Origin of the sequence: Corynebacterium sp., assembly GCF_030532965.1 — a bacterium.
Taxonomy (GTDB): domain Bacteria; phylum Actinomycetota; class Actinomycetes; order Mycobacteriales; family Mycobacteriaceae; genus Corynebacterium.
Genome location: NZ_JAUNKC010000029.1, coordinates 1 through 42515, shown reverse-complemented (window position 1 = coordinate 42515; position 42515 = coordinate 1). Strand labels below are relative to the sequence as shown.

The window sequence follows — 42515 nt, the reverse complement described above, 5'->3', positions numbered from 1 at the left end:
TGTATAACCGGTACCGGTACTACCAACCAGAAGCCGGAATCTATAACGCCCAAGACCCACTCGGGATAAGCCCGAACATAGCAACACCCCAAGGCTACGTCACCAACCCAACCGTTCTCATCGACTACTACGGGCTCCAAGGATGTCCAAAAGCATCCAAACCATTCGATTCCTGTGATGATGCATTGGAATATCTCAAATCCATACATGGAGGGAAGGACGCAAATCGATATAAGGTTTTCGAGGTAGCAAATGAAGAAATTGTGGAAGAAGCTTGGAAAACATTAAAGCAAGGACATGAAATTCTACCTCGTCCAGGCAGCAGCAAATTTGAAATACATTATTTTAAAATGTCGGATGAGGCTGAAGTTCAGCGCCGCTCTGGTAGCCGATCCGGGGGCGTAACCCTAGATATTTTCCGAAAAATCAACGGTACAGTAACAGAAAAATTTAAACTGCATGTCAAAAATCATTAAGGATAAATATGGCTATTGATTCGCTTTTCTTTCCGACGTTCCATGCTGATATTTCGTTGTTTGATACAGGGGTTTCTCGATTCGAGAATGATCCGTATTTTTACACTGTGCGTATGGAGTGGGCTGGGGTTGAGTATGTCCTGGTGATGGAGGAGGACGATAAGATTCCTGGGTTTTACCCTGAGTTGCGGTTCACCATTGTTGATGGTGTGGTGTTGGAGATTTCGTTGCGGTGGGAAACACATTTTTCGGCTATTGATGGGGTCGCATTGACTGATGCTGACGAGTTTGTGGACGCATGGAATGACAGATTCGATGGTGATTTGCACGTTGAAGGTGGTAATCAGATTTGGAATGCGGATTACTCGGTTGTACTGACGAATAGTCGGCCGACCATTTCGTCGCAGGTTTGGGATACTGTGACGTGGTTTAATCCTGCTGTACCGTCGCCGAAGCGTTCGGTGGAGAATTTTCCGCCTGGTGAATTTGATGATCCGAGGATTGTGCAGTGGTATTTGGATGAGTGGTTGTGGGATGATCTCCGGCGATTATGGTCGGTGTCGTTGGGGCCCTGGGTGTGTGGGTGGCCTGGTGTTCGTGTCAGGTGGCCGGATATAGCTTCGGATGATCAGCAATGGTTAGAAGCATTACTTGCGGTGGTCGGGTTTATTTATGCTGATGGTCGGTTTGAACTTTATAATGTGGACACCGATGAGACGTGGACCACGTTGGAACAATTCACCGAAGGGACGCGATCATATATCGAGTCTGGTGATATCGAGGGAATTAAATTATGTATATTCGGTTACCCGACCGCTTTACAACTGCAACCATAGATTGAGGAAATTACACATGACTATTGATGCTATTTTCTTTCCGACGTTGCAAGTGGATTCGTCGCTATTTGTTCCTGGTTTTGCTCGTTTTGAGGATGATCCTTATTTCCGGGTGACGCGGTTTGTGTCGGGTGGGGTTGAGTATGTGTTGGTGACAGAGCGGGTTGCGGAGTTGTGGTGGTTGTCGCCGCAGCTTAGGTGGCGGCTTGCGGGTAATCGTGTGCTTGATGTGGCGCTGCGGTGGGAGACAATCGGGGGAGGCAGAGACTTTGGGGTGAGAGATGATGAGACTTTTTCGTGGATTGATGGGTTTGATGTTGTTGAACCTGTCCAGTTTGTTTCGCAGTGGAATGAGAGATTTGGTGGGGATTTTCGTGCTGAGGCTGATAAGCAGGTGTGGAATGCGGATAATTCCGTGTCGGTGACTGGAAGTGTGGGTATTGATCCGCAGTGGCCGCGTAATACTGTGACGTGGTTTAATCCTGAGGTGGAGTCGAACCGCCGTGATCCGCGCTATTTCCGCTCTGGTGAGTGGGATGACCCGGCTATGGTGGAACGGTATTTGGAGGACTGCGTGTGGGGACAGTTGGCAACAGGCATGCCGCAGTCGTTGTATGAGGTGGGGTTGGCGTGGCCGCAAATTACAAAGGTGTGGCCGGAAATAGCCGATGATGTTGGGCAGCAGCAAGAGGTGTTGTTGGCGGTGGTTGGTTTCATTTACGCCGACGGTAGGTTTACTGTGACGGATGGTCGTACCGGTAAGTTGGTGGGTTCACCTGAAGCGGCAACCGCGTTGATCCAAACAGCTGATTGGGTAGAGGTGGCGAAGAACCTACGGGTGTCGCTAGTCGCTTAATCCCTTGTTCACGGAAGAAACTATATGCCTTCAACCATCTCGTTTGACCCGAGTTTCCTTCTGTCGCTGGATTTCGGTGACATAGATTTTTCTCGCTTTGAAGTCGACGCGAGTTTTGATGTTAAACGGGTGTTTACTCAAGAAATTGATCATGTGCTGGTTATGCCCAATAGATCAGATACGTGGAATTATCCTGAATCCCGGTGGACAATTGTCAACGGCAGAATAACTGAAATGACTCTCCGCTGGGATGAACCATTCATAACAGTTGATGGCATTGTGCTTGATGATTCTGCCCAGTTTGTTCAGGATTGGAACCGGACTTTTGAAAATCAACTTCGGTTCGAAAACGGAGAACAAATATGGCGGACCGATGCCCCTATTGTTTTAGCCACAGATGTTAGACAGGTTCTGGATGATTATTGGTGCCAGGTGACATATTTCAACCCGGGGATAGAATCACACCGGAATTCGCCTGCGTATTTTGCACCTGGTTCGTTTGATTCACCGCAGGTTATTGAGCGTTTTCTTGATGACTGTTTGTGGGCTGACTTGCGCAATCAGTGGTCAAGAAATCTTATGGGCTGGTTGTATCTGTGGCCACACGTGGATGTTTACTGGCCCGAAATGCAGACTAATAAAGACCAGTGGTTGGAAGCGCTTGATGCGGTGATGGGCTATGTGTTTGCTGATGGTCGGTTTGAGGTTTATGACAGTTCAACGGATGAGTCGATCACTACGGTGGATCGGTTCATGGAAGCTACGCGTAAGTTTCGGGAAGAACGTGACATCGAAGCGATTCAGCTTTTCTTCTTTATATCTGTTGCCGCGCTTGAATTGCGGCCATAGGTGAGTGGGGGGTCAGTACAATTGCTGCTGTCGTCTTGTTTGTTGAATAGAGAACAGTAGTTCTTTTTAGCCATAATTAGCATCTATGAAAGGCCCCTGCGTGACCGAGAAATTTTCATGGGATGATGTTTTTATTCGTACTGGTAAGCCGTGTGATTCGGTGCGGCTTGCGGAGATTGAGCGTCGGATTGGGTGTGTGCTGCCGGAGACGTATCGCCAGATTGTTATGGGGTGCGGTGGGGGATTGATTCGCGGCGGAATCAATCGGATTCGTGAAGATGATGAGCTTGGCTGCATGGTTAAAACTTTGTATGGCAATGGCCAGCCGACTGATGAATACGATGACCATAGCTTGGACAAGTTGTGTCTACCACTGATGGAATCCTGGGAGATGCCCCAATGGGGGTTCTTCGTGGGTGAAGCGGATGGTGAGATTCATACTCCGATTCTGTTGAATCTTACTCACCCGATGTATCCGCCAGGGGCGTTGGTGTGTGTTGATTTGGAGGTTGAGGAAGAGGTTCTTATCGCCGAGTCTTTTGATGCGTTGTGGCAGGTTATTCAGCGCAATGTGGAGAAGGCGCGGGCGGATACAACCGGATTTTAAGCCATGACGATCGCGGAGGGGTTCCTAAAACCCGAATGGGCCTATGTGTACGCGAACCCGAAAAACTCGGCGATAATTTTGGCCGCGTGAACCTGGGTGCAGGCGGGGCCCAGAAGCGGTGAGGTGATGCAGTCCGGGCCGGGCACCACGTGGCCGACGCCGCTGAGCGGGTGGAAGGTGATCGAGTCGGGGGAGCCGTTGCGGTCTGCGTAATATGCCACGGTTTCGGGGGCGGAGAGTACTAAACCGCGCGATGTTATGTCGCGGGTGAGTCCGACAATCCCGCCGTCGAAAGGCGAGATGGGTCGGCGGTGCCGTGCATGATAAGGAGGTCGGTGGCCACCCAGTTGGTGGCGGTGGGCAAGAAATTGTCTGCCACTGGTTGGGTCGCCGCGATCACGGCTGCTTTGGATAGCAGACCGGGGGCTTCATGGAGGAGCCGAAAGATCATGTGTCCGCCGTTGGAGAATCCTGCTGCTAGTACCCGGGTGGGTTGGAATGAGCCGACTAGTTCGGTGAGGAATCCCACGTCGTCGGTTTCTAATTCCCGGGTCTTTTCTTTTAAGTGCACCCGCCCGTCATTCCAGTGTCGTGCCACCCCTTCCGGGTAGAGGACGGTGACCCCGGCTGTGGTGTAGGCGTCGAAAAGCGAGCGGGTGAAGCGGCGGGTGACCGGGGTGGACTGCATGGAGCCGTGTAACCAGAGAAAAACCTCGCCGCTGGGGTGGGCTGGTGAAACGATCCCGTAGCGACGAGTAACACCTGCGGTGGTGCGGAAATCCCGCATGTGAAATGCCATGACTATTAGCTATATTCCGCAATCCGGTTGGCCGCAACTTCGTCCTTGGTTGCGCGTTTTAGACGGCGCCAGCCGATAAACCGGCACACAAGGTAAATGCCGAAGCTGATGGTGGTTACCAAGACAGATACCGGCAAACCGGGCGCTAAAGACAACACTAAACCGCCAACCGCAGACACTAATGCGAATATCAGCGACAGCACCACGGCCATTCCGGGCGAATTGGTGACTTGCACCGCCGCAGCGCCCGGGGTGATCAGAAGCGCCATGACCAGCAACGCGCCGACAATCTGCACCGACTGGGAGGCGCTTAAGCCCACCAAAACCGCGAAAAGCAGGGCGTAGCCGCGCACGTTAATGCCAGCGGCGGCGGCAAGCACCGGGTCGGCGGAGGCAAACAGCAGGGGCCGCCATAACACCGCTATGATGCCGACCACCAGGACCGTAACCCCGGCCAGAATCCATACCGAGGTGGAGCGCACCCCGACGATCTGCCCGGTGAGCAACGAAAACGCGGAATTGGAATTGCCGGGGTAGAGGTGGATAAACAGCACCGACAGCCCCAAGCCGAAGCTCATAACAACCCCGACTGCGCTGTCTTGCTGTTTGAGCCCTAATAGCCCCAACACCACTGCGGCGACGACCGCGCCCAACACTGCGCCGATGCTGATATTAAAACTAAACAGCAGCGCGGCGGCCGCCCCCATCAACGCCAGTTCCGACGTGGCGTGGACCGAAAACGACATTTGCCGCAGCACGATCAGGGGCGCGATAACCCCCGATAGCACCCCAAGCAACGCCGCCGCGATGAGCGATTGTTGGACGAAATCCACCCCGAGCAAATACTGGGTGTCTGAGAAAAAGGATGATGTATTCACCTACACAACCACCAATCGGTCGCCCACCCGAACCACTTCAACCTTCGCCCCGTAGAGCGCCGAGAGGGTCTGAGAATTCATAACATCCGACACGGCACCGATGGTGTGCCCATTCGGCCCGAAATACAAAACTCGGGTGACGTGTTGCAGCACCGGATTAATGCTGTGGGTGACAAACAAAACGGCGGTATTCTTAGCCGCCTGGCGTTTGGCCAGCACGTCGACCATGCGTTGCTGCATGCCCATATCGAGGCTCAGCAGCGGCTCATCGCAGAGCAATAATTCCGGGTCGTTCGCCAGCGCTTGAGCTTGGCGCACCAATTGCTGCTGCCCGCCCGAGAGCGTGCCGACCCGACGGTTCGCAATTCCGGTGGCGCCGACATACTCCAGGAGCTTTTCGACGTCACCCCGCAGCGCACCGGACCTACGCCGCCGGAATACTCGGTGCTCCAGCGACAACGACACCAAATCCTTAGCCCGAAGCGGCAAATCCTCCGGGAACATGCGCTGTTGGGGGATATACCCAATCCGGCCGGAAACCGAAATGGAACCCGCGCTTAAGTCCCGCGTGCCGAGGATCGCGTGGAGCAGGGTGGATTTCCCCACCCCATTGGGCCCTAGGACGGCAATAAAATCGCCTGGGTGAATATCAAGATTTAGCCCCGACCATAGCGGGTCGATGGCGGCGTCACGGATGCTGAGCAAACAAGACACTAGTTTTTTGCTGCCTTCTTCGCTGCTTCCTCCACCCGGTCGATGGCCTCGGTGATGAAGTCGATCACCGATTCACCCTCAGCAGGGGTTTCATAAACCTCCACCACCGCAATGCCTTTGTGCTCGGCTGCTGCCCGAATCCGTTCGGTGACATCGGTCTTGGTCTGCGGGTTGTAGACTAAAACATCCAGCTTGCCGGAGTCGATGAGCTCCATGAACGCCGCTACCTCGCTGGCAGCTGGTTCGCGTTCCGCCAAGGTGGCGGTGCGGTAGTCTGCGGGGGTTACCTCAGTCATCGGGCTGTGGGACAGCAGGTGATCCGCGATTGGTTCAGTCTGGGCCACGGTCACCTCCGGCAGGTGGTGCACTCGCTCATGCAGAGCGGCGAGTTGGGTGACGAAGTCTTTCGCATCGGCGGGTTTGGTCTTATTTGAGGTATTAATCCGCTTTGCTATTTCCTTCGCCACATCGGATACCGCGATGGTGTCGTACCAGATGTGTTCATTGGATTCGATGCCCGGCCATTCCTTATGCCCGTGATCGTGGTTGTGCGTGTGATCGTGGCCGTGCTCGCCGTGGTCATGGCTGTGATCGTGCTGTTCCTCGGTTCCGTGGTCATGCCCATGTTCATGATCGTGACCGTGGTCGTGGTCGTGCGCGGTCAGATCGAGGGCGTGGACGACCTTGTCCTTATCCACGGATTCGTAGAGCCAGGCGTCGTAGCCGCCCCCGCCTACCACGACGATGTCTGCTTCCTTCGCGCGGGCGATGTCCTGGGCGGTGGGTTCAAAGTGGTGTGGGTCCACGGTGTTGCCCTGAATAATGGAGGTCACCGAAATCTTGTCGGCTTCACCGGTGGAATCGGCGACCGTTTGGGCCACGTCGCCCCAAATGGAGGTGGAGGCGACGATGGAAATATCCGCAGTTGTTGCGGCGGATTGGTCGGTCGTCGTGGTGCCAGGGGTGCTGTCGGTGCCGGAGCAAGCGGCAACCACGAATGCGGAACTGGCGAATACCAGTGCTGACATTGACTTTTTGAAAGTTGTTAACGAAGCCATATCTGCAATGATCCAGTTATAGGGAACCGTTGTCAATTGAAAATTTAATGAAAAAGCTAGCCGATGAGCGTGAAACGACAGATTTTATCCGGCCATTCGGCTAGGGTGACGGGCATGCCGAAACGCAATTCCCGCAAGACATCCTTGGCGTCGCTAGCAGAAGAGCTGGGGATTTCGCGCACCACCGTTTCCAACGCCTATAACCACCCAGAGCAGCTGTCCGCAACGTTACGCGAACGCATTTTAGAAACCGCGGAACGGATGGGATACCCAGGGCCCGATCCGGCGGCGCGTTCGCTTCGTATGCGCAAGGTCGGCAGCATCGGGGTGCTTCTTACGGAACATTTGACCTATGCATTCGAGGACATGGCATCGGTGGATTTCCTCGCGGGCATGGCGGAGGCGTCGATAGGCTCCCAGAACACCCTCACCCTGGTGCCAGCCGGGCCGACCAATGTTAATCCGGCGGCGGCGCTGCAATTGGTTAATTCCGCGGTGGTGGACGGCTTCGTCGTCTATTCGGTTGCCCACAATGATCCCTATCTGGAGGCGGCCTACACCCGGGGGCTGCCCACAGTCGTGTGCGATCAGCCCGCCACCGACACCCGGTTCCCGTTCGTCGGCATTGATGATTATTCCGCCATAGCCCCCGCCGCCCAGGCGCTTGTTGATGCAGGTCACCGCCGCATTGGCATTCTGTGTATTAGGCTTTCGCCCGAGGCCAATAATGGGCACGTCAGCCCGGAGCGGCTCGACAATGCGCAACACCACGTCCAGCAGGCGCGGGTGCGCGGCGCATTGGCGGTGTTTGCCCAGGCTGGAATCGAGCCGGAATCGGTGCCGATCATCGAACGTCACATCAATAACCCGGAAAATAACGTGGCGGCGGCGCGGGAATTATTGGAAGCCCACCCAGACCTCACCGCCATTTTGTGCACCACAGACACGATGGCGCTTGGGGTGCTTAACTTTGCGACGGCTCAGGGGCTGCGGGTTCCACAAGACTTATCCGTCACCGGTTTCGACGGCATCACGGAAGCCCTATTGCGTGACCTCACGACCGTCATCCAACCCAATAAGGAAAAGGGGGCCTGCGCAGGGCGGGTGCTGGCGCGGATTATCGCCGGTGAGGATTACCCCGAACGCACCCTATTGCCGGTGGAATTTCACTCCGGTTCGACCGTCGCCCCACCTAAACCCAGGTGAGTGCGGCGCAGGCGCACCAGCTCGGCTAGAAACTCAGCTACGGCCGGAATATCGTCAACCCGTACCCGGGCGTGGGTCGTGCCGGGGCCAACTTTCACCGACAGATCCGTGCCCGCCAATACCGCAAAACCGTCTTCGTCGGTAGCATCGTCGCCGATGAAGACGATGCCGGAAGGGCGTAGTTCCTTTCGGGCGGCGGCTATCCAGCTGCCCTTTGTCACGGTGGAGACGGAAGCCTCCACGATGAATTTCCCCGGTTTCAGGTGCACCCCCGGAAGTGAAACCTCGCACGCCTTATCGTAAATCGCCTGGGCTTGTTCTTTATCTTTAGCGGCAATGACGTGCAGCACCCGGTGATAGGGCTTGTATTCCACAAACGCCCCGTCGACGTCCTTCGCCAACTCTTCAAACTGCTGCGTTACCAGCTCAAGGGCTTCGCGCTGCGCATCGGTTAATTCCGCCGTCCCGATAGTCGATTCCGCCCCGTGGGAGCCCGCCAAAATAAACTCGTCGTCAAAACCCGATACGGTGCGCAACCCTTCGATGTGCCGACCCGATAGAATCGCCACCTCGGTGCGCGGGAGCGTCGTCAAGCTTCGTAGCGCAGCCACCGCGCCCTGATTAATCGGAACGTCGTACATGTCGGTGGAAAACCCGGCGAGGGTTCCATCGAAATCCGAAACAACCAGCAGGTAATCGGTGGTGGCCAGGGGATAAAGCTCATCGGTGCGGAAGGTCATAGCCTAACCGTACCCGTTACGATTGCGAGCTGACCAGCCGTACCGCAGGTTGCTCCAGGAACTGCGCCTGCGGGTCGCTGCTGCGTACCGTGAGCACCACCTCATGATCCGACGGTTTGGTCACGCTGTATTCGCTGGCCTTAAAAAACTCCACCATCGCATCATGGATAAACCGGGCATGGCCGGAACAATTTTCCTCGTTGACCTCATCAAACTCGATGCTGTCGACCCGTAAAATATCCGCCTTTACCTCGGTCGCCGGATCGCCCGGCGCGCTGGATTTCTCGCTGGCATCTTGGTAAAAACTCACGATCCCCTGCAACGGCACACACCCGGTGAAACCACTGATGGTGGTATTGCCAAAATTGATGCTGACCAGCCCGGCGATGGAATCCGGCACCGTTGACGGATACTCCGGCGAGGTATAAACGTCAGCCACCTGCCAGGAGGTATTGCTCAGCGGGCTTTCAACACCGCAACCAGCCAAAACCGCCACGCATAACCCTATAGCGCCAACTGCCCGAAGCTTGTTACGCATCCGCATCTCCATTGTCCGCATCGCCTGCCGAATACAGGCATTCCAAAAACGCATCCGCCCACACGTTGACGTCGTGACTAATCACCTGGTCGTGCAGCTGCAACATGCGGCTGCGGGCAGTATCCGGGTCGGCTTCCAACGCGCGAATCGCGTGGAGGATCTGTCGCTTCACCGACTCAATATCAAACGGATTGCACAGATACGCCTGCTGTAGCTCTTCCGCCGCGCCGGCAAATTCACTTAACACAATGGCACCTGATCCATCTGAGTGGCAGGCCACGTATTCCTTCGCCACCAAGTTCATGCCGTCTTTGTAAGGGGTGACCAGCATGACATCCGCCGCGCTATAAAGCTCAACCAGCCGCGACTTCGGCACCGCCACGTGGTGGTAGCTGACCACAGGTTTGCCTAATTTGCCGAACCGTCCGTTGATCCTTCCGACTGCTTCTTCTACTTCGCGCCGGGTTTCTTGGTAGTGATCGATGCGTTCCCGCGATGGGGTGGCGATCTGGAGGAATACCGTATTGGTGTCGATGGCCTCTAACTCGTGGAGTTCTTCCAACGCACGTAACCGTTGCAGTATGCCCTTGGTGTAATCGAGCCGGTCCACACCCAGAATCAGCAGGTCTGGGTTGTCCAATTCCGCACGCACCGCAGCAATATCGATGTCTTTATTTAAAAATGGGCTGGGGTCGATGGAGATAGGAAACGCGCCGACCCCCACGCGACGGCCGTCGGAGGTGGTGATAAAGGCGGTTACGTCCCTGACCGACACGGTGCCGGATACCGAGCTTCCGGATAGTTGCTCGGCCACGTCGAGGAAGTTTCGGGCGTTGGATTCCAAGTGGAAGCCGATAAGATCCGCCCCTAACACACCCCGCAGCAGCTCTTCCCGCCAGGGAAGTTGCCGGAATAGATCGGGGGCGGGGAACGGAATGTGAAGGAAGAACCCAATGGTGAGGTCGGGGCGGATTTGCTGCAAAATGCCGGGCAATAATTGCAGCTGGTAATCCTGAATCCATACAGTGGCACCTTCGGCGGCCACTGTGGAAACCTCAACGGCGAATTTTTGGTTTACCTCCCGGTATGCTTCCCACCATTCCCGGTGGTAGCGGGGGTGAACGATGAGGTCGTGGTACAGCGGCCATAACGTCGCATTGGAAAAACCCTCATAGAATCCCTCGAAGTCCGCCTCGCTTAAGGTGACCGGGTGTAGTAGCACGCCGGTTTCGGTGCGAAACGGCTCGGGTGCGTCGCCGATGGTTCCCGGCCAGCCAACCCAGCATCCGCGGTGTTGTTCCAAAACGGGGCTTAGCGCGGTGACCAAACCGCCGGGGCTGGGGGTCCAGGTGTGATTTCCATCTGCGTCGATGGTTAAATCCACCGGAAGTCGATTAGCCACCACCACGAAATCGTTGGTGGTGTAATCACTTTCGACGGCGGAAGTATTCACGGTGTTATTACCTTATTTAAGCTTTCTTGGCGGCCTTGGTTGCTTTTTTCGTAGTCTTCTTAGTGGTTTTCTTGGTGGTCTTTTTTGCCGTCGACTTCTTAGTGGTCTTTTTGGCCTTCTTGGCGGTCTTCTTCGGTGCGGTGGCTTCTTCATGCTCCGCCGAGACTTTCCGGTACGACAAACCCTCTGGTTCGACTCCCAGCATGCACATCAGGGTGACGCCGTCAAAGAAATCCTCCGCATACGATGCCACAACGCGGCGGGCTGCCGCTGCGGTTTCCGCCTCTACAGCGTGCAATGATTCGGCGGGGGTACGGGTGTCAGTGACCTTTGGTGGCAAGGTCGCCTCCTTTAAACACGAAGAATACAATAACGGTGCAAATCCATAATTCTACGCTATTTTGGCCCACATGGGAACAAACGCGGATGCTATGGGCGTCGAAAAGCGCGGTAGAAGTTAAGCCGCGGCGGACGCCTGAGCAATCGGGCCAACCATTCGCCCAACACCACCCCGGCTGCGAGCGCCGAGGCGATCGACAACGCCACCGCCATGTTGGTAAACCCCACCAGCATCTGCTCATTAAGCGCCGCGTACATGCCCCGGTAGATCGCCAGCCCCGGCAGCAGCGGGGTAATGCCGCTGATTGCCGTCATCAGCGGCGGAATCAGATAACGCCGCGCCAGCAAACCACCCGCGAAACCGATGACCGTCGCCGCGATCGCCGTCGCCGTAATCACAGACATATTGGTCGGCAGCAGCACCAGATAATATATCCCCGCGCCGACCCCCGCCGTGAACCCCGCGACGATCACCGACGAAACTTCCGCGTAGCAGGCTACCGCGAAGCTTATCGACGCCACCACGCCCGCAGCCACCCGCACCGTCGAAGTGGAGAAATTCGGGGACAATAGCACCGGCTCCAACGGCGGCAGCGTCATGCCCAGCAAACCCGACACCTGAATCCCGATACCCACCCCGGCAACAATGGCGCTGGTTAACAGCAGTGTTTCGAAGAACCTGGCGCTGGCAGTAACCGGCGCGCCGGTAATCCCGTCCTGTAACGACTGCACCAGGGTCAAACCGGCCAGCATCACCACGATCCCCGCCGCAATGATATGCGACGGTGCGATCACGATCCCCGCCTTGGTTGCCCAGCTAAACACCATGCTGGCTGGGACCGTTGCGATGAAACCGCCGAAAATGTTTTGGAAAAACGGCGGCAGGCGATGCTTACTCAGCAACGTATTGCACACAATGATCGCTATGCCGATGATGAACGACACCAACGCCACCAACAGGCCACCGCCGAGCATCACCGACACCGCCGCCGCGAATACACCCCAACCCACCAGCGATGTTTTGAAACCATAGGTTGCTGGCGAGCGGTACAAACCATCTAAAATCTTCTCCGCCAATTCCGGCGGCGTGGCACCCGCTTGGATGGAGCGGATAAGGCGGTCCACCTCGCTTAACTTGGAGAAATCCGTCCGCATGTGGCTGACCACCCGAAACACGCTTACCGGAGTTTTCTTCTCCGTTCCCACCGTGCTGAAAATCGTGATCGTATTCAACGTGATGTCCACGTGCGCATAGTGCAAGCCGTAGGCTGAGGCCACCGCTTGGATCTGGGCAACCGTATCCCTATTGGCGGTACCAGACGATAACAAAATATCCCCAATGCGCGCGGCGACATCCATCACACCGGCCACTTGTTCCGGGCTGGTCAGGTCGACCGGCGCCAGTGGGGACGGCGGTGGTGCTGCTTTCACCGCGTCGATGGTTGCTATCCGGCCGTGGTGCTGGGGCCAGATATTCCATTGCCGCAGCAGGTCTCTTAGTGTTTTCACCGCACACACCAATCATCGCGCCAGGGGTTTGTCATTGCTTCTGCAACACATTACCGTCTCAGCACAACCTGCACACATACCGCACCGCATAAGCCCGGATTGTTCCCAATTGGATTATGCGCGGAGTTTTAGTACTATTCTCCACGTGCATTAAACACATGTTTCTTGCATGTGCTGGAGTGGCGCAATCGGTAGCGCAACGGTCTTGTAAACCGTAGGTTGCGAGTTCAAGTCTCGTCTCCAGCTCATAAAACAAATGGTCGCAGGCGTAACGCTTGTGGCCATTTTCCTTTCTCACCCAACAAATTCCTCGAGCCCTGGCTCCCTCCATGTGTGCTGCGATCCTTGCGTCCACGGGTGCTTTTCGGTGCCCCTCACATAGGTTTCGCAGCACACCGTTGCCAGTCCCATCTTTTGCCGCGTGAACTTGCATTACTTGTGTGCTGCGAAGTTGGTTCCACGGGGTGCTTTTCGACGCCTCTCACGCAGGTTTCGCAGCACACACATCTTGATGCGGTTTCCCTGGTTAGCTGAGTGCTGCGATCCCTGTTTTTTAGGCCGGATAACCAAGGGAGAAAATCTAAGTTCGCAGCACACCGATTAGGTTCCGTATCTCCGGGTGGCGTTGGGTTTTTCGGCTGTTGGCTGTGTGCTGCGAAGTCAGTTTTGCGGGGTGCTTTTCGACGCCGCTCACGCAGGTTTCGCAGCACACTGCAGCACACCTAAGCACACCGCAGCGCAAATCTCTGAAAAAGTTCGCCAACAGGAGAAAACGCAGATGGGGTGGTGTCAGTTGAAGAATCCAGAGGAGCTGCCCATGATGCGGGCGAGTTGCTTGTAGCTGGCCAGGCCGCGGGGGCGGCGGATCTTTCGGGCGATCCACTCGCCAAACACCACGCCAGCCGAAAGCGCAGTCGCGGTGGCCAGCGCCAGCGTGAGATTGGCGAAGCCGACCAGTACTTGGTCGTGCAACACACCATACATGCCCCGGTAGATTGCCAGGCCGGGAAGAAGTGGGGTGACCCCAGCAATTGTGACGATCAGCGGCGGGATATGGAACCGGCGCGCCAGCAGGCCACCGAGTAAGCCGATGAAGACGGCGGTGACGGCTATTGCGGAAATGCCATCAAGCACGGTTGGTTGCAGGGCGAAGTAGTAGAGGCTGGAGCCAGCCAAGGCGGTGAGCCCCGAGACCGCGACGGATGGCCATTCGGCGTAGCAGGCGCGGGCGAAGGCGGCGGAGGCGAGTGCGCCGCCGAGCACCCGGATGGAGTTGGATGCGAAGTTGGGGACCGCGACGGTTTCCATGGGTGGTAGCGGCATGTTTAAAGCATTGGATAATTCGATGCCGATGCCGACCCCGGCGACGATTCCGCAGGTGATGATGATCGTGTCGAAAAATCGGGCGTTGCCGGTCACCGGCGCGAAGGTGACTCCGTTTTGGATGGCCTGCACGAGTGTGAGCCCGGCCAGCATGGCAACGATGGAGGTGCCGATGACCATGCTGGGGCGCAGGATCAGCCCGTAATCAGTGCCGATGTGGTACGCCAGGGCGGCCAGCACCGCCGCGAAGATGCCACCGGCGACGTTTTGGAAAAACACCGGCAACCGGAGTCGCCCCAGGAGTGCGCCGAGCGCGATGATGGCGGCGGCAGCCAGCATGGATAGCAGGGATACCGCAAGGTCGCCACCGAGCAGCACGGATACCGCGCCGCCCATGCAGGCCCAGGCGGTAATGACCCCGGTTAAGCTTATCGACGCTTCAGCGTTGCTGATGGCATGGAGGCGTCGTTGGGCGTCGGCAAGTGAGGCGTGCCCGGTGTGAATGTCGCGGATGAGGGAATCAACTTGGCGGAGTTTTTTAAAATCTTGGGCCTGGGCGGGGATGACCCGGATGACGTTGACGGGGTCGCGCGGATTATTGTCAACTCGGGCGAAGAGTCGGATGCGGCTGTGGGTGAGGTCGACGTGACAGTCCCACAGGCCGAAGGATTCGGTGATTGCTTTGACGTGTTCAGCGGCGTCGGAATTGGTGGAACCGGCGCAGATGAGTATTTCGCCGATGTGCCCGGCGACGTCCAAGACGGCGGCGATTTCGCTGTGGTCGTTGAGGTCGAGCGGGGCGAGTGGGCTGAGCGGCGGCGCGGCCGCCACGTCGATGGTGGCGGTTGCTGGGGTGGTGGTTCGGCGCCGAAACAGCTTCATAGTTGTGTGAGTTTAAACCATTGTGGTGTCTACTTTGTGGGGCTGGCGGACGAAAACCAAAACTGCGGCACCGGCGAGCAAAATCAGGGCGATGCCGAAGATTCCGGCGCGGTCGCCGCCAAACAGGATTGCAAAGATGGAAAACGCGATGGGTGCCATCCAGCTGACGGCGCGGCCGGTGGTGGCGTACAGCCCGAACATTTGCCCCTCGTGGCCAGCTGGTGCCATGCGCGAGAGGTAGGTGCGAGACGATGATTGGGCGGGGCCGACGAAGAGGGTGAGGATGAGTCCGAAGATCCAGAAGTTGGTGGGGCCCTCCACAAAGTACAGGATGAAACAGTCGATCACCATGGCGGTGAGGGCGCCGAGGATGACCGGTTTCGGGCCGATGAGGTCGTCGAGGTAGCCGCAGATGACCGCGCCGAGGGCGGAGATGAGGTTGGCGGCTACGCCGAAGATGAGTACATCGCCGGGGCTGAGCCCGTAGACGCTGACGGCGAGGACGGCGCCGAAGGTGAATACGCCCGCTAGCCCGTCGCGGAAGATTGCGGAGGAGATGAGGAAGAACACGGCGGAGCGGTCTTTTTTCCATAAGGCAACGAGGGTGCGCACGAGTTCTTTGTAGGAGTCCACGACGCCGCCGGTTTTAATAGCAGGGTTGGGGAGAACTTCCGGCACGCGGAACATGGTGGGGAGGGCGAACAGTAGGAACCACAAGGCGGCAAGGACTGCGGTGAGTCGGATGTTGAATCCGCCTTCGGTGCTTAAACCTAATAGGCCGCCGTCGTTGTTAATCATGCCGAAATAGCAGATCAACAGGAGGAAGATTCCGCCGAAGTAGCCGAGTGCCCAGCCGAAGCCGCTGACTCGGCCGACGTTTTCCTCGGTGGATACCTGGTTGAGCATGGCAAAGTAGCTGACTTCTGCTAGCTCGTAGGTGACGGAGCCAAGCGCCAGCAGGCTGATGCCGATCCAGAAGTACATGGGGTCGTCGTTGCGGATGAAATACAACGCCAGCATGATGAGGAACGTGATTACGGTCCAGCGGCGCACGCTGCGGCGGCGGGTGCCGCGGGCGTCGGATCGTTGGCCGACCACGGGGGCGATCAGCGCGATCAGGACGCCGCCCACCCCGATGGCGAATCCGAGCCAAGTGGTGGGGGAAAACCGGGAGTCGATGGTTGTGCCGACGGAGTCCGTCAGGTAGACGGAGAACACAAAGGTGATGAGTACCGCATTGAAAGCCGCTGAACCCATGTCCCACAGTGCCCACGCGATGACAGTTTTCTTGTCAGTGCGCTGGCTGTGGGCAAGCAGCTCTTCACCGGTGAGGGGTTGTGTTGTCAGCACAGATTGAGTCATGAAGAACACTCTAATCTGTGCGCAGTTAAGAATTGAAGTGGGTTAGTGTGGGGGCACACATTCGTCGTAAAGCGAAAGGGCGGAGGAAACTAACGCGGCGCGTTGCTGCTTAGTTAAGACGAAGCCGTTGACATGGTCGTGAACCCACAACCCATCGGCGATAACGTTGAGTAAATACAGTCGGGGGGTGTGGGCTATTGTTTCTTCCGACACCGACCAGCGTCGCATCACATCAAGCCAAGGTTCCTGCATCGTGGGGTCGCCTACCGTATCAAGCGCCAGGCGTAAATCCGCCAGGGTTGCCGATTGGGACATGACGATGAAGCTTGCCCGCACCCGGGTGCGTTCGTCGACCTCCTCAGCGGTGCCGCCCGCGGCCGCGATCATTTCCTGCTCCCAGGTGTGCGCCAGCTGTTCGTGCATCGCGCGCAGCAGTGCATCGCGGGAGGGAAAATGGTAGATCAGCCCAGATTTGCTTAAGCCGGTTGCGGCGGCGAGGGATTCATAAGTGAGGCAGTTAAGCCCGTGCTTTTCGACGATCTCAATGGCCGATTCAATCAACAATGCTCGTTTACTCATGCGCATATTCCGGCTCCTTCGGATTTCCTGCCAATAATACGGCCGTAACTGCGGCGGCAACCAGCGCCACCACACCCACGATGGCAAGCACCACCATGTAGGCGGTGTCAAAAGCATGATGGGCAGCCGACGCATGGATCGGGTGGTTCAGGCCGGCTTCGAAGTTCTCGGCAACCTCCGCCGGGGCGAAATAGGCATAGAGGGCAGGCAGCAAGGATCCAAGAACCGCCACCGTTAGTAGCGTGCCGAATTCATAGGAGACTTCCTCCACCGCAGAGGCCATACCGGCGCGCCGGGCGGGTGCGGAACCGATGATGGCGGTGGAGGTTACGGACATCACCAGCCCGCCACCTGCGCCGAGGGCGATCATGCCCACCACAAAGAGGGAAAACGCTTCCGCGTGTGCACCCCACACGGCGATGGCGGCACCGGTTGCCATGACGATAAAACCACCGGAGATTAGTGGGCGAAACCCCACCCGGTGCAGGGTTGCCCCGCCCAGAATGGAGGTGGGAAATGCGGCCAGGGCGGCGGTTGCGGTCAGTAGCCCTGCTTCAAGGGGGCTGAATCCGACGGAGAGTTGGAACCGTTGGGTTGTCATCAGCTCGCTACCGGCGAGGACGAACATAGCTAGACCTGCTCCCAGCACGCCCGCACTGAACACCGGGTTGGTGAAAACATCCACGCTGAGGATCGGCTCGGGCAGGAGTTTTTGCCGCTGGGAGAATAAAACGCCACCGATGACGATCAACGCTACGGAGATGCCAAGCACACTAGTGATGCCGGAATTGGTGATCTCCTTGATAAAAACCACGATGCCGACCATCGCGATCATCGCCCACAATGAGGAGAGGAAATCCCAATGCCGATCGGGTTGAGCGATATTAGCGGGCGCGAGCGCAAAGGTTGCGCTTAACGCTACGGCCACCACGGGAACGTTGATTAAGAACACCGAGCCCCACCAGTAGTGCTCCAAAAGGAAACCGCCGATCACCGGGCCGGACGCCGCACCTAAAGTGGCAACGGAGCCCCAAATGCCAATCGCGGTGTTGCGCTCCCGGATGTCGGTAAACGTTAACCGAAGCAACGCCAACGTAGCGGGCATCATGGTTGCCGCACCGGCCCCTAACAGGGCGCGTGCGGCAATGAGAAGTTCCGGGGTAGGGGAGAATGCCGCACCCAAGGAGGCAAGCCCGAAGATGATTAAGCCAATTTCAAACATGCGCCGGTGGCCGATTTTATCCCCCAGGGTGCCGGTCCCGAGAAGCAGGCCAGCGAGAACCAGCGGGTAGGCATTGATGATCCACAGGCCGGAGACCTCACTGGTGTGAAGTTCGCTGCGCAACGTGGGAAGTGCGGTGTAGAGGATGGAATTATCCACACCGATCATGAACAGACCGAGGGAGATGATTCCTAAAAACAGCCACCGGCGGGTGGTGGACAATTGACTCATGCCAGCAAACTATACCGAACGAACGTTACAGTTTGAAAATATGGTGTTCACAGCCTATTGCCAGTGATCAAGCAGTACTCCTCCAGAACAATCCGCTTAACTCATAACTGCCGCAACCGCATTCGGGGATCGTCGAAAAGCACACAACCCCATGGATTAAGGAACAATAAGAGGTATGAAGGAAAATACCACCCGTGTCCTCGTCGTCGACGACGAGCCCAATATCGTCGAACTACTCACCGTCAGCCTCAAATTTCAAGGCTTCGAAGTAGCAACCGCAACCTCAGGAATGAAAGCACTTGAAGTAGCCAAAGACTTCAACCCCGACGCATTCATCCTGGACGTCATGATGCCCGGCATGGACGGCTTCGAATTACTGCCGAAACTACGGGCACTCGGCTTCGACGGACCGGTTCTTTTTCTCACCGCCAAAGACGCCGTCGAACACCGCATCCACGGGCTGACCATCGGCGCCGACGACTACGTAACAAAACCATTCTCCCTCGAAGAAGTAATCACACGGCTGCGAGTCATCCTGCGGCGTGGCGCCCAAGTGGAACAAGTCGCCGACGACTCCGCAATCCTGTCCTACGCCGACCTCGAACTTAACGACGACACCCACGAAGTCACCAAAAACGGCGAAGTGGTGGAACTGTCCCCCACCGAATTCAACCTCCTGCGCTACCTCATGCTCAACGCGGAAGTGGTGCTATCCAAGGCCAAAATCCTCGACAACGTGTGGCACTACGACTTCGGCGGCGACGGAAACGTCGTCGAATCCTACATCTCCTACCTGCGGCGCAAAATCGACACCGGCGACGTCCCCCTCATCCACACCGTCCGTGGTGTCGGCTATGTTCTGCGCAAACCCCGCTCCTAACCATCGCACCTCCCCGCAAACCAGAAAGCGTCACCGCCTGTGAGCACCATCTCCGATACAGCCGAACCCGCACCAGAGAAGCGGCGAAAAGGCGTAACCCGAGCCCCCCGGGAACACCGCGCCGGGCTGCCGCTGAGATCCGGGTTGGTTTTCGTCACCGTCATCGTCGCTGCGATGGGACTTTTGGCCAGCGCCATCGGTATCCAACAAACCATGTACGACGTGACCTTTTCGCGGGTGGACGAAGAACTGCAAAAAGGCCTGAACACCTGGGCAAAACAAGACGAACTTTTTCAAGAGGACTTCGCCAAAGACTTCGTTTTACCCTCAGAGTTTTTCGTCTACCGGCACTACGCCGACGGCAGCTACACCGCCATCAATGCAGGCGGCGGTGGCCCCGATTTACCCGACATCAGGCAGGTGTATTTCACCACCGAACCGCAAATCATCACCAGCATTGACCCGAAGCAATCATCGAGCCAATGGCGGGTGGTGGCCGATACCTACAAAGACTCCATCATCGTGGTGGGCAAACGCATCGACCACGAGCATTTGCTGCTGCGCAGGCTGGCAATGGGGCAACTTATCATCGGTCTGATCGTGGTGCTGCTCATCGGGGTGGTCAGCTACTTCATTATCCGCCATACTCTGCGGCCACTGCGCGCGGTTGAGGAAACCGCAAAAGCCATCGCCACCGGCGACCTTGACCGTCGCGCCCCCGTGCTGCCGGAAAACACGGAAGTCGGCGCACTATCCCGGTCGATCAACGTGATGCTGGAACAGCTCCAAAGCCTCATCGTGGAGTTGCAAGCCAAAGAAACCCAAATGCGAAGATTCGTCGGCGACGCTTCCCACGAGCTGCGAACCCCCCTGACCAGCCTTAAAGGATACGCTGAGCTTTATCGTTCCGGCGCCACCGACAACGTCGGCATGGTCATTGAGAAAATCGAGGAAGAAGCGGGCCGAATGGGGTTGCTTGTCGAGGATCTATTAAGCCTCACCCGCTGCGAAGAAGCCCGCTTCGAACAAGCCCCAGTGGACATGCTGGAAGTCGGGTTGGCGGTCACCAGGTCGTTGCGCGGCGCGTACCCGGATCGCCACATCGACGTGGTGAATAACGCCGCCGAAGCCCCCACCGTCACCGGCGATGCCGCCCGGCTCCACCAAGTGCTTACCAATCTGGTGGTCAATGCGCTCAAACACGGCGGTGAGGAAGCCGACGTTAAGGTCGTCGTGGACACCTCCGAAACGGAAGTGATCTTAGACGTCATCGACAACGGAATCGGCATGTCCGAAGAGGACGCCGCCCACATCTTCGAAAGGTTCTACCGGGCCGACACCTCCCGCACCCGGGCAACCGGCGGCTCCGGCTTGGGCCTTGCCATCGTGAAATCCATCGTGGAATCCCACAACGGGACCGTCACCGTTGATACGACACTAGGCGAAGGGACCACCTTCACCCTGCGGCTGCCCAAACGCGCCAGCTAGCACCGCTATTTGCCTGTGCTGCGCGTGTGAAAGACGGGTCCCTTTTTCGGAGTGCGCCAAGGCAAGTTCGCAGCACACACGTGAAGAGTGGGTTATTGCTGGTTGCGGGGTAGGTTGTTGTGTGCTGCGAAAGCTGATTTGAGGGTTGCTTTTCGACGCACCACACGCACCGATCGCAGCACACACGTGAAGAGTGGATTATTGCTGGTTGCGGGGTAGACGTTGTGTGCTGCGTTGTTGAGGAATTGGGGTGGTTTTTGCGGTTGTAATTGCAATGTTCGCAGCACACAGGGGAAGGGCGGGGTGCGGTTAGAGATTCAAGGCGACGAGGACCGGGTCGGTGAGTTGGGGCAGGAGTTCGTGGCGCACGCCGGTTATTCGGTGGGCACATACCGGTCAGCGTCGGAGACTATCGAGACGATGCGGGTGGTTGGGGGAAGCGTGACTGGTAGTAATTCTGGCTGGAAAAGGTCGCGGAAAACCGGGCCAGCGACTGCGGCGGTGATGGAGGTGACTAGGCGGCGTCGAAAAGCGGAGGCGGTGGGGTAGGGGATGCCGCGAAAACACGCGCCCAGCCCCACCAATGTTGTTACTAGTGTTGGTCGGGCGCAGGCGATGCGGAGCCCCAGCAGGCCGCCAGCGGAATGTCCCACGATCGCAATGCGGGAAAGCCCATGCTGGTTGACGTAAGTATCGATGGTGGTCAGGAGCTCAGGAAGGGACTGGTCGAGCCGATTCGTCCCCCGATTACCGTAGGCCGGGGCGAACACCGGCACGCCCCGGTCGATGAGTGCAGCGGCGGGCGCGGCGAAATTCCCCGGTGAGGCGATCGCGCCGTGGATGAATACCACCGGGGTTTCGGCAGGTTGCGGTGGCCGAGAGACAGGAAACGTCCCCCGGCTTGGCAATAAAGTAACGAGCGGCACTAGGTGTTAGCCGCGGCTAAACCCGGCGTCGTCGGTGTTTAACGCGGCGCGTATTTTAGCGGCCGCTTCGTCCATCAATGCCGGGTCGGTGGCGGACATTGCCATGGCGTTGCTGAAATCGTAGTCGGACATCTGCGAGGTCGGGAACACGTGGATATGGGTGTGGGGCACGTCGAAACCGGCGATGATGTATCCCGCGCGGGGGCTGGAAAACGCCGAAATCACGGCCTGGCCGACGCGTTGCGCGACGTCATTGAGCTTGAGCCACACGTCGGGGGCCAAATCGGTCCACCGGTCGACCTCAGCGACAGGAACCACCAAGGTGTGGCCGTAGGCGAGCGGTTCGATGGTTAAAAAAGCGACGACCTCATCATCGCGATAGACAAACCGACCTGGTAGTTCGCCAGCGATAATTTTGCTAAAAACACTACTCATGGTTTCTTAGCCTACCGATACTCACTGTCGCTGGTGGGCTATTGCGTGCGGGGCTGGTTGGGCGGGTAATGAAGGTTGCGAATCGGACACGATACAATAAGCAACCATGCGCATTCTTCTCATCGGTTCGGGCGCCCGTGAACACGCCCTAGCACTTGGTTTAGCAGCAGACCCCGCAGTCACAGAATTGCATGTCGCCCCCGGAAACGTAGGTATCGGCGAAATCGCCACCATCTACCCGGACAAAACCGCGGTTGATAATCCAGATGAGATGCTGGAGTTAGCACAGAGCATCAAAGCTGATCTTGTCGTGATCGGTCCGGAGATTCCACTGGTAGCGGGCGTTGCGGACGTGTTGCGTGCTCATGGTTTCGCGGTATTCGGCCCGAACAAAGACGCCGCCCGTATCGAGGGATCCAAGGCCTTCGCCAAGGACGTCATGGCGGCCGCCGGGGTGAAAACCGCACACGCTGAACAGGTGGTGCCTGGTGCAACAGAGGCGGATATTGATGCCGCGCTTGACCGCTTCGGCCCCAATTTCGTGGTGAAGGATGACGGTTTGGCTGGCGGCAAGGGTGTGGTTGTGACGACCGATCGCGCCGCCGCCCGTGCGCACATGGAGGCTGTGCTGGCCGCCGGTAATCCGGTGTTGCTGGAAAGTTTCCTGGACGGCCCTGAGGTGTCGCTGTTTTGCCTGGTTGATGGCGAAACTGTCGTGCCGCTGTTGCCTGCGCAGGACCATAAGCGGGTGGGCGATAATGATGAGGGCCCCAATACTGGTGGCATGGGGGCATACTGCCCGTTGCCGTGGTTGCCGGAGGATGGGGTGCAGCGCATCGTTGATGAAGTGTGCGTGCCGGTGGCGAAAGAAATGGTGGCGCGCGGTTGTTCCTATTCCGGTTTGCTGTATGCGGGCTTGGCGTGGGGTGCGGACGGCCCGGCGGTAGTGGAGTTTAACTGCCGCTTCGGTGATCCTGAAACCCAGGCGGTTTTGGCGTTGCTCAAGACTCCACTGGCCACGTTGTTGCATGCCGTTGCGACCGGAACGCTGGCGCAGCAGCCACCGTTGGAATGGGAGGACGGTTTTGCCGTCACCGTTGTTTTGGCCGCGCACAATTATCCTGATACCCCGCGGGTCGGCGACGACATCACTGGTGCCGAATCTTCGCAGGTCCGGCACGCTGGCACGGCGCGCTCGGCTACCGGGGCGCTGGTGTCGGCGGGGGGCCGAGTGCTCAACGTAGTTGGTACTGGGCCTACGCTTTTCGACGCCCGCAACTCGGCGTATTCCGTTTTGTCACAGATTGCACTAGCTGGCGGTCATTACCGCTCGGACATCGCGCTTCCTGCGGTTGAAGGCACAATTAGCATCTAACTTCCGTGGTTTCCCAGCCCCGGTTTTTCAGGTATCTACGGCTTTGCTTAGCCATAATGAATGCCCGAAAAACCGGGGTTTGTGTGTAATGGTGAAATGAGGGAGTGTTAATCATCAATTTCCTGGGGAAATGCGGAACTTGGAAATGTTCCTGAGTAAAAAACCGAAATTTTCACATATTGCATACTGGTGAATATATTTCGCACAATCGAAATTGTGCACCTGATTTTTTAATACGTTGCGCTTAATCGAATACTCAAAATGATTGTGGATAAAGAATCGTCGGGAGAAACCTTAACGCGAAACTTAATAACTTATTATTATTGCTCCAAATAGGGGTAGACGTTAGGGGAGGGTTGAGGGTGGGAGAGGGCGCATCCTGTGAAAGCAAAAACGCTGTATCCTGCAACGAGGTTATATCGAGAAGGTTTTAAGCGAATTTTGGGATAGTTTAATAAACTTGCAATCGTTGTTGTCGGAAAATACGCTTGTTAAACTTCAAGAAAACGTTATTAATCTAGCGGTTATGTTGTCATGTTTCCGCTAAGTGAAGGGAGGAAGCTCTATGATGAATGCTGCTCGTATTCGGAAATCAGCAACAGCCATCGTTGCGGCTGTTGCTGTTTTATTTAGCGGCCATCTGACCGTGCCGGCCTACGCTGATACTGCAGATATCAACATCACGAACGTGACCGTTCGAAATGAGACGCTAAAGGAAACCGACCCAAATGCAACTCTTAGGCAATGGGATAAGGCGACTTTTGCAGCGGATTGGGATGCTCCAAACGGAGTTAAAGCAGGCGACACATTCACCGTGAAGTACCCTGACGGCTTCAAGCTTTTTGCGGCTCAGGATTTCAATCTTGAGGGTAAGAACGGTGAAGTCGGCGGCAAGTGCAAGGTTGTTCCTGCCGAGACTCAGATTGAATGTACGTTCAATGAGGCCTTCGTTGGACGCGACGATGTTCGCGGCACCCTGTACAGCACCCTTCAGGCAACTGAAGCACGCAAGTCTCGTGAAGTCGAGCTCTCCATCAACGGCAATCGCACCATCTCCGCTGAGCTTCCGGGCAACGGTGACGGCGTAACCCCAGATGATAACGGCGTTCCAGGTGACTTTGAAAAGTGGGGTTGGTACGACGATGACGGCAAGCACGCTGTCTGGGTTATCAACTTGCCAGGCGAATTGCTAGTCGGCAAGGATCGTCTCACCGTTGAAGACTCCTTCACCAGTGAAAGCTACCCACACAAGTTCACCAACTGCGATGGACAGTGTGAGGTCTACCTTGATTCTTACAAGGCCATCAAAGATGGCGATAACATCAAGATTGGTGACCACGTAGGGTACATCGGCACTGGTATCCAGAACATCCAGCGCACCGACAACTCCCTGAAGTTCGACATCGTAGAGCCTTACGGTGGTTGGGACGAGAACCTTTACTACCGCGTCTACTACCGGACCATCACCGCTGATGGTAACTTCGCTCCTCAGGGCAAGAAGACCACCAACAACGCTCGCATCAACGGCAACGAAACCACCGCAACCATTGAGCGCACCGAGATCAGTGGCGGCACCATCCAGGGTGTTGACCGTCAGTCCTTCGCAGTGAAGAAGGTTCTTGCGGATTCCATGGACAAGAGCATCATTCCGCAGAACACCAAGTTCACCATTCAGGCGAAGTACAACGATGGTTCTGCTGAAAAGACCGAAAAGATCCAGGTTGGTCTTGACGGAAACCTGGTTGCTGGTGGTGTGAAGCTGCGCAAGGGCACCAAGGTTACCTTGACTGAGGTTGACCTGCCAGAGATTGAAGGTGTTACCTTCGGTGATCCGGAATTCGCACCGCTGAAGGAAAACGATCCTAACGTTGAGATTTCCGCTGACAAGAAGTCCGCTGTTATCACCATCATCAATGAAGACAACGTTGGCGTTAAGGTTACCAATATCGCCCAGAAGGATTCCTCCGGTGGTGGAATTGGTAACGGCAGCTCAGGCTCCAGCGACAACAAGAACCTGTGGTGGCTGTTGCTTCTGGTTCCGCTGATCGGTGGTCTGGTTGCACTTCTGGCTAACCAGTTCCCGAACCTCGGCAAACTGTTGCCACCACTTGGTGAGCAGCCTAAGGGTCCAAACAACCCACAGGGTCCAACCAAGGACAGCAACAACCCAACCCCACCACTTGGTGAGCAGCCTGCTCCTCCTTCAAAGGACCTCGGCCCTAAGAAGAAGTAATTAGGCATCTGATCTAATACGAAACGCTTCCGGCAATTGATGAAAGTCAGCCGGAAGCGTTTTTCTTGAGCAACAATAAACCCGGTAGGGCAGTTTCGTGTCCTACCGGGTTTTTTAGCCTTACGGATTAGATTCGTGGTAATCCAAGTCCGCTGAGGAAATCATTGACCTGAGTCTTGAAATCCGGTTGCGGTGCAGGTTGCGGCTTTTTCGGAATGCCTTTCTTGCCCACTGGCTTTTCCACTGCCGGTGCAGGTTTCTTCATAGTCGCAATGACATGCTTGAACAGCAATGACAATCCAACAATCACCGCCGGGATAGCGATAACCGAAATCCACCACAGTGGTTGACCTTTTTCCGGTTGTGGGGTGTCATCGGTTGGCGGTTGTGGGGTGTTGTTGTTCGGCGGGGTGCTCGGAACAAACACATTGGTCAACGTGATGTCGGTTGGAATATTGGGCCGATCAATCCGGAAGGTGTGCGGCTCAGGTGGCGCGCCATTGTAATTCGGAATCACGTTGTCGTTGGGGTCAGGCGTGACGGTGCATTCGGTGCCAATCGGGAATTTCTGATCGGTGACAGTTTCCTGATTCGCGGCGACCTCAATGGTGTGGTGTTCAATCTGCCCATCGACGGTGCACTTGAAGAAGTACCTGAAAGTCTTGCCCGTAGTATCCAGCGTTGGTGGCACAATCTTGTGGTTGATTCGTACTGGTACCAGCTGCCGGGAGTACGGATTGGTAATCACCACCGGTGGGGTGTCATCGGTAATTGTGACCGTGGCTGGTAGCACTTCGCCAAGCGTGTAGCCAGTAACTTGGGCGGAATCAAGGTCCTCAGTGATCGTGCACCTCGTGCCTATCGGGAAGTGCTTCGGTACACCGACAGCTTTGTTCGTGCCAACTATGGTGAGATATCCACCGGTTGGGTATGGCGGCCCGTCGGGAATTTCACATGAATACTCCACTTTAAACTTGTGGTCTTTGACGATGGCCGGGTTATGCAGTCCGGTTGCTTCAATGCTGATTTGCAACTGTGGTGCCGGGTCTTTGTATTCATGGTCGAAGGTGAATACCGTGTGCGGATCGGCGACTTCCTTCCTTTGGGTCAGCTGCGCACCTGGAGCTGGGCTGATGGTGCGGGTACCTGGAATTGCAATACTGTTGGCATCTTCAGTGACTGTGCACGAAGTTCCTTCGGGGAATTCACCGATCTTAACGCCGGTGCCTGAGGTGTTCGCGGGGACTCTGATTTTCTGGCTGGATGATGCCAGCACCCGGTCGTCTTTCGTACACGAATACTCAAAGCTGTATGAGTGCCCGTCGATGTTGTCGCTGCCGCTGGCGGTTGCCTTTACGAAGACTGGGAAGGCGCGGACTGGGGCGTCTTGAGTGTAGTTGTAGTCGAATACGACTTCGCTATCACGATCAAGGAAACGGCTGAGGCGAATTTGTTTTACGCGGCTGGGTACATCCGGGAGTTTCCATCCTGGTATTTCGGCGAGTTTGCGGTTCTCACGGACGTAGCAAACTGATCCGGTAGAAACACCAGCTTCAAAAGGGAAATCCATCACTGCATCAACAGGCTGGCCATCACCTTTGACAACGGCATGTCCTGTTACGGATCCGATGTCAAGTATGTGACAGACTACGAGGAAGTGGAAATCTTTGGTTTTTGCCTCTTCCGGTCCGGATGTTTGAACTCGGATTGAGGGAACACCTTTGTCTCTAATATTCTCCACATAGTGGGTCATTGCAGAAGTTGGGGTGGCACCAGCTACTTCGGTCACGCTTGTTGTGGGGGCATTTTCTTTAGCCCACCCGTTGTTGGCAGTTCTAGTCCGATATTGCAAAACATAGTAGTACGTAGCATTCGGATGCGTATCAGCCGGAAGATCAAAAACCATGGTGGCATGCCTAGCTGGCGCATTATCCGGAAGACCAATCGCGTTTATTTCTTCCTCAATCGGTGGTGTTGCATCGATGCTACGCGGTTTTATTTCGGCGACCGGAACATAGTTGGTGATCCGGTATTCGGATCCGACTTTTTCCGCAGTGTACTTACGAAGGACTGGGCCTAGTTCTTCCCACTTGTAGCTATGATCTTCGGTAATGATGGTGTGGGGATAGCCGCTGAACCGCTCCGTTATTGCGAACTCAGTTCCGCCTTGCTTTTCGACGATGTCTTCGGCAAGACCTACCTTCCAATTGATTATTGTTTGGTCGATATAGCGGGCATTCTTTTCAATAGTCCCGGAATGCAAGGACGCCTCCGGCGCGATACCCGCACCTGTTCCTGGGTAGTACCCAATAGCGGAAGCCGCGCCATTATTAGCGGAAATTGTGAGCTCACGGCTTGTGGTGGCTTTCGCAGCATGTGCCAAAATGGTGAGAGTGCCGCTCCAATGACGGTCCAATTGGTAATCGTTGTATGTTTCGGTTTGGCACTCAAATACGTGGGGATCATCGTCCGATTTACCACATTCACCGATGGAATCATGATCTGGATCGGGGTATTGATCTTCAGGTGTTGGGCGTCTGAGCTTAATCCGGACGAGCTCGTTGTGGTGATGCTCATCGATTTGAAGCTCAGGCGGCAGCTTAAAATGCACGAATTTATTCGGTTGAGTTTTTTCACCTTTGGGGAACTGCCAGTTGAACTCGACCCGAACTGGGTCATTAACGTGAATATCGCCAGGGATCGCCCGACCACGTTCGTTGAGCTTTGTGATGGTGACATCGCTAATCGTTACGTTGTATGGTTCCGGATTAGGCTCGGGCGGTAACTCAATTGATTCCTGCGCGGCAGCAACTCCGGAGGGGACTACTAAGTGGCCAATCGTCACGGCAAAAGCCGTAACCATACTGCACGCAACCCGCGCTAATGAGCGTCGGTGATTCATGGCGGCCGCATCCTTTCTATCGTGCTGAAATTAAACAAAGCTAAGAATAGAATAAAATCTTTAGGGGTTAAAACTGTTGGTGTGGATTTTCGAAAACATGCAGGTAATATATTATTTTTATATATAAGCGCAATGTGTTGAGTGTGGAAATTGTTAATTAAGATTGCTGGAAAACTCATTTCTATATGAAAATTATGAGAAATTTATTGAGTTGGTTTGACTATTGCTGTCCGCCGAGTTGGGCCGGGGGCTAGAATAAAACCATGAGTTTTGTCAGCCGTCGGGCAGAGGTTGAGCCGTTTCGGGTCATGCAGATATTAGGTGCCGCGCAGCGGCGGGATGATTCGTTATTACTGTGCGTGGGGCAACCAGCGACCAGCGCGCCGCAACCGGTTATCGCCAGTGCCCACTCGTGGCTTGATTCTCATACCTTGGGGTACACCGCTACCCTGGGAATTCCGCAACTGCGCGAAGCTATCGCCACCTGGCATTCAGAAACCTATAACGTTGCCACCAGCCCGGAAAATGTGGTGGTAACAACGGGTTCTTCCGGTGGGTTCGTGGCGTTGTTCCTCGCGGCATTAGAACACGGTGATGCTATCGCCATGACCCGCCCGGGGTATCCCGCCTACCGCAACGCGCTTAAGGCGCTGGGGGCACGCATCCTTGATATTCCCTGCGATGAGGCAACCCGGTTCCAGCCGACCGTCGAAAAGCTGGTGGCGCTTCCGGAGATTCCTCGCGCCGTCATAGTCACGAGCCCGGATAACCCCACTGGCACGATCATTGACCCGGCGGAGCTGGCCAAAATAGCCGCGTGGTGCGAAGAAAACAACTGTTTACTCATCTCCGATGAGATTTACCACGGCATTAGTTACGGCCGCGAATGTGCGACGGCCCGGCAATTCTCGTCGGAAGCGGCGGTGGTGGGCAGCCTGTCAAAGTATTTCTCCATGACCGGTTGGCGGCTTGGGTGGCTAATTGTTCCAGATGATATGGTGACGCCGCTGGAAAATCTTGAGGCGAATCTCGCGCTGTGCCCACCGGCGTTGTCCCAATACGCGGCGTTGGAGGTTTTCGGGGAGGCAGCCAAAGCCGAACTTGATGGGCATGTGGAGCGGTACCGTCACGCCCGCGATTATCTTTTGCAAACCCTACCAGCGTTGGGGCTTGGCACCTTCGCGCCACCGGACGGCGGATTCTATTTATATGTGGATATTTCGCATCTGACTGACGATTCCGAACGGTGGTGTTCGCAACTACTCGCAGCCACCGGCGTCGCGGTCGCCCCCGGCGTGGATTTCGACCCGGTTGACGGCCACAAATACATCCGCATTAGTTTCTGTGTGTCGCTGGACGTGATAACCCGAGCCTGCGCCCGCATCGCGGAATTTCTCGAAACCCGGCGGTAGTATCTAGGTGGCCGCCAATCCTAACGTCGGGCGACAACAGTAAGGGCTAGACGTGTGCTGCTTTTTCGATGCCAAAATCCAAAAAATAGGAAAAGACATGCAATAATTAGCGGCGTGGCTGAAAAGAAAAAGATCGCAAACGTCCTATCCAACCGCTATGCTTCAGCGGAACTCTCCAACCTATGGAGCGCGGAATCGAAAATCATCATGGAGCGCCAACTGTGGATCGCCGTGATGAAAGCCCAAAAAGATTTGGGGGTTGATATCCCCGCCGAGGCAATCGCCGCGTATGAGAACGTCATCGATCAGGTCGATCTGGACTCCATCGCGCAGCGGGAGAAAATCACCCGACACGACGTGAAGGCCCGGATTGAGGAGTTCAATGACCTCGCGGGCTTTGAGCATGTTCACAAGGGAATGACTTCCCGGGACCTGACCGAAAACGTCGAACAGCTGCAAATTTACCGGTCCCTGGAATTGGTGCGCGACAAGGCGGTTGCCGTTGTTGCCCGGATCGCACGGCACGCAGCGAATTACAAGAGTCTTGTTATGGCTGGCCGCTCCCACAACGTTGCCGCGCAGGCCACCACTTTGGGCAAGCGCTTCGCCTCCGCAGGTGAGGAACTGCTCATCGCGATTGAGCGGGTGGAGGAGCTGCTGTCGCGGTACCCGCTCCGCGGCATTAAAGGCCCGATGGGTACCGCCCAGGACATGCTCGATCTCATGGGCGGCGACGAGTCGAAGCTCGCGTCGCTGGAAACCCTAATCGCCGATCACCTCGGCTTTAGCCGCGTATTCGATTCCGTCGGCCAGGTTTATCCCCGCTCCCTGGACTTCGACGCGGTCTCCGCGTTGGTGCAGCTCGGTGCGGGACCCTCGTCGCTTGCCCACACGATCCGGCTTATGGCGGGCAACGAAATCGTCACCGAAGGCTTCAAAGAAGGCCAGGTCGGGTCCTCCGCTATGCCGCACAAGATGAACGCCCGCTCCTGTGAACGAGTGGGCGGAATGCAGGTTATCCTGCGCGGCTACCTGACAATGGTCGCCGACCTTTCTGGCCAGCAATGGAACGAAGGCGACGTTTTCTGCTCGGTTATCCGTCGGGTTGCGCTGCCCGATGCGTTCTTCGCACTTGACGGAATGTTTGAAACGTTCCTCACCGTGCTGGACGAATTCGGCGCATTCCCCGCAATGATCGACCGGGAGTTGGAGCGCTACCTGCCGTTCCTGGCAACCACCCGCATTCTCATGGCCGCGGTACGCAGCGGCGTCGGCCGCGAAACCGCCCATGAAGTAATCAAGGAAAACGCCGTCGCCGTGGCGCTGAACATGCGCGAAAACGGTGGGGAACAAGATCTCATCGAACGACTCGCCGCCGACGACCGGTTGCCGCTGACCGCCGCCGAGCTTAACGACGCCCTCGCCGACCGCCACGCCTTCATCGGTTCCGCTGAGTCGCAGACCGCCCGCGTATGCGCGCGCGTCCAGGATCTGGTCAGCCGCCACCCGGAGGCCGCTGCCTACAACCCCGGCGACATTCTCTGATCCCTGGGGGCGTCGAAAAGCTCAAACAACACGGTTGCTTTTCGACGCCCCGTTTCCGCTCCTACCTGCCACTATCCGACGGGCTCCCGGCAAACGTAATGGTTACCTGGTACATGCCTTTAATCTTTTCGAAGAACCAAAACGCTGCCCGGATCGGCTTCGGAATGGTGCGCCGTGAAGCAACCGGAAGATAATTGGCGAAACTGTAATTAACCGCAACATTCGCAATAGTCGGGCTGAAAGTACGAACCTCAAACGGATCAGCCAATTTAAACGGCATCGTGGTCGGCGTACCTTTCTTCGCAATTGAACGCTCACTCATCCGAATCACCCGTGGCGACTCGGAATCATAAGTCAACCACGCCCCGGGGAACCGCTTACCAAACTCATCCATAAACGTCGCCACCGCCTCCGGCTTAAGGTAATAAAACACCCCAGCCGCGATGGCAATAACCCCCTTGGTGCCATCAACCTGGTCAAACCACGCCGTATCCGTCAGCGAATAAGGCAAATCAACCTCATTCTCAAGCGCCGTCAGCCACTTCTGGCGCACCTCAATCACGGACGGAAAATCCAGGTTATAAACAGTGCATTCGTAGTCAGTCAGGTCATGCGCCAACTGATCCAAACCGCACCCAAGATTCACAACCGCCGCGCCGGGGTGCTCTTCAAGATAACGTTTCGCCATAATAACGGTAATCTCATGCCGCAACCCGTACACAAATGCCGGAAAAGCACCCATCGGCTGGGCCGGGGTTTGCGTCTTCCGCGCAATCTCCTCAGCATTGCCGAACGGCGGTTGTGTAAACAGGTCCGGGTAATCAGTAGCCGCCTGGGAACGCCCAAGCAGCGGGAAGAAAAGAGTGTGGGATACGGTGTCCATAACATGCCTTCCAGTGGAAATAGTTCTCCAAATAACAGCGAAACAATACACACTGCCTTCAATTATTTAGGGTACGCTCACTTTCCAAGGTGCGCGGCGAAAACCTTGGGGAGGTTCGAGGCGCGGGGCGAGGAAAACGTGTGCTGCGTTTGCGGAAATAGGAGGCTGCCGTAGGTGTTGTTTTGGAAGGTTTCGCAGCACTCGGGTTGAGCTGGGGGAATGTGTGTGCTGCGAAGTCTGATTGTGAGGTGGGGTTGAGGGGCGGGATTTTGTGGAAACGCAGCACACAGGTTGTGCCAGGTTAGTGGGGTTGTGGGTGTGTGCTGCGAAGTCTGATTTTGAGGAGGGATTGAGGGGAGGGTTTTTGCGGGAACGCAGCACACAGGTTGTGCCAGGTTAGTGGGGTTGTGGGTGTGTGCTGCGAAGTCTGGATGTGTGGGTGCTTTTCGACGCCGGGCGGGGCGGTTTCGCAGCACACGGGTTGGGGGTGTGGTTTGCAAACAGCTGCGGTGAGTTTATGGGGTTCGGGGGGCGTCGAAAAGCGAAAAACAGTAGTTCGTATTCACTATTAAAGGGGTGGGATTATTCTGGTAAATGTTGGTCTAGCTGGTGTTTTTATAAGGTTATGAGTATTACTGTTCATTAACTAGCCTTTTGTTTTTAAATAGGTCTACACTCATTCCTTATGCGTCCTGAACTCTCCCAGTACAATCACGTCTCTGCGGGTAAGGTTCGTGAGATCTACGAGATCGACGAAGAAACCCTGCTTATGGTCGTTTCCGACCGAATTTCGGCGTATGACCACATCCTGGACACCGAAATTCCAGACAAGGGTCGAGTACTCACCGCGATGAGTATGTTCTTTTTCAACAACATCGATTTCCCTAACCACCTGGCGGGCTGCATCGACGATCCCCGCATCCCTGAAGAGGTGCTGGGTCGCGCGATGGTGTGCAAAAAGCTGAAGATGGTTCCGTTTGAATGCGTGGTGCGCGGTTACCTCACCGGTTCCGGGCTAAAGGAATACCAAGAAACCGGGTCCGTTTGCGGCATTGAGCTACCAGAAGGGCTTGTCGAAGCATCGAAGCTTCCAGAGCCGATTTTCACCCCGGCAACCAAGGCGGATATCGGCGACCACGACGAAAACGTCACCTTCGAGCAGGTGGTGGAGAAACTCGGCGAGGCGCGGGCTAATGAACTGCGCGACGCCAGCATCCGTATTTATACTGAAGCCGCGAAGATGGCGGAGGAAAAAGGCTTGATCCTTGCCGATACCAAGTTCGAGTTCGGTATCGACGAAGACGGCACCCTGGTGCTTGCCGACGAAGTCCTGACCCCGGATTCCTCCCGCTACTGGCCCGCGGACGGGTACCAGCCGGGGAAAGTGCAGCCGAGTTTCGATAAGCAATTCGTGCGCAATTGGCTAACCTCCGCAAAGTCTGGTTGGGACAAAGACTCCCAGCTGCCGCCACCGCCGCTTCCGGGTTCGGTGGTCGAGGCCACCCGGGAACGCTACGTGGAGGCGTTCGAACGGATCACCGGGCAGAAGTTCTCGTGTTGGATCGGCTGCTGTGCCTAACCTAAAACAGTAAAAACCACCGCCCGCCTAGGGGTATCTTCCAGGCGGGCGGTGGTTTTATTGTGTGCTGCGGACTTATCGGATCCTACTTCCGCAACGCACCCTTTTTGCGCTGCTTTAGGTTAATGGAAATGAACAGCCACGCGATAAGTGCGATGGTGATCCAAGTGATGTACCGGTTGATAACCTCCAGGGTGTCTTGCACCTGGGTGCCGAAGGTTATGCCGAGGTAGAGGTAGAACAGCTTGAGCAAAGTGATAAAGCTCAACACCCACATCGACACGAAGATGCCACGGGCGCGCTTAATGCCGGAAATGGTCACGATCAAAACCGGGGAAATAGGGGAGAACGGGATACAAGACAGCAGGAAGCTGAAACCTTGGTGGTTGTAAATGAAGTTTTCCAGCTTGCTAAACCACTTTGGCGGGTGACCAGCGAACATCATATCCACAAACTCTTTGCCCCAGCGTTTACCCAGCAGGAAGTACAGCGGTAAGAATTTCGCGGCACTCAAAGTGGCGATGATGATTACCGCGACCAATTGCCACGGTTTATCCGAATACGTTGCGCCCACGGTGAGCACCGCCAGATTGGAACCGGAAAGCCCGGCGTAGAAAAATGGGTGATTAACCAGTAACAGGGCGCGAAACGGAATCAGGGCAAAGGAATAAATTCCGGCGGCAACCATGAGCCCCCACAACACCCAGTCGGTGCGGGTGGCGTTGGCGAGGAATTCAGGTAACTCGCTATTTGCCTTCGGCTTGGGGGTTTCGGTTGCGGTATCGGCCAAAGGATCGTCAGTAGCCATATCGACGTCAGGTGCGTGATCTGGTGCGGTTTCAGACGCCCGATCATCCGGGTCGAAGTGATTGGCGGATGTCATAAATCTCCTTTGGGTAAACCGTTAGCTTAAACTGACGTGCCTTGTCCTCGAAGTGTAGCGCACTGAAAGCCGTTGGCATTAGCCGTGTTTTCGCCACTCATCGTCACCCACTACGATGTAACCCTATGACTATCAACGCCCCCATCGCGACACAAAAACCCACCACCCGCAGCCACCACGGCATCGACTTTATCGATAACTACGAATGGTTGCGGGAAAAAGAATCCCCCGAAACCATCGCCTACCTGGAAGAAGAAAACGCTTACACCGAACAGGAAACCAGCAACTTAGCGCAGCTGAAGGAAAACATCTTCCAGGAAATCAAATCCCGGGTGAAAGAAACCGACATGTCGGTGCCCACCCGGGCGGGCGATTTTTGGTACTACGGTCGCAGCGTGGAGGGGAAATCCTACGGCATTTCCTGCCGACTCGCCGTCGATGAGGAACACGACCCGTGGGTGCCGCCAGTTATCGACGAAGCGGAAGCCGCGCCGGGCGAGCAGGTCTTACTTGACCTCAATGAGCTGGCAGAAGGCCACGACTTTTTCGCCCTCGGCGCGTCCTCGGTGACCACCTCTGGTCGGTACTTGGCCTACTCCGTCGACACAGCCGGTGACGAGCGGTTTACCCTGCGCATCAAGGATCTCGACACTGGCGAATTGCTGCCCGATGTCATTGAGGACGTCTATTACGGAGCCACCTGGGCGGGCGAAGAGTATTTGTTCTACCAGCGGGTCGACGATGCGTGGCGTTCCGATTCCGTCTGGCGGCACCGGGTCGGCACCGACGCCAGCGAGGACGTCCGGGTTTTCCACGAGACCGACGAACGCTACAACGTCGGTGTGGGTGGCACCCGCAGCGAAAAATACCTGATGATCGAGGCCGCATCGAAGGTGACCAGCGAAGTATGGGTGCTGGAAGAAGATAATCCCACCGGCGAATTTCGGGTCATTCGCCCGCGCGAAGAAGGCATCGAATACGTCGTCGAACACGCGGTTGTAGAGGGCAAAGACGCCTGGTTGGTGACCCACAACGCCCATGGCCCTAACTTTGAATTGGGCTGGATGTGGGCTGCGGACCAGCTCAGCAATTTCGGCGACCTTACCGTGCTTATAGCCCACAGCGACGATGTTCGCCTTGAAGGTGCTGATACGTTCCGCGATCAGATTGTCGTTGCCTACCGCAAGGACGCGATCAGCCGGGCCGCGATAATGAAGCTTGACGACGGCCACCTGGGCACCTTCGAAGAACTGAGCTTTGACGAGGAACTCTACAGCCTCGCCATTGCGGGCAACCCGGAATGGGATGCGCCGGTTCTGCGCATGTCTTACACGTCGTTTATCACCCCGAACAAAGTGTATGACTACGTGGTGGCAACCGGGGAAATGCGGCTGCTGAAAGAACAAGAGGTGCTTGGCGGCTACAACCCGGAAGACTACGAAGCCCACCGGGTATGGGTGGAAGCTAAAGATGGCGCGCAGATCCCAGTGTCGGTCATTCACCGCAGCGACCTTGATTTTTCGAAGCCGAACCCCACCCTGCTGTACGGCTACGGTGCCTACGAGATTTCCATCGACCCTGGTTTCTCCGTGGCGCGGTTATCCATGCTGGACCGGGGCATGATTTTCGCCATCGCTCACGTGCGCGGCGGCGGCGAAATGGGGCGCGGCTGGTACGAAAACGGCAAGATGCTGAAGAAGCGCAATACCTTTACCGACTTTATCGCGGTGGCGGATTTCTTCCTGGCGGAGAACATCACCACTCGTGACATGCTGGTGGCCGACGGCGGTTCCGCCGGAGGCCTGTTGATGGGTGCGGTGGCGAATATGGGCGGCGACCGGTTCAAGGCGATCGAAGCGAATGTCCCATTTGTCGATCCGCTCACCTCGATTCTTATGCCGGAACTACCGTTGACCGTGCCGGAGTGGGAAGAGTGGGGCAACCCATACGCTGACCCGCAGGTGTATCACTACATGGCTAGTTACGCGCCGTATGAGAATGTTGAGGCCAAGCCGTACCCCAATATCCTCGCCGTGACCAGCATCAACGACACTCGGGTGCTGTATGTGGAGCCAGCCAAGTGGATCGCTAAACTGCGCACCACCGCGACCGGCGGGCAATTCCTGTTGAAAACCGAAATGGCGGCAGGCCACGGCGGCGTATCCGGCCGGTACGAGAAGTGGCACCAGACTGCTTTCGAATACGCGTGGTTGATTAACCAAGCAACTGGGCTTGAAGCTTAAACAGGGCATGATAGGCGGGGATACACCCCGCCTTTATGCATGTGGGTTGTCGGAAATGCGGTTCTAACCTGAACCAAAACGGTTGCCGTTGGCCATACGCGGGGATGATGCTGGACAAAACCGGCGTGGTCATCGGGTAATACTCGGTACATTAGTGTGCATGAGTATTTACGATATTGAGGTCACCACAAACGATGGCACCACAACCACGATGGCGGATTGGGCGGGGCATTTATTGCTGATTGTCAATACGGCATCGAAGTGTGGCTATACCCCGCAGTACGAGTTATTGCAGGATTTGTTTAATGATTACGCCCACCGTGGGCTGTTTGTCATCGGGGTGCCGTGCAATCAGTTCGCGGAGGAAGAACCCGGCACGGATAAGCAGATCGCCGAGTTTTGCAGCACGAATTATGGGGTGAGCTTTCCACTCCTTGCTAAAACTGATGTCAATGGGCCAAACGCCCACCCGCTTTATAGGTTCTTGAAGGGCGATGGCCCGGACATTGAGTGGAATTTTGAGAAGTTCCTGGTATCGCCGGAAGGCGAGGTGGTGGGTAGGTTTGCGCCCGCGATGGAGCCGGACGAAATGCCGATCATTAACGTGATTGAAAAGTACTTGCCTATCTAGATAATCGGTGGGTTTCCTTAAGGATAGTAGAATCTGCTGTTTTTGTGACTAAACTAATTCCACGATGATGCCTATCGGTTGGCGTCTGGCAATTCTACTGTGATTGAGGAGCTTCCAACGTGGCCCGTGTAGTTGTGAACGTGATGTTGAAACCCGAGATTTTGGATCCCCAGGGACAGCAGGTTGTCCGTGGTTTGGGCTTGCTCGGAATCGAGGGGGTTAGCGATGTTCGTCAAGGTAAACGCTTCGAAATTGAGGTGGACGATACGGTAACTAAAGAACAGGTTGAGAAGATGGCTGAAAAGCTTCTCGCCAATACCGTTATCGAAGACTACGACATCATCTTCGAGGCGTAACACATGAGCGCAAAAATCGGAGTTATTACGTTCCCCGGCACGCTTGACGACGTCGACGCCGCCCGCGCGGTGCGATATGCAGGTGCCGAAGCAGTGAGTTTGTGGCACGCTGATTACGACCTTAAAGGCGTCGATGCGGTGGTAGTCCCCGGTGGGTTTTCCTACGGTGACTACGTGCGCACCGGCGCTATTTCTGCTCTTGCGCCTGTAATGCGTTCTGTGATCGAGGCGGCAGGCAAGGGCATGCCGGTGTTGGGCATTTGCAATGGTTTCCAGATTCTTACGGAGGCCAAGCTCCTGCCGGGCGCGTTGACCCGGAACCAGGGTTTGCATTTCCACTGCGTGGACACTCATTTGGTGGTGGAGAATGCCGATACGGCATGGACTTCTTCGTTGTCGGCTGGGGATAAGATCTTCATCCCAGCTAAGCACGGCGAGGGTCGGTTCCAGGCGTCGGCGGAGACGGTGCAAATGTTGGAAGATGAGGGTCGGGTGGTGTTCCGCTACACCGATAATTTCAACGGTTCGCTCAACGCCATTGCTGGTATCACGAACGAAACTGGCCGCGTGGTGGGTTTGATGCCGCACCCAGAGCACGCTATTGATTCTTTGACTGGGCCGTCCACTGACGGTTTGCAGTTGTTCCTATCGGCCGTCGGCACCATCGCTGCTTAAAGGAGAACACGGACAATGACTACTTTCAATGACACCGTTGAGCAGGCGATTAAAAACCCAGATGCGGAACAACCATACGCATCGCTGGGGCTAAAAGACGACGAGTACGCCCGCATCAAGGAAATCCTGGGCCGTCGCCCAACGGATGCTGAGCTGGCCATGTATTCGGTCATGTGGTCGGAGCACTGTTCTTATAAGTCCTCCAAGGTTCACCTGCGCTACTTCGGTGAAACCACCACTGAGGAAATGGGCGCAAAGATCCTGGCCGGTATCGGCGAAAACGCAGGCGTGGTCGATATCGGCGACGGCAATGCGGTGACCTTCCGGGTGGAGTCCCATAATCACCCGTCCTATGTGGAGCCGCATCAGGGTGCCGCGACCGGCATCGGCGGTATCGTGCGCGACATTATGGCGATGGGCGCACGCCCGATTGCGGTCATGGATCAGCTGCGGTTCGGTCCTGCAGACGCACCGGATACTTCCCGGGTGTTGCCGGGCGTGGTCGATGGTATTTCGCATTACGGCAATTGCCTCGGCTTGCCGAATATCGGCGGCGAAACCATTTTCGACGAGTCTTATGCCGGTAACCCACTGGTCAATGCGTTGTGCGTGGGCACGTTGAAGGTGGAAGACCTCAAGCTGGCTTTCGCCTCTGGCCTGGGCAATAAGGTGATGCTGTTTGGTTCGCGCACCGGCCTGGACGGCATCGGTGGTGTGTCTGTTTTGGCCTCCGATACCTTCGAAGAGGGCGCGGAGCGCAAACTGCCTGCGGTGCAGGTAGGCGACCCGTTTGCTGAGAAAGTTCTGATCGAATGCTGCCTGGATCTGTACAAGGCTGGCGTTGTTGTGGGTATCCAGGACTTGGGTGGTGCCGGTTTGTCGTGTGCTACCTCCGAGCTTGCGGCTGCCGGTGACGGCGGTATGGAAATCAACTTGGATAACGTGCCGCTTCGGGCGAAGAATATGCTGGCTGCTGAGATTCTGTGTTCGGAATCCCAGGAGCGTATGTGCGCGGTGGTGCGGCCGGAGAACGTCGAGAAGTTCAAAGAAATCTGCGACCATTGGGGCGTTCCATGCGCGGAGATCGGCGAGGTTACCGATGGCAAACACTTGATTATCCGCCATAAGGGAGAGGTTGTGGTGGATGCCCCAGCACACACCATCGCCCATGAGGGGCCGGTGTACACGCGGCCGTTTGCCCGCCCGGATTGGCAGGATGAACTGCAACAGTTTGGCGGCGTCGAAAAGCCAACCGATGCGGAAGGTATTAAGAAGGCGCTTATTGATATGATTTCCTCCCCGGCGCTTTGTTCGCGGGCGTTTATCACCGACCAATACGATCGCTACGTGCGCGGCAACACGGTGCAGGCGCAGCATGCCGACGCTGGTGTGCTGCGTATTGATGAAGAAACCAACCGGGGTGTCGCGGTTTCTGCGGATGCTTCGGGCCGCTACACCAAACTCGACCCCAACACTGGTGCCCGGCTGGCATTGGCGGAGGCGTACCGCAATGTGGCGGTCACGGGTGCCCGCCCGGTTGCGGTGACCAACTGTCTGAATTTCGGTTCTCCGGAGGATCCGGGCGTGATGTGGCAGTTCCGCGAGGCGGTGCACGGTTTGGCTGATGGCTGTAAGGAATTGGGTATTCCGGTTTCCGGCGGCAATGTGTCCTTCTATAATCAAACCGGCACCGAGGCGATTCTGCCGACCCCGGTCGTTGGCGTGCTTGGCGTGCTTGACGATGTCCGCGCGTCGATCGGCAACCGGTTACGCACGGTAGAAGCACAAGAGGAGCTATATCTGCTGGGCGAAACTTTCGACGAGTTCGGCGGCTCCATTTGGCAGCAGGTTTCCGGTGCAGGTTTGTCCGGTCTACCACCGAAGGTCGATCTGGCAAACGAGGAAAAATTGGTTGAGTTTTTCGCCGACCAGGCTCTAGTCACTGCCGCTCACGATCTTTCCGAAGGTGGCTTGGGCGCTTCGGTCATGGAGATGGCGATTCAGGCAGGTACCGGTCTCAAGCTGGACCTATCTGAGGTTCATGCGGACTTCTTCACCGCGCTGTTCTCCGAATCGGCCTCGCGCGTAGTGGTGGCGACAACAGATGGCGCTGCGGTGGTTGCTCGCGCCGCAGAATTGGGCATTCCATGCGTAAAGATCGGCACGACCTGCGGTTGTGGCGAATTTAAGGTCAGCCACGGCGACACCGCTATTGCCGTGCCTCTAGCTGAGCTTAGCGACGCCTGGTCTTCGACCCTGCCTGATCTTTTTGGGCATGCGGTCGGCGCGAATTCTGTTGTCGAATAGCATATATTTTGGTGCCTGACTGGCTTTCACCAATGGTGAAAGCCAGTTTGTTGTTTTTGCAGTGACAGGGAAGATCCGACTTTCGCTCCGCCCGATGAATTTACATAAACAAAAGAAAGTCTATTTTGTGCTACCCTTATCTTTATGTTAATATTTCTTAGGTTTTAAAAAGTTTAAATATCTGCTACCTCGCAACTATTGGCGGGACGTTGGCAGCTTTACTGTTGCGAATGTCGAGCTTAAATTGTATTAAGCGAGGTTGATAACGCTTGGCGGGTTGCGTGGATTTTGCGTTAAGTAAAAGTTTAGGTAAGTGTTGTGAAGTTAGTCGGTTCGCAACGTTGTTGAGCATAAATCTAGGAGTAAAAGATGACGACAGTTACTGTTTCTGGAAGAGTATTTGCGACTAATTCTGAACTGAATTGGGGGAGCAAACCTACCTTTACTGGTCTTCGTTCATTGCATCCAGTTGCGCATTCGCAGTTCCGAAGCGAACCAAAGATTGATTTCTTTAACAGCCTGCCAGATATTAAGAAACAAATCGACAGTCTCCGCGAATCTAAAAGGCTGAGTCGACAAGCAACAGATGTAATCCCTGGCGGGGTATGCGCTGGAGAGCCCCCTCATGGGGAGGCTGAAGTAGCTATGGGCCTGTGTGTACATTTTGCGTAGCGTGCCGTGTCGTCGAAAAGCAGTGCTAGTAGAACCAAACTACGTACAGTTGTATACCTTTTGTTAGCGATTGTTGTTTTACTTACGCCGGTGGTGCTGACAACGATTCATAACGATCAACAGTCGCGATTGGCAACGGCCTATTCTCGAAATGTTGCTGCCTTGGATCGGGCTGAACGCGACGCGCTTATTATTGCCGCTCGGGTCTATAACGATGATCTAGGCAATAGAGGTTTGCATGATCCTTGGTTAACCCAACCCGATACGACCACTGAGGATTATCAGCGTTATAGAGATTTATTATCAGTTGATTCGATCATGTCTCGATTGCGGGTACCGAGTGTCGGTATAAATCTACCGATCTACCACGGGACTGATTTATCTACTTTGGCGCACGGCGTGGGGCATATGTATGGGACTGCGCTGCCTGTTGGTGGTGTGGGGACCCATTCGGTTCTTACTGGACATACTGGTCTGACGGCTTTGACGATGTTTGATAACTTGCATCGGATTCAGCTGGGCGACATTTTCATAATTGAAACGGCTGGTGATCTCATGGCTTATAAAGTGGATCAAATTATAGTGGTCTCATTTCAAAAGCTTAGATTTTGTGGGTGAATGTTGTTTGGTGGA

Annotated in this window: 38 protein-coding genes and 1 tRNA gene; 20 read left to right on the top strand and 19 right to left on the bottom strand. The window is 55.9% G+C overall.

Annotated features, from left to right (window positions below; all coding sequences use genetic code 11):
- The 5 genes from Q4D85_RS11910 to Q4D85_RS11890 all read left to right on the top strand — a co-directional run.
- Positions 1 to 476 (top strand): hypothetical protein (locus tag Q4D85_RS11910; protein WP_303200688.1); only part of this gene is annotated, 476 nt, incomplete at its 5' end.
- A gap of 8 nt (positions 477 to 484) precedes the next feature.
- Positions 485 to 1312, top strand: a complete 828-nt coding sequence (locus Q4D85_RS11905) for a hypothetical protein (RefSeq protein WP_303200686.1) — start codon at positions 485 to 487, stop codon at positions 1310 to 1312.
- A gap of 16 nt (positions 1313 to 1328) precedes the next feature.
- Positions 1329 to 2168: a hypothetical protein gene (locus Q4D85_RS11900; RefSeq protein WP_303200684.1), complete on the top strand. Its 840-nt coding sequence runs from the start codon at positions 1329 to 1331 to the stop codon at positions 2166 to 2168.
- 24 nt (positions 2169 to 2192) lie between these two features.
- Positions 2193 to 3017: a hypothetical protein gene (locus Q4D85_RS11895; protein ID WP_303200682.1), complete on the top strand. Its 825-nt coding sequence runs from the start codon at positions 2193 to 2195 to the stop codon at positions 3015 to 3017.
- A gap of 100 nt (positions 3018 to 3117) precedes the next feature.
- Positions 3118 to 3624, top strand: coding sequence for an SMI1/KNR4 family protein (locus tag Q4D85_RS11890; RefSeq protein WP_303200681.1), 507 nt, complete (start codon positions 3118 to 3120; stop codon positions 3622 to 3624).
- Between the two features lie 41 nt (positions 3625 to 3665).
- Here Q4D85_RS11890 and Q4D85_RS11885 read toward each other — a convergent pair whose 3' ends face one another.
- The 5 genes from Q4D85_RS11885 to Q4D85_RS11865 are packed head-to-tail and all read right to left on the bottom strand — an operon-like array spanning position 3666 to position 7073.
- Complete coding sequence (locus Q4D85_RS11885; protein WP_303200680.1) at positions 3666 to 3845, bottom strand: hypothetical protein; 180 nt, start codon at positions 3843 to 3845, stop codon at positions 3666 to 3668.
- A gap of 35 nt (positions 3846 to 3880) precedes the next feature.
- Positions 3881 to 4423, bottom strand: a complete 543-nt coding sequence (locus Q4D85_RS11880; protein ID WP_303200679.1) for a hypothetical protein — start codon at positions 4421 to 4423, stop codon at positions 3881 to 3883.
- Positions 4424 to 4428: 5 nt separating this feature from the next.
- The gene (locus Q4D85_RS11875) at positions 4429 to 5301 is read right to left on the bottom strand and encodes a metal ABC transporter permease (RefSeq protein ID WP_303200678.1); all 873 of its coding nucleotides are present in this window, start codon (positions 5299 to 5301) and stop codon (positions 4429 to 4431) included.
- On the bottom strand, positions 5302 to 6015 hold the full coding sequence (locus tag Q4D85_RS11870) for a metal ABC transporter ATP-binding protein (protein WP_303200677.1): 714 nt from the start codon (positions 6013 to 6015) through the stop codon (positions 5302 to 5304). It abuts the gene before it with no gap.
- On the bottom strand, positions 6015 to 7073 hold the full coding sequence (locus Q4D85_RS11865; protein ID WP_303200676.1) for a metal ABC transporter solute-binding protein, Zn/Mn family: 1059 nt from the start codon (positions 7071 to 7073) through the stop codon (positions 6015 to 6017). The genes Q4D85_RS11870 and Q4D85_RS11865 overlap by 1 nt, the downstream gene beginning before the upstream one ends.
- 114 nt (positions 7074 to 7187) lie before the next feature.
- On the opposite strand from Q4D85_RS11865, the gene Q4D85_RS11860 reads away from it, so the two are divergent.
- Positions 7188 to 8279 (top strand): substrate-binding domain-containing protein, encoded by a 1092-nt coding sequence (locus Q4D85_RS11860; RefSeq protein ID WP_303200691.1) that lies wholly within the window; start codon positions 7188 to 7190, stop codon positions 8277 to 8279.
- On the opposite strand, the gene otsB is transcribed toward Q4D85_RS11860, so the two are convergent.
- The 5 genes from otsB to Q4D85_RS11835 form a co-directional block, all read right to left on the bottom strand.
- On the bottom strand, positions 8240 to 9019 hold the full coding sequence (gene otsB, locus Q4D85_RS11855) for a trehalose-phosphatase (protein WP_303200675.1): 780 nt from the start codon (positions 9017 to 9019) through the stop codon (positions 8240 to 8242). The two genes, Q4D85_RS11860 and otsB, sit on opposite strands and share 40 nt — an antisense overlap.
- Before the next feature lie 16 nt (positions 9020 to 9035).
- Positions 9036 to 9557 carry a hypothetical protein gene (locus Q4D85_RS11850; protein WP_303200674.1) on the bottom strand — a complete coding sequence of 174 codons (522 nt, stop codon included), beginning with the start codon at positions 9555 to 9557 and terminating at the stop codon, positions 9036 to 9038.
- Positions 9550 to 11010 carry a trehalose-6-phosphate synthase gene (locus Q4D85_RS11845; RefSeq protein ID WP_303200673.1) on the bottom strand — a complete coding sequence of 487 codons (1461 nt, stop codon included), beginning with the start codon at positions 11008 to 11010 and terminating at the stop codon, positions 9550 to 9552. The genes Q4D85_RS11850 and Q4D85_RS11845 overlap by 8 nt, the downstream gene beginning before the upstream one ends.
- Before the next feature lie 16 nt (positions 11011 to 11026).
- Positions 11027 to 11350: a hypothetical protein gene (locus Q4D85_RS11840; protein ID WP_303200671.1), complete on the bottom strand. Its 324-nt coding sequence runs from the start codon at positions 11348 to 11350 to the stop codon at positions 11027 to 11029.
- Positions 11351 to 11439: 89 nt separating this feature from the next.
- Complete coding sequence (locus Q4D85_RS11835) at positions 11440 to 12858, bottom strand: threonine/serine exporter ThrE family protein (protein ID WP_303200669.1); 1419 nt, start codon at positions 12856 to 12858, stop codon at positions 11440 to 11442.
- A 173-nt stretch (positions 12859 to 13031) separates the two neighbouring features.
- On the opposite strand from Q4D85_RS11835, the gene Q4D85_RS11830 reads away from it, so the two are divergent.
- Positions 13032 to 13104: transfer RNA gene (locus Q4D85_RS11830), tRNA-Thr, on the top strand.
- Between the two features lie 543 nt (positions 13105 to 13647).
- Here Q4D85_RS11830 and Q4D85_RS11825 read toward each other — a convergent pair.
- From Q4D85_RS11825 to Q4D85_RS11810, 4 genes are read right to left on the bottom strand one after another with little or no spacing between them, the layout of a single operon-like run.
- Entirely contained in the window at positions 13648 to 15063 is a 1416-nt protein-coding gene (locus Q4D85_RS11825) for a threonine/serine exporter ThrE family protein (protein WP_303200667.1), read from the bottom strand.
- Positions 15064 to 15075: 12 nt separating this feature from the next.
- Entirely contained in the window at positions 15076 to 16425 is a 1350-nt protein-coding gene (locus Q4D85_RS11820; protein ID WP_303200666.1) for an MFS transporter, read from the bottom strand.
- A gap of 42 nt (positions 16426 to 16467) precedes the next feature.
- The gene (locus Q4D85_RS11815) at positions 16468 to 17004 is read right to left on the bottom strand and encodes a TetR/AcrR family transcriptional regulator (RefSeq protein ID WP_303200664.1); all 537 of its coding nucleotides are present in this window, start codon (positions 17002 to 17004) and stop codon (positions 16468 to 16470) included.
- Positions 16997 to 18457 carry an MFS transporter gene (locus Q4D85_RS11810; RefSeq protein WP_303200663.1) on the bottom strand — a complete coding sequence of 487 codons (1461 nt, stop codon included), beginning with the start codon at positions 18455 to 18457 and terminating at the stop codon, positions 16997 to 16999. The genes Q4D85_RS11815 and Q4D85_RS11810 overlap by 8 nt, the downstream gene beginning before the upstream one ends.
- A 175-nt stretch (positions 18458 to 18632) precedes the next feature.
- On the opposite strand from Q4D85_RS11810, the gene Q4D85_RS11805 reads away from it, so the two are divergent.
- Together Q4D85_RS11805 and Q4D85_RS11800 are read left to right on the top strand one after the other, a co-directional pair.
- Complete coding sequence (locus Q4D85_RS11805; RefSeq protein ID WP_303200662.1) at positions 18633 to 19337, top strand: response regulator transcription factor; 705 nt, start codon at positions 18633 to 18635, stop codon at positions 19335 to 19337.
- Between the two features lie 39 nt (positions 19338 to 19376).
- Positions 19377 to 20825, top strand: coding sequence for a cell wall metabolism sensor histidine kinase WalK (locus Q4D85_RS11800; RefSeq protein WP_303200661.1), 1449 nt, complete (start codon positions 19377 to 19379; stop codon positions 20823 to 20825).
- 374 nt (positions 20826 to 21199) lie between these two features.
- On the opposite strand, the gene Q4D85_RS11795 is transcribed toward Q4D85_RS11800, so the two are convergent.
- Both Q4D85_RS11795 and Q4D85_RS11790 read right to left on the bottom strand, forming a co-directional pair.
- Positions 21200 to 21751, bottom strand: coding sequence for a triacylglycerol lipase (locus tag Q4D85_RS11795; RefSeq protein WP_303200659.1), 552 nt, complete (start codon positions 21749 to 21751; stop codon positions 21200 to 21202).
- Between the two features lie 6 nt (positions 21752 to 21757).
- Positions 21758 to 22186 carry an HIT family protein gene (locus tag Q4D85_RS11790; RefSeq protein ID WP_303200658.1) on the bottom strand — a complete coding sequence of 143 codons (429 nt, stop codon included), beginning with the start codon at positions 22184 to 22186 and terminating at the stop codon, positions 21758 to 21760.
- A 106-nt stretch (positions 22187 to 22292) separates the two neighbouring features.
- Between Q4D85_RS11790 and purD the strand changes: the two genes are divergently transcribed.
- Positions 22293 to 23561 carry a phosphoribosylamine--glycine ligase gene (gene purD, locus Q4D85_RS11785; RefSeq protein ID WP_303200656.1) on the top strand — a complete coding sequence of 423 codons (1269 nt, stop codon included), beginning with the start codon at positions 22293 to 22295 and terminating at the stop codon, positions 23559 to 23561.
- A gap of 565 nt (positions 23562 to 24126) precedes the next feature.
- The gene (locus tag Q4D85_RS11780) at positions 24127 to 25794 is read left to right on the top strand and encodes an Ig-like domain-containing protein (RefSeq protein ID WP_303200654.1); all 1668 of its coding nucleotides are present in this window, start codon (positions 24127 to 24129) and stop codon (positions 25792 to 25794) included.
- Positions 25795 to 25921: 127 nt separating this feature from the next.
- Here the strand turns inward: Q4D85_RS11780 and Q4D85_RS11775 are convergent, their stop codons facing one another.
- Positions 25922 to 28696 carry a DUF5979 domain-containing protein gene (locus Q4D85_RS11775; protein ID WP_303200652.1) on the bottom strand — a complete coding sequence of 925 codons (2775 nt, stop codon included), beginning with the start codon at positions 28694 to 28696 and terminating at the stop codon, positions 25922 to 25924.
- Between the two features lie 263 nt (positions 28697 to 28959).
- Here Q4D85_RS11775 and Q4D85_RS11770 point away from each other — a divergent pair, with 263 nt between their 5' ends.
- Entirely contained in the window at positions 28960 to 30108 is a 1149-nt protein-coding gene (locus tag Q4D85_RS11770) for a pyridoxal phosphate-dependent aminotransferase (RefSeq protein WP_303200650.1), read from the top strand.
- 105 nt (positions 30109 to 30213) lie between these two features.
- Complete coding sequence (purB, locus tag Q4D85_RS11765) at positions 30214 to 31653, top strand: adenylosuccinate lyase (RefSeq protein ID WP_303200689.1); 1440 nt, start codon at positions 30214 to 30216, stop codon at positions 31651 to 31653.
- 61 nt (positions 31654 to 31714) lie between these two features.
- Here the strand turns inward: purB and Q4D85_RS11760 are convergent, their stop codons facing one another.
- Positions 31715 to 32536, bottom strand: a complete 822-nt coding sequence (locus Q4D85_RS11760) for a class I SAM-dependent methyltransferase (RefSeq protein WP_303200648.1) — start codon at positions 32534 to 32536, stop codon at positions 31715 to 31717.
- Between the two features lie 685 nt (positions 32537 to 33221).
- Here Q4D85_RS11760 and Q4D85_RS11755 point away from each other — a divergent pair.
- On the top strand, positions 33222 to 34115 hold the full coding sequence (locus Q4D85_RS11755) for a phosphoribosylaminoimidazolesuccinocarboxamide synthase (RefSeq protein WP_303200646.1): 894 nt from the start codon (positions 33222 to 33224) through the stop codon (positions 34113 to 34115).
- An 85-nt stretch (positions 34116 to 34200) separates the two neighbouring features.
- Here the strand turns inward: Q4D85_RS11755 and Q4D85_RS11750 are convergent, their stop codons facing one another.
- Entirely contained in the window at positions 34201 to 34998 is a 798-nt protein-coding gene (locus tag Q4D85_RS11750) for a hypothetical protein (RefSeq protein ID WP_303200643.1), read from the bottom strand.
- Positions 34999 to 35123: 125 nt separating this feature from the next.
- Between Q4D85_RS11750 and Q4D85_RS11745 the strand changes: the two genes are divergently transcribed.
- The 6 genes from Q4D85_RS11745 to Q4D85_RS11720 all read left to right on the top strand — a co-directional run bounded on the left by Q4D85_RS11745 (position 35124) and on the right by Q4D85_RS11720 (position 42500).
- Positions 35124 to 37241 (top strand): S9 family peptidase, encoded by a 2118-nt coding sequence (locus tag Q4D85_RS11745; RefSeq protein ID WP_303200641.1) that lies wholly within the window; start codon positions 35124 to 35126, stop codon positions 37239 to 37241.
- 160 nt (positions 37242 to 37401) lie between these two features.
- Positions 37402 to 37872: a glutathione peroxidase gene (locus Q4D85_RS11740; protein ID WP_303200640.1), complete on the top strand. Its 471-nt coding sequence runs from the start codon at positions 37402 to 37404 to the stop codon at positions 37870 to 37872.
- Positions 37873 to 37991: 119 nt separating this feature from the next.
- Positions 37992 to 38228: a phosphoribosylformylglycinamidine synthase subunit PurS gene (gene purS / locus Q4D85_RS11735; protein ID WP_303200638.1), complete on the top strand. Its 237-nt coding sequence runs from the start codon at positions 37992 to 37994 to the stop codon at positions 38226 to 38228.
- A gap of 3 nt (positions 38229 to 38231) precedes the next feature.
- The gene (gene purQ, locus Q4D85_RS11730; protein WP_303200637.1) at positions 38232 to 38903 is read left to right on the top strand and encodes a phosphoribosylformylglycinamidine synthase subunit PurQ; all 672 of its coding nucleotides are present in this window, start codon (positions 38232 to 38234) and stop codon (positions 38901 to 38903) included.
- Positions 38904 to 38918: 15 nt separating this feature from the next.
- Positions 38919 to 41210, top strand: coding sequence for a phosphoribosylformylglycinamidine synthase subunit PurL (gene purL / locus Q4D85_RS11725; RefSeq protein WP_303200635.1), 2292 nt, complete (start codon positions 38919 to 38921; stop codon positions 41208 to 41210).
- Between the two features lie 732 nt (positions 41211 to 41942).
- The gene (locus Q4D85_RS11720) at positions 41943 to 42500 is read left to right on the top strand and encodes a class C sortase (protein WP_303200634.1); all 558 of its coding nucleotides are present in this window, start codon (positions 41943 to 41945) and stop codon (positions 42498 to 42500) included.
- Positions 42501 to 42515 lie beyond the last annotated feature (15 nt).

Bases quoted from the DNA above. Each gene is read 5' to 3' on its own strand.
- Q4D85_RS11790 (WP_303200658.1), bottom strand. From the start codon at position 22,186: ATGAGTAGTGTTTTTAGCAAAATTATCGCTGGCGAACTACCAGGTCGG.
- otsB (WP_303200675.1), bottom strand. From the start codon at position 9,019: ATGACCTTCCGCACCGATGAGCTTTATCCCCTGGCCACCACCGATTAC.
- Q4D85_RS11810 (WP_303200663.1), bottom strand. From the start codon at position 18,457: ATGAGTCAATTGTCCACCACCCGCCGGTGGCTGTTTTTAGGAATCATC.
- Q4D85_RS11750 (WP_303200643.1), bottom strand. From the start codon at position 34,998: ATGACATCCGCCAATCACTTCGACCCGGATGATCGGGCGTCTGAAACC.
- Q4D85_RS11815 (WP_303200664.1), bottom strand. From the start codon at position 17,004: ATGAGTAAACGAGCATTGTTGATTGAATCGGCCATTGAGATCGTCGAA.
- Q4D85_RS11770 (WP_303200650.1), top strand. From the start codon at position 28,960: ATGAGTTTTGTCAGCCGTCGGGCAGAGGTTGAGCCGTTTCGGGTCATG.
- Q4D85_RS11850 (WP_303200674.1), bottom strand. From the start codon at position 9,557: ATGCGTAACAAGCTTCGGGCAGTTGGCGCTATAGGGTTATGCGTGGCG.
- Q4D85_RS11825 (WP_303200667.1), bottom strand. From the start codon at position 15,063: ATGAAGCTGTTTCGGCGCCGAACCACCACCCCAGCAACCGCCACCATC.
- Q4D85_RS11865 (WP_303200676.1), bottom strand. From the start codon at position 7,073: ATGGCTTCGTTAACAACTTTCAAAAAGTCAATGTCAGCACTGGTATTC.
- Q4D85_RS11880 (WP_303200679.1), bottom strand. From the start codon at position 4,423: ATGGCATTTCACATGCGGGATTTCCGCACCACCGCAGGTGTTACTCGT.
- Q4D85_RS11805 (WP_303200662.1), top strand. From the start codon at position 18,633: ATGAAGGAAAATACCACCCGTGTCCTCGTCGTCGACGACGAGCCCAAT.
- Q4D85_RS11860 (WP_303200691.1), top strand. From the start codon at position 7,188: ATGCCGAAACGCAATTCCCGCAAGACATCCTTGGCGTCGCTAGCAGAA.
- Q4D85_RS11900 (WP_303200684.1), top strand. From the start codon at position 1,329: ATGACTATTGATGCTATTTTCTTTCCGACGTTGCAAGTGGATTCGTCG.
- Q4D85_RS11760 (WP_303200648.1), bottom strand. From the start codon at position 32,536: ATGGACACCGTATCCCACACTCTTTTCTTCCCGCTGCTTGGGCGTTCC.
- Q4D85_RS11895 (WP_303200682.1), top strand. From the start codon at position 2,193: ATGCCTTCAACCATCTCGTTTGACCCGAGTTTCCTTCTGTCGCTGGAT.
- purL (WP_303200635.1), top strand. From the start codon at position 38,919: ATGACTACTTTCAATGACACCGTTGAGCAGGCGATTAAAAACCCAGAT.
- Q4D85_RS11755 (WP_303200646.1), top strand. From the start codon at position 33,222: ATGCGTCCTGAACTCTCCCAGTACAATCACGTCTCTGCGGGTAAGGTT.
- Q4D85_RS11905 (WP_303200686.1), top strand. From the start codon at position 485: ATGGCTATTGATTCGCTTTTCTTTCCGACGTTCCATGCTGATATTTCG.
- Q4D85_RS11820 (WP_303200666.1), bottom strand. From the start codon at position 16,425: ATGACTCAATCTGTGCTGACAACACAACCCCTCACCGGTGAAGAGCTG.
- purD (WP_303200656.1), top strand. From the start codon at position 22,293: ATGCGCATTCTTCTCATCGGTTCGGGCGCCCGTGAACACGCCCTAGCA.
- Q4D85_RS11740 (WP_303200640.1), top strand. From the start codon at position 37,402: ATGAGTATTTACGATATTGAGGTCACCACAAACGATGGCACCACAACC.
- Q4D85_RS11745 (WP_303200641.1), top strand. From the start codon at position 35,124: ATGACTATCAACGCCCCCATCGCGACACAAAAACCCACCACCCGCAGC.
- Q4D85_RS11780 (WP_303200654.1), top strand. From the start codon at position 24,127: ATGATGAATGCTGCTCGTATTCGGAAATCAGCAACAGCCATCGTTGCG.
- purQ (WP_303200637.1), top strand. From the start codon at position 38,232: ATGAGCGCAAAAATCGGAGTTATTACGTTCCCCGGCACGCTTGACGAC.
- Q4D85_RS11775 (WP_303200652.1), bottom strand. From the start codon at position 28,696: ATGAATCACCGACGCTCATTAGCGCGGGTTGCGTGCAGTATGGTTACG.